General features: G+C 36.5%; 46 protein-coding genes and 1 tRNA gene. 22 read left to right on the top strand and 25 right to left on the bottom strand.

Features of this window, described 5'->3' with window-relative positions; genetic code table 11:
- Positions 1–227: 227 nt before the first annotated feature.
- The 17 genes from ACFFUE_RS10410 to ACFFUE_RS10330 form a co-directional block, all read right to left on the bottom strand.
- Complete coding sequence (locus ACFFUE_RS10410; protein ID WP_376835112.1) at positions 228–899, bottom strand: hypothetical protein; 672 nt, start codon at positions 897–899, stop codon at positions 228–230.
- Positions 900–1769 carry a dTDP-4-dehydrorhamnose reductase gene (rfbD, locus tag ACFFUE_RS10405; RefSeq protein ID WP_327983934.1) on the bottom strand — a complete coding sequence of 290 codons (870 nt, stop codon included), beginning with the start codon at positions 1767–1769 and terminating at the stop codon, positions 900–902.
- Between the two features lie 7 nt (positions 1770–1776).
- The gene (locus ACFFUE_RS10400) at positions 1777–2262 is read right to left on the bottom strand and encodes an acyl-CoA thioesterase (protein ID WP_376835110.1); all 486 of its coding nucleotides are present in this window, start codon (positions 2260–2262) and stop codon (positions 1777–1779) included.
- Between the two features lie 62 nt (positions 2263–2324).
- Complete coding sequence (locus ACFFUE_RS10395; RefSeq protein ID WP_376835108.1) at positions 2325–2825, bottom strand: OmpH/Skp family outer membrane protein; 501 nt, start codon at positions 2823–2825, stop codon at positions 2325–2327.
- Between the two features lie 41 nt (positions 2826–2866).
- Positions 2867–3409, bottom strand: a complete 543-nt coding sequence (locus ACFFUE_RS10390) for an OmpH/Skp family outer membrane protein (protein WP_327983931.1) — start codon at positions 3407–3409, stop codon at positions 2867–2869.
- A 12-nt stretch (positions 3410–3421) separates the two neighbouring features.
- Positions 3422–5971: a BamA/OMP85 family outer membrane protein gene (locus tag ACFFUE_RS10385; RefSeq protein ID WP_376835106.1), complete on the bottom strand. Its 2550-nt coding sequence runs from the start codon at positions 5969–5971 to the stop codon at positions 3422–3424.
- A 31-nt stretch (positions 5972–6002) separates the two neighbouring features.
- On the bottom strand, positions 6003–6749 hold the full coding sequence (gene uppS / locus ACFFUE_RS10380) for an undecaprenyl pyrophosphate synthase (RefSeq protein WP_376835104.1): 747 nt from the start codon (positions 6747–6749) through the stop codon (positions 6003–6005).
- Between the two features lie 6 nt (positions 6750–6755).
- Entirely contained in the window at positions 6756–7694 is a 939-nt protein-coding gene (porG, locus tag ACFFUE_RS10375; protein ID WP_376835102.1) for a type IX secretion system protein PorG, read from the bottom strand.
- Between the two features lie 474 nt (positions 7695–8168).
- Positions 8169–10655: an exopolysaccharide transport family protein gene (locus tag ACFFUE_RS10370; protein WP_376835100.1), complete on the bottom strand. Its 2487-nt coding sequence runs from the start codon at positions 10653–10655 to the stop codon at positions 8169–8171.
- Positions 10655–11545, bottom strand: a complete 891-nt coding sequence (locus tag ACFFUE_RS10365; protein ID WP_376835116.1) for a polysaccharide biosynthesis/export family protein — start codon at positions 11543–11545, stop codon at positions 10655–10657. The genes ACFFUE_RS10370 and ACFFUE_RS10365 overlap by 1 nt, the downstream gene beginning before the upstream one ends.
- A 34-nt stretch (positions 11546–11579) precedes the next feature.
- Positions 11580–12695: a glycosyltransferase family 4 protein gene (locus tag ACFFUE_RS10360; RefSeq protein WP_376835098.1), complete on the bottom strand. Its 1116-nt coding sequence runs from the start codon at positions 12693–12695 to the stop codon at positions 11580–11582.
- 78 nt (positions 12696–12773) lie between these two features.
- Positions 12774–13763, bottom strand: coding sequence for a glycosyltransferase family 2 protein (locus tag ACFFUE_RS10355; protein WP_376835096.1), 990 nt, complete (start codon positions 13761–13763; stop codon positions 12774–12776).
- A 4-nt stretch (positions 13764–13767) separates the two neighbouring features.
- Positions 13768–14547, bottom strand: coding sequence for an SGNH/GDSL hydrolase family protein (locus tag ACFFUE_RS10350; protein ID WP_376835094.1), 780 nt, complete (start codon positions 14545–14547; stop codon positions 13768–13770).
- 10 nt (positions 14548–14557) lie between these two features.
- The gene (locus ACFFUE_RS10345) at positions 14558–15628 is read right to left on the bottom strand and encodes an arginase family protein (RefSeq protein ID WP_376835092.1); all 1071 of its coding nucleotides are present in this window, start codon (positions 15626–15628) and stop codon (positions 14558–14560) included.
- 14 nt (positions 15629–15642) lie between these two features.
- Positions 15643–16752 carry an EpsG family protein gene (locus ACFFUE_RS10340; protein ID WP_376835090.1) on the bottom strand — a complete coding sequence of 370 codons (1110 nt, stop codon included), beginning with the start codon at positions 16750–16752 and terminating at the stop codon, positions 15643–15645.
- 24 nt (positions 16753–16776) lie between these two features.
- The gene (topA, locus tag ACFFUE_RS10335) at positions 16777–19284 is read right to left on the bottom strand and encodes a type I DNA topoisomerase (protein ID WP_376835088.1); all 2508 of its coding nucleotides are present in this window, start codon (positions 19282–19284) and stop codon (positions 16777–16779) included.
- 189 nt (positions 19285–19473) lie between these two features.
- Positions 19474–19662: a hypothetical protein gene (locus tag ACFFUE_RS10330; RefSeq protein ID WP_376835086.1), complete on the bottom strand. Its 189-nt coding sequence runs from the start codon at positions 19660–19662 to the stop codon at positions 19474–19476.
- Between the two features lie 215 nt (positions 19663–19877).
- Between ACFFUE_RS10330 and ileS the strand changes: the two genes are divergently transcribed.
- The 7 genes from ileS to ACFFUE_RS10295 all read left to right on the top strand — a co-directional run bounded on the left by ileS (position 19878) and on the right by ACFFUE_RS10295 (position 27772).
- The gene (gene ileS / locus ACFFUE_RS10325; protein ID WP_376835084.1) at positions 19878–23318 is read left to right on the top strand and encodes an isoleucine--tRNA ligase; all 3441 of its coding nucleotides are present in this window, start codon (positions 19878–19880) and stop codon (positions 23316–23318) included.
- A gap of 324 nt (positions 23319–23642) precedes the next feature.
- Positions 23643–24311, top strand: a complete 669-nt coding sequence (locus tag ACFFUE_RS10320; protein WP_376835082.1) for a hypothetical protein — start codon at positions 23643–23645, stop codon at positions 24309–24311.
- A gap of 110 nt (positions 24312–24421) precedes the next feature.
- Entirely contained in the window at positions 24422–24805 is a 384-nt protein-coding gene (locus tag ACFFUE_RS10315; RefSeq protein WP_376835080.1) for a TraR/DksA family transcriptional regulator, read from the top strand.
- Between the two features lie 117 nt (positions 24806–24922).
- Positions 24923–25570: a lipoprotein signal peptidase gene (locus tag ACFFUE_RS10310; RefSeq protein WP_376835078.1), complete on the top strand. Its 648-nt coding sequence runs from the start codon at positions 24923–24925 to the stop codon at positions 25568–25570.
- Between the two features lie 28 nt (positions 25571–25598).
- Complete coding sequence (locus tag ACFFUE_RS10305; protein WP_376835076.1) at positions 25599–26096, top strand: hypothetical protein; 498 nt, start codon at positions 25599–25601, stop codon at positions 26094–26096.
- 171 nt (positions 26097–26267) lie between these two features.
- Entirely contained in the window at positions 26268–26858 is a 591-nt protein-coding gene (locus ACFFUE_RS10300) for an RNA polymerase sigma factor (RefSeq protein ID WP_376835114.1), read from the top strand.
- Positions 26859–27079: 221 nt separating this feature from the next.
- Positions 27080–27772, top strand: coding sequence for a YjjG family noncanonical pyrimidine nucleotidase (locus ACFFUE_RS10295; RefSeq protein ID WP_376835074.1), 693 nt, complete (start codon positions 27080–27082; stop codon positions 27770–27772).
- Positions 27773–27835: 63 nt separating this feature from the next.
- Here ACFFUE_RS10295 and ACFFUE_RS10290 read toward each other — a convergent pair whose 3' ends face one another.
- The gene (locus ACFFUE_RS10290; protein ID WP_327983916.1) at positions 27836–28129 is read right to left on the bottom strand and encodes a hypothetical protein; all 294 of its coding nucleotides are present in this window, start codon (positions 28127–28129) and stop codon (positions 27836–27838) included.
- 176 nt (positions 28130–28305) lie between these two features.
- Here ACFFUE_RS10290 and ACFFUE_RS10285 point away from each other — a divergent pair, with 176 nt between their 5' ends.
- Positions 28306–29439, top strand: coding sequence for a hypothetical protein (locus tag ACFFUE_RS10285; RefSeq protein WP_376835072.1), 1134 nt, complete (start codon positions 28306–28308; stop codon positions 29437–29439).
- Positions 29420–29995 carry a hypothetical protein gene (locus tag ACFFUE_RS10280; RefSeq protein WP_327983914.1) on the top strand — a complete coding sequence of 192 codons (576 nt, stop codon included), beginning with the start codon at positions 29420–29422 and terminating at the stop codon, positions 29993–29995. The genes ACFFUE_RS10285 and ACFFUE_RS10280 overlap by 20 nt, the downstream gene beginning before the upstream one ends.
- On the opposite strand, the gene ACFFUE_RS10275 is transcribed toward ACFFUE_RS10280, so the two are convergent.
- From ACFFUE_RS10275 to ACFFUE_RS10265, 3 genes are all read right to left on the bottom strand, one after another.
- Positions 29947–30519, bottom strand: a complete 573-nt coding sequence (locus ACFFUE_RS10275) for a 5-formyltetrahydrofolate cyclo-ligase (RefSeq protein ID WP_376835070.1) — start codon at positions 30517–30519, stop codon at positions 29947–29949. The two genes, ACFFUE_RS10280 and ACFFUE_RS10275, sit on opposite strands and share 49 nt — an antisense overlap.
- A gap of 115 nt (positions 30520–30634) precedes the next feature.
- Positions 30635–30865, bottom strand: a complete 231-nt coding sequence (locus ACFFUE_RS10270) for a ferredoxin (protein ID WP_002661454.1) — start codon at positions 30863–30865, stop codon at positions 30635–30637.
- Positions 30866–30944: 79 nt separating this feature from the next.
- Positions 30945–32192, bottom strand: a complete 1248-nt coding sequence (locus tag ACFFUE_RS10265; RefSeq protein ID WP_376835068.1) for a peptidase U32 family protein — start codon at positions 32190–32192, stop codon at positions 30945–30947.
- Between the two features lie 267 nt (positions 32193–32459).
- Here ACFFUE_RS10265 and ACFFUE_RS10260 point away from each other — a divergent pair, with 267 nt between their 5' ends.
- Positions 32460–33977, top strand: a complete 1518-nt coding sequence (locus ACFFUE_RS10260; protein WP_376835066.1) for a trypsin-like peptidase domain-containing protein — start codon at positions 32460–32462, stop codon at positions 33975–33977.
- A gap of 98 nt (positions 33978–34075) precedes the next feature.
- On the opposite strand, the gene ACFFUE_RS10255 is transcribed toward ACFFUE_RS10260, so the two are convergent.
- The 3 genes from ACFFUE_RS10255 to trpS all read right to left on the bottom strand — a co-directional run bounded on the left by ACFFUE_RS10255 (position 34076) and on the right by trpS (position 35695).
- Positions 34076–34148 (bottom strand) — tRNA-Met (locus ACFFUE_RS10255).
- A gap of 71 nt (positions 34149–34219) precedes the next feature.
- Positions 34220–34630, bottom strand: a complete 411-nt coding sequence (locus ACFFUE_RS10250; RefSeq protein WP_376835064.1) for a type II 3-dehydroquinate dehydratase — start codon at positions 34628–34630, stop codon at positions 34220–34222.
- Between the two features lie 96 nt (positions 34631–34726).
- A complete protein-coding gene (gene trpS / locus ACFFUE_RS10245) occupies positions 34727–35695 on the bottom strand; it encodes a tryptophan--tRNA ligase (protein WP_376835062.1) in 969 nt (322 codons plus the stop codon).
- 397 nt (positions 35696–36092) lie between these two features.
- Here trpS and ACFFUE_RS10240 point away from each other — a divergent pair, with 397 nt between their 5' ends.
- The 12 genes from ACFFUE_RS10240 to ACFFUE_RS10185 all read left to right on the top strand — a co-directional run bounded on the left by ACFFUE_RS10240 (position 36093) and on the right by ACFFUE_RS10185 (position 42029).
- A complete protein-coding gene (locus tag ACFFUE_RS10240) occupies positions 36093–36797 on the top strand; it encodes a hypothetical protein (RefSeq protein WP_376835060.1) in 705 nt (234 codons plus the stop codon).
- Between the two features lie 105 nt (positions 36798–36902).
- Complete coding sequence (locus tag ACFFUE_RS10235) at positions 36903–37124, top strand: hypothetical protein (protein ID WP_376835058.1); 222 nt, start codon at positions 36903–36905, stop codon at positions 37122–37124.
- 14 nt (positions 37125–37138) lie between these two features.
- Entirely contained in the window at positions 37139–37390 is a 252-nt protein-coding gene (locus tag ACFFUE_RS10230; RefSeq protein ID WP_376835056.1) for a hypothetical protein, read from the top strand.
- On the top strand, positions 37380–37607 hold the full coding sequence (locus ACFFUE_RS10225; protein ID WP_376835054.1) for a hypothetical protein: 228 nt from the start codon (positions 37380–37382) through the stop codon (positions 37605–37607). Before ACFFUE_RS10230 ends, ACFFUE_RS10225 begins: the two co-directional genes overlap by 11 nt.
- Positions 37570–37752 (top strand): hypothetical protein, encoded by a 183-nt coding sequence (locus ACFFUE_RS10220; RefSeq protein ID WP_376835052.1) that lies wholly within the window; start codon positions 37570–37572, stop codon positions 37750–37752. The genes ACFFUE_RS10225 and ACFFUE_RS10220 overlap by 38 nt, the downstream gene beginning before the upstream one ends.
- A 39-nt stretch (positions 37753–37791) precedes the next feature.
- Complete coding sequence (locus ACFFUE_RS10215; protein ID WP_376835050.1) at positions 37792–38070, top strand: helix-turn-helix domain-containing protein; 279 nt, start codon at positions 37792–37794, stop codon at positions 38068–38070.
- 127 nt (positions 38071–38197) lie between these two features.
- Positions 38198–39094 carry a hypothetical protein gene (locus ACFFUE_RS10210; RefSeq protein WP_376835048.1) on the top strand — a complete coding sequence of 299 codons (897 nt, stop codon included), beginning with the start codon at positions 38198–38200 and terminating at the stop codon, positions 39092–39094.
- Between the two features lie 275 nt (positions 39095–39369).
- Positions 39370–39648, top strand: coding sequence for a hypothetical protein (locus ACFFUE_RS10205; RefSeq protein WP_376835046.1), 279 nt, complete (start codon positions 39370–39372; stop codon positions 39646–39648).
- Complete coding sequence (locus ACFFUE_RS10200) at positions 39624–40169, top strand: hypothetical protein (RefSeq protein WP_376835044.1); 546 nt, start codon at positions 39624–39626, stop codon at positions 40167–40169. The genes ACFFUE_RS10205 and ACFFUE_RS10200 overlap by 25 nt, the downstream gene beginning before the upstream one ends.
- Positions 40170–40410: 241 nt before the next feature.
- Complete coding sequence (locus tag ACFFUE_RS10195) at positions 40411–40566, top strand: hypothetical protein (protein ID WP_376835042.1); 156 nt, start codon at positions 40411–40413, stop codon at positions 40564–40566.
- A 644-nt stretch (positions 40567–41210) separates the two neighbouring features.
- A complete protein-coding gene (locus ACFFUE_RS10190; protein WP_376835040.1) occupies positions 41211–41507 on the top strand; it encodes a type II toxin-antitoxin system HigB family toxin in 297 nt (98 codons plus the stop codon).
- A gap of 3 nt (positions 41508–41510) precedes the next feature.
- Positions 41511–42029 carry a HigA family addiction module antitoxin gene (locus tag ACFFUE_RS10185; protein ID WP_376835038.1) on the top strand — a complete coding sequence of 173 codons (519 nt, stop codon included), beginning with the start codon at positions 41511–41513 and terminating at the stop codon, positions 42027–42029.
- A 497-nt stretch (positions 42030–42526) separates the two neighbouring features.
- Here the strand turns inward: ACFFUE_RS10185 and ACFFUE_RS10180 are convergent, their stop codons facing one another.
- Positions 42527–42862 (bottom strand): hypothetical protein, encoded by a 336-nt coding sequence (locus ACFFUE_RS10180; RefSeq protein WP_376835036.1) that lies wholly within the window; start codon positions 42860–42862, stop codon positions 42527–42529.
- Positions 42863–43045 lie beyond the last annotated feature (183 nt).

Genomic DNA, 43045 nt, shown 5'->3' with positions numbered 1-43045 from the left:
TATTTTTTGTAATGTGATGATTGACAATGAAAAAAATATACAACTGTATGATTGTACGATGTACAAAGTACAATGATACAATGGGCAATGATACAATGGGACAGTGGACAATGACTGTTGTGTCTTGTAATGCTTTACCAAACTATCGAGGTTTAATGTCGCTGTAAAGCTGACATCAAATAAAAAAGGACGATAAGAATCGTCCCTATTATAATGTATTTAAAACCTTACGGCATTTGTTGATAAATGGCAGCGAGAAACTGTGCATAGGATTTTTCTAAAACAATAATGTCTCCCGACTTCAGATTGAGCATTCCTGCTCCTGCTCCATCGCCTCGGAAACCCGCTCCCTTCAATAAAAAATATTGGGCTGGCTGTGCTTCCTTATAAGCCAAACGAATGCGAGAACCTAAAAAACCGCCCGTGGCAAGGGGATAATCTTCCCCAGGCTGCAAATGAAACTGATAGTATGTGCGAGAGGGAAGCGTTATTGATTCATCCTTCAACTTAAACTTAGTGGCTTTATGGGAAGAAGAAAATATATAGACTGTATTATGGTCTTGGTAGTGAAAATCCGAAGTGTAATAGAGATTGATATAATAATGTGAGGGATTAAATACCTTGTCTCCTCCATCTATACGCTCTTCTTTCTTTATAGAAAAACTATTGGCACCAATGGTTTTTGCCTTTTGATAAACTTGACTGAACACTGCTGCATCATCGCTGGAAAAACCTTGCACCTCTACTTCTCCTAAATATTGAGCATCTATGGTATCTGTGACTTGATAGAAAAACTTATCCTTATTATCACTGATTTTAATGGCTTTGCTCAAAGTAATGTATTGTGCAAAAGCAAAATGAATCACAAATACGAAAATGGCAGAAAGTGTGGTTTTCATCTATTGTTTATTTTCTTTTAAAATCGTGACGCAATCTTGCAAACTATGTTCCCAATGTTTTGGTTCTATTTTATAGACCGCTTCTATTTTATCCAAAGCCATTGTGCTTCTTGCCGGTCGCTTTGCTGGTGTAGGATATTCCTCTGTGGTAATGGGATGAAGCCTGATGCTAGACCCTGAAAATGCTGCTATTTTTTCAGCAAAATGAAACCAAGTGGTCTCAGGATAATTAGAAAAATGGAAAATACCAAAGGTTTTAGACTCTTGCTCGATGATGTGCATTATCGTTTCTGCTAAATCATTAGCATTGGTAGGCTGCCCGTATTGGTCGGCAACGATATTGAGCTCCTCTTTTGCCTCAAACAACGATAGCATTGTTTTTACAAAGTTTTTATTGAACTCCGAATAAAGCCAAGAGGTTCTGATGACAATGGTATGAGGGTTTTCTTCTAATGCCAACTCTTCTCCTTTTCGCTTAGACGCCCCATAAACCCCAAGGGGATTGGTAAAATCATCCTCGCTATAAGGGATATTGGTGTCGCCATCAAAAACATAATCTGTAGAGATATGGATAAGGGTTACTCCGTACTCCTTACACACACGAGCTAACTTTTCCACCCCAAAGGCGTTCACCTCAAAGGCCTTTTCCGTTTCTTGCTCTGCTAAATCTACTGCTGTATAGGCAGAGGCATTGATGCAAAACTGAGGTTTCAACTCGGAAATATAATCTTCCAAAGCCGATTCATCTGTGATATCCAGCGTAGCAGAATCTGTAAAATCAAATGTATATTGGGTAGCGTATTGTGGGGCTAATTTTTGTAAACAATTGCCCAATTGCCCATTACCTCCTATTACTAATATTTTTTTCATCTTGTTTTTATTTAGCCAATTTATTTTGTCTTCTTAGAAACTCTGCTCTGCTTTGGAATGTTTTCTGCTCCAAATCTACCAAAAGATGCCCAAACTGCTCCAACAATTCTGCTGGTTGGCTTTCGGATTTTCTGGTTTTAAGATTGAAATAAATCACGGTAATCCAAAGAACAGCATAGATGGTTTGCTCATCTTCGCTTTTCATCAGAATTTCTACTTTAGAAATGCGGTCGCTCAGCTCTATTGTTTTGCTGGAAATCGCTACTTTAGAATTGTATCTTACTTCTTTCAGATAGGCGATTTCGTTTTGAATGGCAATCCAAGTGCAACCTGTACGGCGGGTGTATTCTTCATAGGTGAAACCATAGAACTGCTCTACATGGTCTTCTCTTGCATTGAGCATATACTCTAAATACTTCACATTATTGAGATGCCCTATAGGGTCGCAATCACTGAAACGGACTTTTACTACCGTTGATATTTCTTTTTCCATTGTGCAAAAATAAAAAACCACTCTAAATAAAGAGTGGTTTTGAATGATAATATTTGTTAATATTAAAGCCCTAATTCTTTTTTCACAGCTGCGGTAGCATCAGCTCCGTTTTTGTAGATAAGTCCAGCGTTATTAGCATCAAAGATCAACTCCCATCCGTTAGCAGTTGCTACTTTTGACACAGCATCATTAAACTTCTTTTCGATTGGTGCATAGGCAGCATCTGTCTTCTCTCCCAAGTCTTTCTGAGCGGCTTGCTCCATCTGAGCGATATTTTGCTGAAGTTTTTGTAATTCTGCATTTCTTTGCTCATTCACTTGTTGAGTTTGCTTTGGTGCTTCTTCTGCATATTTTGCATATAATTCTTGAGCTGATTTCATTTGTTTTTCAATCTCTGCTCTCTTAGCATTAGACAGTGCCAATAGTTGCTCATCTGCTTTTTTCTTTTCTGGCATTAGGTTAAGAATCCCAGCTACATCTAGAGTTGCTACTTTCTGAGCTTTTGCTACACCTACTGCTGCGAACATCATTACCGCTGTAAATAATACACTTAGTTTTTTCATAATAGAATTTTAGTTTAAATTGTTTTTAATTGTTAATCTTTTTATTTCTTTTTTGTATTAGGTGTTTTTCCTTCTGGCTTGATGAGTAAGTCTAAGACCTTATCGGTATAGTCGTACCTTTTTTCTAGGAATAGCACACTAATGTTATTACTTTTATCAAGAACTATGCCCAAAGCATTTTTTTCTGAAACGGTTTTAATGGCGTTCCATATTTGGTCTTGGAAAGGTTTGGTAAGATTGGCTCTTACTTTGGTTAATTCTCCATCTGTTCCAAAACGATTGGTGATTAATTCTTTTATTTTCTTATCCAACTCTTGTACCTCTTGTTCTCTTTGCTTGTAGTGGTCGCCTACAAGGAGAACTTTCTCATTTTCAAAAGCTGTTTTCTTGGTTTCATATTCAGATTGCAATTTCTGAACTTCCTCTTCCCACGCCTTAATCTGAGCGTTTAGCCTTCCTTCTGCTTCTTTATACTGAGGTAGTTTAGAGAGGATATAATTGGTATCTACCACGCCTATTTTCTGTGCAAAGGTAAACCCTGAAAGCAAAAATACTACTAAAAATGCAAATTTAAAACTTTTCATACTTGTAAGCAATTATAATGTTTGGTTCATTAAGAAGTGTGTTTTCCATCCAGATGGTTCGCTAGAGCCAAGAGTGCTATCGAAGCCATAAGCAAAATCAAACCCGATAAGCCCAAAAGCCCCCATATAAACTCTAATCCCCAGACCAACAGAGCGTCTTAGCTGGAATGGATTATAAGAACCCCAAGAGTTCCACGCATTACCACCTTCTGCAAAAGTCAATGCATAGATTTTAGCCGTTTGATTCATAGAGATAGGGTACCTTAGCTCTGCAGCAAATCTATTGTAAATGGTAGCTCCTCCGTAAGGGGTAATATCGTATGGCGTACCAGAAGTGTATCCCGTTTGTGAGGCATTCTCATATCCACGAAGTGGGATAAGCTCTCTACCATCAAACCTACCTCCAAAGAGGCCCGTACCTCCCATATAGAATCTCTCAAATGGTGGTGCTCCCAGCTCCTTGTTATAACCACTCATAAAGCCCATCTCCGCAGTAGTTCTTAGGACTAATTTTCCTATTACTGTATTGTAGGTATCTGCCTTGAACTTCACTTTGTAAAACTCCATCCACTCATATTTATCCGTAGGTTTCATTGTAGAGTAATCTTTTTTATTCCACAAAGAATATGGTGGCGTGAATTTCACTGAGGCTTCCAAATTAGACCCCGTGGTAGGGAATATTGGGTCAAAACCTGCGGAGTTTCTACTCAATGCTACATTGAAGGAGAAGTTTTTTGCCGAGCCGTAGTTTTCCGTAGTATCTCCAAATTGGAATGGATAGTTCTGAAACTTATAACTCTGATACTGAACTCCCGTGTAAAGCGAGAACCAATCATCTGGCCAGCTCAATCTCCTATTAAGCCCCGCTGTAAGAGAGAGTATGTCTAGTTTCATATCAGCTCCGTATTGGTCTTTATAATTTACCTTAGAATAGTTGGCTCCTACAGAAAGTGCCGTAGGTTTGCTTCCAAATAGCCAAGGCTCCACAAAATTGATACCATAATTTTGGAAAAACTGCCCTGCTTGTGCTTGGATAGAGAAGGTCTGCCCATCTCCTTGTGGTACAGGTCTAAAGTCTTTAAACTTCAAGAAATTTCTTAGGGAAAAGTTGTTGAAAGTTAATCCCAAAGTTCCTATAAAAGAGTTTCCTCCGTATCCTGCCTGAAGCTGTACTTGAGAAGAGCCTTTCTCTACCACTGTCCAATGGAGGTTCACTGTATTATCTTGCGGATTAGGCTGTACATCTTGCCCTATCTGCTGAGGGTCAAAATAGCTAAGCCCTGCCAAGGTAAAGTAAGTTCTTTTGATAGAGGATTTGGAAAACAGTTCCCCTGGTTTGGTTTCTAAAGACCTGAGGATAACGTGGTCGTGTGTAGTGGTATTTCCAGACCAAGTAATTCTATTCCAAGCTGCTTTCTCTCCTTCATTGATTCTGATTTCCAAATTAATAGAATCTCCCACTACAGATTTTTCCACTGGTGTTACTTGCGAGAAGAGGTAACCATTGTTCAGATAAAGGGATTTGATATCCGAGTCATCTTCCTTACCACCATCTTCGCCCACTTTCTTATTAAACCCTACGGCATCATAGATATCGCCTTTTTTATAACCCAATAATTTATGTAATACCTCAGTAGAATAGCTGGTATTTCCCAAGAAAGTAATATCACCAATGTAATATTTTTTACCTTCGTTCAGTTTTACATTGATTTCGTAATTGTTTTTAGGATTTCTCCACACCGAATCTGAAACAATAGCCGCATCTCTAAATCCTAAGGACTGATAATAATTAATCAGATTACGCTTGTCTTCCTCGTATTTTTCTTTCACAAAGCGAGATGGCTTTAATATCCCACCAATACCAAATCGTTTTTGTTTGGTCTCTTTAAACCCTTTCTTTTTCAGTTTTCCCGAAGAAACGGAATGATTTCCTTCAAACGCGATACGGTCTATCTTGATGCGTTTTCCTTTATCTACCTCTATGGTCCAATCTATCATATTGGGGTCATTGCCATTAGCTTTTTCTTGGATAGAAATTTTGGCATCAGCAAATCCTTTTTTGATGTAATCTTGTGGGATTTTAGATTGGAGAGAAGCCCGCAGGTCATTGGTAATTTTAGTTCCTGGTTTTAGGTTGTTATCTTTTACCAGTTTTTCCTGCTTACTTTTATTCATTCCCTTTCCTGTGAACTTTACCTCACCTAAGTCTTTCAAATCCTCTAAGCGAAATCTGAGCACCACCTGTTCTCCTTCTATGCTTTCCACATATACCTCTACTACGGAGAATGCATTTTGCTCCCATAGTTTTTTGATGGCATTGCTGATTTTCATTCCAGGGATTTCCACTTTTTCATTTTTGGTAAGTCCTGAAAATCTCATCACCTGAGCGGGTGAATATTTTTTCACGCCATCTATCACGATGTCTTTGAGGATGTAGGTTCCGGGCTGGTTTTGCATCGCGGCAGTGGTAGCCTCTGGTACATTCGTAGGTACTGGTGTTTCCTGAGCATAGAAATATGCCGAGGCTGCAAACATCACAATGGGTATGAATTTTAATTTCATTGTCTAAATATCGTAAGTTTCTAAACTTTTATTAATTCTCTTGGAGCTGTTCGCTCGTTTTGCCATATCGGCGTTCTTTATTTTGGTAATCTACAATACATTTGAAGAAAACCTCTTTATTGAAATCTGGCCAAAGGATATCTAAAAACTGAAGCTCTGCATAGGCTATTTGCCAGAGTAAAAAATTACTGATTCTAATCTCTCCACTGGTTCTTATCATCAAGTCCACTGGTGGAAAGTCTTTAGTGTAAAGATGCTGTTCAAAAACGGCTTCATCTATGGCATCTGCATCCAGCTCTCCCGCTTTTACTTTTTGGCTGATTTGTTTCACGGCACTAAGGATTTCCTTTTGTGAGCCATAGCTAAGGGCTAAAATTAGGTTACCTTTGGTATTATGCTTGGTGAGGTCTATCAGATTGTTCAGTTGGTCTCTTACCAACTCTGGTAAAGAATCTATATCCCCTATCACGTGCATTCTAAGCCCTTTGGTATAGATTTCTTCCGCCTCTTTCAGTAAGGTCTCTGAGAGCAGCGACATCAGGGTATCTACCTCATCTTTTGGTCTATTCCAGTTTTCTGAAGAAAAAGTATATAGGGTAAGGTAAGGGATATGGATTTCATTGCACGCATTGATGGCGTCTCTCACCGCTTGGATAGCGTTTCTATGTCCATAGGTTCTCTCCTCCCCTCGGGATTTCGCCCATCTTCCGTTCCCATCCATAATGATGGCAACGTGCTGGGGTAGATTCTGAATGTTTATGTCTTCTTTATAGCTCATATTTTATTAATCACAATAGCACGGTGGTCTCCCGAAAGAATAGGTTAAACTAAGAGTAACGCTATTAATCCAGTCTTTGGAATTGGTATTACCGTAGGTGTTTTCGCTTACATAAGTATCTGCCCTCTCTCTGGCAACAGCAATATAGGGGTCTTCTTGGAGCAGAGAGCGATTGGTATTAGAATTGGTAATATCTCTATTATAGGTAAGTCTTACATCACTATTGTTAATGGTACTATAATCTATTCCATCTGAGAATGTAGGCTTGAACATCAGCTCACCAGAAAGAGCCCAATTGTAATTAAATTTGTACTTTAATCCTACTCCAAAAGGCACTGCCAATGTTAGTTTATTAGCGTAGGTACGCTCTGGCGTTGTGGTAAAATCATCCGCTGTAGAGGGGACTAAAGCATTTCCCGAAGCATCTCTATTAAAGTCATTAGCAAAGGTTATTCTTCTTACACTATAAAATACACCGCCAATTCCCCCAAAGATATAAGGGCTTAGCATTGCTTTTTGCTCATTATTTACAGGAAGAAAATTATACTCAAACAAGGCATTGACTTCCACGCCAGAATTGGTTCCTCTCAATTCTCTCTGTCTGCGATAGGTTTCTTTAGCGTAGGCATCATCAAACTGAATGCTACCATAGCCCAAGTCGAAACGAAGGGTCTGATGAGGGTTGAAGTTCAATCTATACATTGCTCCCACATAGACAGGCACACCGTGCTCAGAGAAAGAATGGGTAAAAGGCTTTTGCAAGATATAATTAGTTCTACCAATATCGCCTACCAAACTATTACCCCCCAGTTTGATTCCTATCTCGTGCCGCTGTGCTCCAAGCCAAGTGAACATCAGAATACAAAGCACCATCTGAATGCTTTTCTGAACAAAGATTGTATGAAGCGAGTTGTTTTCCATAAAGTTGGTGCAAATATAAAACATTTTTGCCTTAAAAAAATTCATAAAAAATAGTTAAATAAGAATAAAGATTTATAAAATTGCTTAAAGAACGAAATCTTAAGAATATTATTTTGGTAAGTTTTCTTATTAGGAAAGTGATTTTACTTTCTCATCATACCAAATGCCATAGTGGCTCAACAAACTCCACCCCAAACAAAACATAACCTACTGATTCTCATAACATAGTAAGAATATTATAAATCATTACCTTTTTGATTAGAAAAAGCACGCCTGCTTTTACTAAAAACCTCGCCTGCTTTCACCTAAAAGCACGCCTGCTTTTGCCCAAAACCTCGCCTGCTTTCTAATGAAAGGAAGTGAAGTTTCATTCTATACTTAAAAATGCACTTGTTTTTTCATACGCCGGCTGATAATTTCGGTTACATTCATTCCTTATACTTAAACTTATTATCTACCAAAAAGCCTTCTCTGCATAGGGAGAAGGCTTTTAAGGAATTATTTCTTTCCAAAAAGTTGTTTAACTTTATTTCTTAATCTAATCAAGAATGGTTCTTCATAGTTAACATCTTCATCAAAATAACCGTAGCCATAACCATAGCCGTAGCCGTAACCATAGCCATAGCCTTGCTGTGTATTGTAATCATTATACACCAAGCCGAGATGTTTCACTTCCTGACTATGATATTTATCTAAAATCATTTTCAGCATATGCTTTTCTGTATATTCGTGGCGTACCACATATACATTGGCATCGGTGTATTTCATTAGTTCAAATGAATCCGCTACCAAACCAACTGGTGGAGAGTCTATCACTACAAAGTCATATTCTTCCTTCAATTGCTTAATGAGGTCTATATTCCTCTGACTCATCAATAACTCTGATGGATTCGGCGGAATAGGCCCAGATGTAGCAACATCTAATGTTGGAATATGAGTTGTATTAACTACTTCTTCAAATTCAGATTCCCCTGCAAGGTAATTGGACAATCCGAATTTATTATTAATATTAAAGTCTCCAAATATTTTCGGTTTTCTCAAATCCATTCCAAGTAGAATGGTTTTCTTTCCACTTAATGCTAGTACAGAAGCAATATTGATAGAGTTATAGGTTTTCCCTTCCCCACCAATGGATGAAGTTACCAAGATAACTTTTCCTTTTCCATCTTCTTCGTAAAGAAATCTCATACTAGCCCTCACTCCACGGAATGCCTCTGAAACAGAAGATTTTGGTTGCTGGATAACCGTAAGATTGTTCTCGTGATTATTTCTACCAATAACGCCCAGTAATGGGATTTTAGTAACCGATACTAGTTCCTTGATATTTCTAATCTTATTATCCAATAGCTCTACCAATAGTAATATAATTAAAGGAACCATTAATAATCCAAAGATTATCAATATCTGAGTTTTTCTCACATCTGGTGCTATAGGACCTTGCCCAAGGTTTTTTGCAGGGTCTATGATGGACAAATCGCTATTAGTCTTAGCCGCTATTTTGATTTGAGCATCATTTTTTTGCGTTAAAAGAGCACTATATGTTGCTTCTATCATCTTGTAACCCCGCTCTGCATCTAGGTATCTTCTTTGTTTTTCTGGAAGTCCTACCAATCCATTTTCTGCTTTTCTAATTTTTTCATTAATCTTATCTATTTCATTTTGATAAGCTGAAAAATATCTATTAAGCCCTCCTTTAGACGTTTTTTTTGCCTCTTGAATCAGTCTATTGATATCCACCATAGGCTCGGAGTGAGGGGTGTAGATTTTAGCCAACTCCCTTCTCTTCTCATAAAGCAGTTTCAGCTCGGACATAGTTGTCGTAAAGTTTCCGTCAGAGATACCTGCCGCATCAAGATTTATAATATTGTCCAAATTGGATGAAGAAATACTCTTACTAATAGAGTTAAGATAACTTACTTTGGTAAGAATCTCTGCTTTTTTCGTTTCTAAATCTGTGATTTCCTTTAAAGCATTAACATCTTTATTTTCTATATCAAAGAGACCTTCCGTTACTTTTATATCATTTAAAACATTACCAGCTGAATCTAACTTTTTTTCTAAAACTGCCAATTGCTCTACTACGAACTTTTGAGTATTTTTATCTACAATACCTTTATCCAATTCTCTTTTTTCAATCAACTTCTCAACAGTTGAATTTAGGAAATTAACGGTTCCGTTCAGGTTATATCCTTTCTTAGTAATATTCATAATAGTAGGAAGCTCTTCATCAAAATCTACCGAAATAGAGCCTACTATACTTCTTACAGATTGATCTACAGTAGATAGATTAAACTGAAAATTATCTAAACTGATTCCGTTAGGATTATTCACCAATCGGAATTTCAAATTGGGAGAAGTGTACCACTGTCCAATACCAATGATTTTATCCGATGGTTTCTCATAAGCGGGAATAGTTTCAAAAGATTCCGTCTGATAATTATATAGATAAGTACCCTGCCCCTCTTGCGGGTGTATTACTTCATACTTTCCATTACCTTTTGACACTAATTTTACGGTATAGCCTACCTGTTGCAAATGGTTCTTGTCAATTTCTACAAAAGCTGGCAAATCTTCCTTATCCAAATAAGTAGATTTAAAAACACCTTTGGCAGAATAATTTACAAATAAATCTAATTCTCTTACCAGATATTCATTGTGACTTCTAGAAAGAAGAATCTTTTTCAAATACAATCCATCTTGATTTCCAGATTGTCCCCAAATAAAGTTAATAGATTGATTTGGTGTAAAATAACTAGAGGTATTTTTAGAAATACTAAGTGATAATGTAGAAGCATAAATCCTCTGAGCATACCATCTACTATAGGCATAAGATATGGCATACCCTAGTACCCCCATTAGGACAAACCAATACCAATTTTTAGTAATTCTCTTTATAAAATGAATCGGATCAAAAAAAGCGAAACTTTCTTGTTTCTCCTTCTCAGAGACTGTAATGTTATTATTTGTTTGTTTATTAGGAATCATTATAATCTTGTAATTAATAAATAGATAGACAAAGCTGTGGTAAGCAGAGTTACACTAGATGTAATAGTCTGTACTGGATCTTTTCCAAATCCGTTGAAACTCTTAGCTCTTGTATTAAGATAAATTAGATCTCCATTTTGTATCCAATAGTATTGAGAATTCATTATATCTTCCCTCGTAAGGTCTAGCCTCACAGTTTTTATCCCTTCTGGATATCTTCTTTGGAGGATAACATTCTTCCTATCCACAGTTCTATTGAGTCCTCCATTTTGGGCAATAGCTTCCATTATATTTAGAGAGTTGGTATAAGATTTTTTAGCCCCTGTCATCTCTGTGGTTTCGATATCTCCTAGTATATAGTAATTAATCCCATCTAAGTTAAGCCTAACTTCGGATTTTCCTTCCAAGAAATTGGTATTCACATGTTCTTGTATTTCATTCTGAATTTCATTGATGGTTCTTCCCTCCGCTTTTATATACCCTACACCAAATACATTGATATCCCCTTTAGCATCCACGCGAATGCCATTGAAGTAGAAATTAAGATTTCCAGAGACCATTGCCAATCCCCCAGAACCTGCATTGGCTCCTGTATTTCCTCCCCCTCCTGCAGCATTGCTATTTCTTCCTGCTCCTGTCGCAGTTTCTCCACCTGTAGCGTTGTATGAAGAGTAGAACTGTGCAGCATCTCCCTTAGGTGTTGTGATTATATTAAGGTTAAATATATCATTTTTAGTTACTCTGTATTCCTCTTGATTGTATGGCACCAAGCCTTCCTCATTAATTACAAGGCTCTCACTCGGCTGAAGATACCTTACTTCCTTAGATGTAAGACAAGAAGTAAGAATAGATAGCACTGATAGAAAATAAATAAATTTTAGGTGTTTCATCATTCAGAAAATTTATACAAAGGTAATGTTTTAATTATTTTTTTAATTTCTTAATTATATTAGGGAGATATGCTCCAAAAAATCCTATAGATAGCACTATAATGAGCAATAAGTTACTCTCCAAATGTCTTAAAAAATAGGTAATCGTAATAAGGCCTATATAGTACAGCATTATATAAGCCGTTGCTCTCCTATGGGTGAGACCCAAGTCCAATAGCTTATGATGGATATGATTCTTATCCGCATCAAAAGGAGATTTTTTCTGAGAAAGTCTTATGATAATGACATTCAGAGTATCAACAATAGGTAAAATTAGAATAGCAACAGCTATAACGGGAGCAGATTTTAAGTAATAGCGAGGCATATTGGGCATTCCCTTATCAATAAAAATATCAATAAAACATATTGCCGTAAAGACCAATAGACACCCTAAAAGCATAGAACCCGTATCTCCCATAAAGATTTTTTTTCGTCTGAGTGTAGACATATTATAGATAAGAAAAGCTAAAACAGCTCCTATAATCACAGCAGACAATACCACCAAAGGAAAATTATATGCTCCTAATCTGTAATAACTCAATCCGAACAATAAACTACACACTACCGAATAACTCCCCGCCAAACCATCTATACCATCTATCAGATTAAAAGCATTAATAAGAATAATAAAGGTTACGATACTGAAAACAACACTAATGAAATAATTAAGCTCGTAAATCCCAAAGACTCCAAATAAACTCCTAATTCTAACATCTGAACCCAATACAAGCAGTAAAGCCACTACAATCTGAGCAATCAATTTCTTATACGCCCGCATCACCACAATATCATCCATCACCCCAATGTACAGTAGTATAACTAATGATGCAAATAAAAACTTAAACTGACCAAACAACTCATAAGCAAAAATAGGTGCACAGACCGCAATAGAATAAAACAAGGCAATGCCTCCAAGATTTGGTATCTTCAAAATATGAGAACTTCTAATGCCTGGCTCATCCATCAGGTTCTTTCTCCTGCTTATTTTAATAATTGTAGGTATCGAAAAAAATGTAATAAAAAACGACAGTAAAAAACCAAGCCCTAGTTTTACCCAAAATAAGTCCCAACCAGTAGCTGTTATAAGCCAATCAATATTATTAACTTCCATTTTTAATACTAAATCTTGTAAATTTATCAATAATTATCCTCCTTATCTTGCTACAAAGCACCTTTCTGTTGCTACAAGCTACATCAACCTTCTTAAAAACCACTCCATCTTCCCAAAATACATCAGATAAAATATTTTTTTCTTGAATGGCAAAGATACGAGATAATTTTTATCAAATCGCTTATATTGAAGAATATTCGCTAAAAAAATATCCCGATGCTTCATAAAATCTTTTAAACTCTGAGACATTTTATAATAAACCTCATCATCTTTCACAAATGCCAAATACGCTAAAAAGGTATATACCCCTTCCAAAATCTGAAAGTTTTTCAGTTCCTTCTTCCTATCGCTATATTGGGAGTTTCGGAACGCCTCTTCCACATCTTCTACAGCTTTCAAAATCTCCAATCCCCGCTCCGTATGCGTCTTGGTGATAGAGTCTGAACGCTCTAAGTATTGGTAATGGTAAGATTGCGTCTGTGCCAATGTCTCACACTCCAAAAGCAACTGAGGAATCAGCTGGATATCCTCAAAATGCACCCCTTTTTTAAATCTCTTTTCCCTGAAAAGTTCCCGATTGAAGAGCTTGTTACAAGCAAAGTAACTCAAATCCGAAAATACCGAAAAATGTTCTTTCAAATTAATTTTCTCTGGCATATTGGGAATTTGGGTAAGCTTTTGGGTTACTGTTCCAAATTCGTCCACCTTCTGCAAATTGCATACCACCATCTCAGCATTATGCTTTTTGGCGAGATGATACATCTCATCAAACATTGTTTCCGTTACATAATCATCACTATCTACAAAACCTATAAACTCACCAGAAGCCCTATCCAAAGCAAAATTTCGGGCATCACTAAGCCCCCCATTTTCTTTCACGAAAGGGAAAATTTTTTCAGGAAATTTTCGCTGAAAATCATCAATAATGTGCTGAGAATTATCTGTGCTACCATCATTCACCACCAAGATTTCAATCTCTTGCAAAGATTGATTCACCAATGAAGTGAGACACTTTTCTAAATAAAGCTCTACATTATAAACGGGTACTATGATGGATACTTTTTTCATAAAATTATTTAGTATCTATATTTTCGTGCATTTTTTTCGCAATAACATTTACCAACTCCTTATAGCCCTTATCATTCAGATGCAAAGGGTCTTCATACCATTCCGGATGTTTTTGGTAGTCTATATTGGCGTCATTAGGATTTATGAGTATCACTCTATTCTCCAGTCCTTCCTTTTTCAGGTACTTCTTCAGTTCATCTCTGTAAGCATCCAAATTTTTATAATCTTCACCTTTAAGGGAAAACCATAATGCATCTCTATAAACACCTAGTTTTGAGCGTGTATTCTGGCTTTCTTCCACGCTATAATTGGGAATTTCTAAAATAACAGGCGTAATATTATAATGCAATAATGTATTTGCAATTTTCACAACATACTCCGCATAATAAGTTTTACCAAAGCCTCTAAAACTATCATTCACCCCTGCTACAACGATGCAATATTGTGGACAAAATTCTACTACAAACTTTGATGAATAAATGGACTCATTCTTATCAGCAAACAGGTTTTCATAAATCATTTTAGAAGTAGCACCAGAATGCCCAGACTCTATAACATCAGCTTTTACACCATATTGCAATAGCTGCTCTTCCAATGGTTTCTCCATATCTCCCCTCTTCACCCAACTATCGCCTATCATCCCTATTTTCAATTGCCCTGCACTAGGGGGACACGAAGGGGCAGTAAAATATGAAATATCACTTCCAACCGAATATTTATCCGATGTAATGTAAATTAAAATCGTAAAAATTAAAAAAAATGCAAAGAATATCTTTTTTTTCATTAACAGAATTTTATCTTAAAAACCTGCGATTCAAAACACCTCGTTTTGCATCGTTATAATCTTCAAAGGTACAAGGTAACCACTCATCTGTTCCCTCTGCACCTCCGAAATACCATAAATTTCTAAAAACATCCCTTCTAAATACAAAAACTTCACCTTCTATCATCAGAGAATAGGTTTCAAATTTATGTTGCTTAGGATTCTTCTTTTGAATATTAATACCCTCTATCAAATACCAAATCATCTGAGCCAATAATTGATGATTCAGCAGGTTTTTCGTATCAAAGTTATAATTAAATATCCCTACTGATTTCAGTTTCTCAGACATTCCAACCTCCTTCATACAAGCACATATTTCCCTCCTATTCAATCCATTTACTTGAGGATTAATAGAAAATGGAGCCGCAAAACTCTCTACCACATCACAACTAACAGTTACCAAGTCCGCCTCTCTTAGAAACGGTTCCACTTGATTTATTTTCCCCATCATTTCTGCTAATCTCACCCCATCAAACTGCATAGCTCTCATCAAATCAATATAAGAGTTATCATTAAGATGTCTCTGATATCCCAATAAGGTAAATCTTCCTACTGAAAAAGATTTGTTACTAAAAATCCTATTCAAATAATTCTCATCATTTATTTCCTTTCCTTCTGATGAAAATGAGATACAATTAGAAATATGCGTATGGTCAATATTTTTTTGCGTTTCATTCAGAGAAGCAAAAAGGTCATAAGACAAGCTGTTACTACCTCCAATAACAATAGGTATCACATTCCGAGCATAGCAAAAAAGTAAAATCTCTTGCAAAACATAAGATGTATCTTCAGGGGTTTTCCCCGAAATCAAACGCCCAAAATCATAGATAGGAATATCAAAATCATCCGCTGAAAGTTTATAAAAATTTTCCCTAACTTCCTCAAACTTCTTCATTTCAAAGTCACCTCCAGCTCCGCGATAATCCGAAATCCACAACATCGCTATGCCCGCTTCTTCTATACCCGCTGATAATAGTTTCCCCATTTGCCACTTCTCATACATCTGATTTTCAAATGGCATAAACATATCCTTTATTCTCATTTTAGATTCTTTTATCAATCACCAAACAATACATTACGATACATACCTGGCAGCCACGAGGTTTTTGCCCCTTGAAAAACAACAAAGACGAAATAATAGAATATCATAAACACAACAAAGTATAGATGCCCCATTTTTTTTTGTACTCCCGACATAGAATAGACAATACTTGGAATCACTATTGCTGAAAACCCCGAATACATCCCTATCAACCTTGTAGCAAAGGCAGGATTACTTCTAAAAATAAAATAAAAACACACACCAAAAACTAAAATATTCCGTACATATTCATAATACCAAACCTTATTACAAGCTTGCTTATCATATGTAACCACAAATGTTGCATACATCAGCATCATCAGATCCATAAAAGTAGATGGTTTATCTTCTAGCTCCACATACCCTGTATATCCCATTGCCACATCTGGAGGTGCAATACTTTCTATCAAATCTGGAGCGATATTAAAGATTTTCAATGGAGATAATGCCACACTTATAGCTATGAGCAACACTATGCTTACTCTATTCAAAGGAATTTTTACCAACCAATATGCAGGAATAAAAAATGCTGCAGATTTATGGAATATCATAGCAAGATACATCACCAATAGAAAGTACCAAAACTTTCTCCTTTTAATAAACTCATACGACAACAAACAAAACGTCATCGCCAAAGCCTGTCTCATCTGCCCATTATCCGATGTAAAGTAAACTGGGATTAAAAATAACATTGCAGAGAATAATGGATAGGGAGAATTCTTATAATAAGCACTTAGCCTTAATACGGTAAGCATAATAGATACTATCACAGTAAAAAACCAAAATGGGGCTCCTATAGAGTATAAAATTCTATTGAGCAATATATAGCCACCTTCTATCTCCACCTTGGATTCTCTAAATAACAATTTATCCCATACATCTTGACTCGTCAGTGTACTGAACTCAAAATACATCCTATAATACACAGGATAATCCGCTCCTACCCAAACTCTAAATCCTCCAACTAAAACCATCAATATTCCTACCAGCCACAATAGTAGCAAGCTCTTCTTTTCTCGATTTACCTCAAAGAAACTTCCGAAAATAAGAAATAAAAATAAAAACGTAGGAAATGGATGTAGCATTGTCTAATGATAGTACTTATATCGTTACTTCTTTGTTGTTTTCTTTTTCGCTTCTTTGAAAGCGGTTTCATCTTGGGCAGAAATCCATTTCTTCACCTCATCAAGGGAAATATCTTTCAGCTCTTCCGCTGTATATTTGGTATCATCAGCTTTCTTCGGTACTTTTAGCATTGCCTTTTTGAAACGAATAAAAGGTCCCCATCGTCCGTTTTCCAATGCGATTTTCTCATCTTCCCATTGCTTGATGTATCGGTTGGCTTCTTTCTCCAATTTCGCTTCTATCAGTTCATTAACATCAGATTGAGATAGATTATCAAAATCATACTTTTTCGGCACATTGATGTACAAACTTTGATACTTAATAAACGGTCCAAAACGCCCAACACCTTTGGTTACAGGCTCTCCCTTATAAGTTGCCACTGGAGCATCTGCTTTTTTCTTCTCTTCAATAATTTCTACCGCCCTATCAAAATCTACCGACAGTGGGTCTTCGCCTTTAGGCAAACTGATATACGCCTCCCCCCATTTTACATAAGGCCCAAAGCGTCCCACACCTATCGTAATGGTTTTATCCTCATAAAGTTTCAAATCAAATGGCACCTTGAAAAGTTCTAAAGCCTCTTCCAATGTAATGGTAGCAATATTCTGGCTTTCCATCAACGATGCAAACAGCGGTTTCTCATCGGTATCACCATCGCCTATTTGTACCATCGGGCCAAAACGCCCTATTCTTGCATAGACATTCTTACCCGTCTTCGGGTCTGTACCCAAAAGACGCTCACCCGTTGCTCTATCTGCATTTTCATCTACTTCTAAAATCTTTGGATGGAAATTATCATAAAAACCCTTCAACATATCTTTCCATTTCTCTGAACCATTGGCTATATCATCAAAGTCTTGCTCTACTTTTGCTGTAAATCCATAATCCAAAATCTCAGCAAAATTTTCAGTAAGAAACTCATTCACCACTTCACCAATATCGGTAGGGACAAATTTATTTTTATCACCTCCAAATTTCTCCGTTGCTATTTCTTTTTTCAGTTGAGTTTTGGTAAGAGTCATTTTCAGGATTTCCCTTTCTTGTGGCTTGATTTCTCTTTTATCCACATACTCACGGTTCTGAATCGTCTGTATGGTAGGTGCATAAGTAGAAGGTCGCCCTATACCAAGCTCCTCCAATTTCTTCACCAATCCAGCTTCCGTAAAACGAGCCACGGGACGGCTAAACTTCTGCGTAGCAGTAATTTTCTTAAAGCTTAAAACCTCTCCTACACTTACTTTTGGTAAAAGCTTGTCATTATCCTCTTGCTCATCATCTTCGTTTTTATGAATGCCATAAGCACGAAGAAAACCATCAAAAACAATCACCTCACCTTGAGCTTCAAAATGCTGTGACAAGGCAGGATTTCCTATTTCAATGACCGTTTTTTCTATCTTGGCATTTGCCATTTGACTTGCCAAAGTTCTTTTGTAGATTAGCTGATACAACTTATTCAGCTGTGCATCTGCTACACTTTTCACACCGAAATCCGTTGGACGAATCGCTTCGTGGGCTTCTTGTGCCGATGCTGATTTTGTGGTATAATTTCTCGGGTCAGAATATTCTTCCCCAAATTCTTTGATGATTTGTTCCTTAGCACCATTGATGGCTTCTTGGGAAAGATTCACCGAGTCGGTTCTCATATAAGTAATATATCCCTCTTCGTAAAGCCTCTGTGCCACTCGCATTGTAGTGGTAACACCATAGCCCAAACGGTTACTGGCTTCCTGTTGTAATGTAGAAGTGGTAAATGGTGCCGAAGCCGTTCTCTGCCCTGGTTTGGTTTCTACATTCAGGACTTTAAATTCTGTATTTTGGGATTGTGTAAGGAATTGCTCTGCTTCTTCCTCTTTGATAAAATCTTTTTTAAGTTTGGCTGCAATATCTTGCTTATCAGCATTGGTAAAAACACCATCTACTTTATAAGAAACCTTTGGTCTAAAATTTCGGATTTCCTGCTCCCTTTCTACAATAAGCCTTACCGCTACCGACTGCACACGCCCTGCCGACAAGCCCGTTTTGATTTTTCTCCAAAGTACAGGCGACATCTCAAAACCTACAATCCTGTCCAGCACTCTTCTTGCCTGTTGTGCATTCACCAGATTTTGGTCAATAGTTCTTGGATTTTCCACCGCTTTCAGTATGGCATTTTTAGTAATTTCGTGGAAAACAATGCGTTTAGTACTTTCTTCTTTCAGTTTTAATTCTTGGGCAAGGTGCCAAGCAATAGCTTCTCCTTCGCGGTCTTCATCGGAAGCCAGCCATACCATTTCTGCTTTTTTAGCGGCAGCTTTCAGCTCTGCAACCACCTTTTTCTTATCGGCAGAAACTTCATAATCTGGCGTAAAATTCTCCAGATTGATTCCCATTCCTTTCTTAGGTAAATCACGAATATGCCCAAAGCTGGATTTCACCTCAAAATCCTTCCCTAAATACTTCTGAATGGTCTTCGCTTTTGCAGGAGACTCCACGATGACTAAATTTTTTGACATACTGAAAATTTTTGCAAAAATAGAGTTTTTTTATTTATCTCAGATTCTTTGTTTTGGAGTAGCTTTCTATTCGTTATTTGGCAAGACTTCTTTTTCTCACTAGCCTTTGAAAAACATTATGTACACCTTTGCATTTTTTATAAAATTTGATATACCTACCATAACTATTGTATGAATCTAAAAAGGAATTTAAGTAAACCGTGGGTAAAAACCAGCATTCTGCACCTTCGGAGGAGCATTTTGCACCAAAATATGAGCGTTTAGCATCGCCAGACCAGCATTTTGCACCTCCGAAGGTGCTTTTTGCACCAAAATATGAGCGAAAAGCACCGAAATATGAGTAAAAAACTGATAATTATCAGCAAAAAGCACCTCCATACCTGCTCTGAGCTGATAAAAAGATGCAAAAAGCTCATCTGAAAAGTGAAAGAGATGACTTGTAATACCAAAACAATCATCTAAACGCAGATAAAAACCAATAGTTGTCTCAACAAATTAAGATAAATCCTTTTTTTCACAATATTCATCAGAAAACTAACTTACTTATTCCACAAAAATTTCTTAAATTCGCCCATTAATTTTTTATTTTGACAATGAGAAAATTCAACGAATATAAAAACCTTGATTTAATCGCTATCTCAGATAGTGTAGCGAAGTTTTGGAAAGATAATGATACCTTTAAAAAATCGGTAGAAACCCGCGAGGGACACCCTGAATTTGTTTTCTACGAAGGACCTCCTTCGGCTAATGGAATGCCGGGCATTCACCACGTAATGGCGAGGTCTTTGAAAGATATTTTCTGCCGTTTTCAAACTCAAAACGGGAAACAAGTATTCCGTAAAGCTGGGTGGGATACTCACGGGCTACCAGTAGAACTGGGTGTAGAGAAAGAATTGGGCATCACCAAAGAGGATATAGGTAAAAAAATAACGATAGAAGAATACAACCAAGCGTGTCGCAATGCCGTGATGCGCTATACCGATGTTTGGAACGACCTTACCGAAAAAATCGGTTATTGGGTAGATTTGGAAGACCCATACATCACCTACCAACCGAAATATATGGAAACCGTTTGGTGGCTTTTGAAACAACTTTACAACAAAGATTTGCTCTATAAAGGCTACACCATTCAGCCATATTCTCCAAAGGCAGGTACGGGGCTTTCTTCCCACGAGCTCAACCAACCAGGAACTTACAGAGATGTGAGTGATACTACCATCGTTGCACAGTTTAAAATCCCCCGTCCCCAAAGGGGAGATGCCGCTACAAATGAAACAAAGTTTTGGAGCGTCATCAACTCCCTTTCCTTCGGAGAGGGTTGGGGAGAGGAGTTATATTTTCTCGCTTGGACTACTACCCCTTGGACATTACCTTCTAACACAGCACTTGCTGTTGGTAAAGATATTGAGTATGTCCTAGTAAAAACTTTCAATCAATATACAAACGAGCCTATTAATATCATCTTAGCGAAAGTTCTTTTAACGAAAAATTTCGGTAAAAAATATTATGAAGTTTCTGCAGAAGAATTTGATACAGTTCCCCCTTCGGGGGAGAGGGGGCTTCCCTACACTATTTTAGCCGAATTTAAAGGCTCTGATTTGGCAGGAACTACTTATGAACAACTCATTCCTTGGTTCAGCCCTGCGGAAGATGCAGAGAAGGCTTTCCGAGTAATCGTTGGCGATTTTGTAACCACAGAAGATGGTACGGGTATTGTGCATATCGCTCCTACTTTCGGTGCTGATGACGCCCGCGTTGCCAAAGAAAACGGCATTCCACCAATGCTCATCAAAGATGAAAACGATAATCTTGTGCCATTGGTAGATTTGCAAGGAAAGTTTGTAAAAGGGGATAATGTTCCAGAATTATTCAGTGGAAAATACATCAAAAACGAATATTATGATGCCAATGCCCCTGAAAAATCTTGGGATGTAGAATTAGCTATTCTCTTAAAGACTGAAAATAAAGCCTTCAAAGTAGAAAAATATATCCACTCCTATCCACATTGTTGGAGAACCGATAAGCCTGTGCTCTACTATCCATTGGATTCTTGGTTTGTGAAAATGACCAGCGTGAGAGAACGATTGGTTGATTTAAATAAAACCATCAATTGGAAACCAAAAGCTACGGGAGAAGGGCGTTTTGCCAATTGGTTAGAAAATGTAAATGATTGGAACTTATCTCGTTCCAGATATTGGGGAATTCCGTTGCCGATTTGGAGAAGCGAAGATTTAAAAGAAGAAAAAATCATCGGTTCGGTAGAGGAATTGATTTCCGAAATTGAAAAATCCATCGCAGCAGGATTGATGAGCCAAAATCCATTTGAAGGGTTTGAAGTTGGTAATATGTCCGAAGAAAATTATGCTAAAATAGATTTGCATAAAAATATTGTAGATGATATTGTTTTAGTTTCTGAAAGTGGCAAACCAATGAAACGCGAAAGCGACCTCATCGATGTTTGGTTTGACTCTGGGGCGATGCCTTACGCACAGCTTCATTACCCTTTTGAAAACAAAGAACTCATCGACCAAAACAAAGCCTTCCCTGCGGATTTCATTGCAGAGGGCGTTGACCAAACGCGTGGTTGGTTCTATACGCTACACGCCATCGCTACTACGGTTTTTGATTCTGTGGCTTATAAGAATGTAATGTCCAACGGATTGGTGTTGGATAAAAACGGACAAAAAATGTCTAAGCGATTGGGTAATGCCGTAGACCCTTTTGAGACTTTGGCAAAATATGGTGCCGATGCTACCCGTTGGTATATGATTTCTAATGCAATGCCTTGGGAGAACCTAAAATTTGATGTAGATGGAATAGATGAGGTGCGTAGAAAATTCTTCGGAACACTTTACAACACTTACTCTTTCTTTGCTCTTTATGCCAATGTAGATGGCTTTAAATACGAGGAAAAAGAAGTAGAAAATCGCCCAGAAATTGATAGATGGATTCTTTCTGAACTCAATCTTTTGGTAAAAGAAGTTACAGAATTTTACCAAGATTATGAACCAACTAAGGTAGCGAGAGCCATCAATACTTTCGTGAATGATAATTTAAGTAACTGGTATGTAAGACTTTGTCGTCGTCGTTTCTGGAAAGGAGATTACAGTGAAGATAAAATCTCTGCTTACCAAACGCTTTACACTTGCTTGGAAACCGTAGCGAAGATTTCGGCACCTATCGCACCGTTCTTTATGGATAGATTATACCAAGATTTGAACGCTGTAACAGGAAAAGACACCGCAGAAAGTGTGCATCTTACCAATTTCCCAGTGGCCAACGAAAGCCAAATAGATACCGATTTGGTAGAAAAAACGCACTTGGCACAGACCATCACATCTATGGTGTTTTCATTGAGAAAGAAAGAAAACATCAAGGTGCGTCAGCCACTACAAAAAGTAATGATTCCTGTTTTGGATAAGAAAACGGAAGAGCAGATTTTAGCTGTTTCAGAGCTCATCAAACAAGAGGTGAATGTTAAGGAGCTTCATCTCATCAATGCTGAGGAGGCTGCAGGTCTTATCGTGAAACAAATCAAGCCTAATTTCAAAGCATTAGGTTCAAGATTAGGAAAGGATATGAAAATGGTAGCAGGAGAGATTCAAAACTTTACCAATGAGCAGATTAGCACTTTGGAGAAAGAAGGCAAAACCGAAGTGGCAGGTTATGAAATCTCATTAACCGATGTGGAAATTTCTACCAAAGATATCCCAGGGTGGACAGTGGCTAGCGAAGGCAAAGTAACTGTAGCACTAGACCTTACCATCACAGAGGAACTGAAATCTGAAGGTGTGGCGAGGGAGTTTATCAATAGAGTTCAAAACCTAAGAAAGGAAAAAGACTTTGAACTTACGGATAAAATTAATATTCAATTAACAGAAGATTCGCCATTTTTGCAGGACATTTTGAGCAATCAGGATTATATTTCCGCAGAAGTGTTATCAGATGGAATAGAAATTGTAGGTGCATTGAGCAATTTTGATGAAGTAGAAATAGATGAGGTTAAATTTAAGATTAATATTGATAAAATTTAAACAAACAAAAGACACAAGAATTTCATTTAACAAATAAAAAAACTTGTGTCTTTTGCTTATCAAAGTTAAAAAGAAACAAAATAATATCTCAGACTATAAAAACACGATATTACACAAAAGAAATAAAGCATTACACAGCAGAAACAATAAATCACATCAGCGAAAAATAATTTTACACAACAGAAATAAAATATTACATCACCAGAATAGAATTTAACACTAAAGAAATACAAAATCACACTACAGAATATCATTATTACACAACAAGAATTAATATTTACACAGAAATAATCTAATTACCTTCCACAAAAAAATAATAACGATATGACAAGAGGAAAAAAATTGAAACAAGAAAACTACACCGCAACAGCAGATTTTATGATTGCGAGTTTAGAAAGAGATTTAGCAGATTTCACAAAGGTATTTAAAACTATAGATAGTACCTTTCTAGAAAAGTTTAAAAAAGCAAATGACCAACTAAAAGGTATCAACTCTCCACTCATCACTAAGCAACAACAAAAAGAAACCACCCAGGCTTTATACATAAAGGCGGATGAATTTAAGGAAAAACTAACACTGCTAAAAGCCTATGCCAAAAGAGCTAAAATAGATGCTCCACTATTGCAAGATACCATTACAGCCCTAAAGAGTAGAAATATAGAAAAAGTAGTAAAAAACACCAGAGAACTACTACCATTTCTCACTCAGAATATAGAGAAAATAAAGGATATGCCAGATAATTTCCTAGAAGAAATACCAGATACCATCACTTATTTTGAGGAAAAATCTACAATACAAAATATCCTAATGAGCCAAAGTAAACAAGCCACAGCAGAGGTGAAGATTCTATATGAAACACTCTACAATTATATAAAAGAAGTGGCAGACGCAGGAAAAATCATCTTTAAAGGCTCACCAAAAAAAGATGACTATACGATAAGCAAAGTATTGCAGAGAATGGAAGCCTTCTCTGCAAAGAAAGAAGATAAGTAACATCAATACAAAACATTAACTCACAATTTAAAGACATTAATACCTTAAAACAAAATAAGCCTAACTAAAATTTGTGTATTTTTGTCGTAAACCTTTTTAGATTTTAAAATATGTCAACAGTAGAAAGACAGCGATACAGCGATGCTGATTTACAAGAATTTAAGGAGCTAATCCTTCAAAAAATAGAAAAAGCCGAGGCAGATTTGGCTCTTCTCAATCAGAATTTTGTAAACGACCAAAATAATGGTACCGATGATACTTCGCCTACCTTCAAAGCGTTTGAAGAAGGTGCTGAAACTCTGAGCAAAGAGCAAAACTCCATCTTAGCAGGGAGACAGGAGAAGTTCATCCGAGACCTGAAACACGCATTGATTCGTATAGAAAATAAAACTTATGGTATATGTCGCGTAACGGGGAAACTCATTCCCAAAGAAAGACTCCGTGCCGTGCCACACGCCACACTAAGCATCGAAGCAAAGAATAAGCAGAGGTAATTTTTCTGTACTTTGTACTTTATACTTTGTACAATGTAAAATGTACGATGATTCTTTATACTTTGTACTTTATACTTTGTACATCGTACACTTCTACAATAAAACAGTGATTCATAAATGAAAAAAATAGCGATTGTCACTATCATTATCTTATTGATAGATCAAGTATCTAAATTTTATATCAAAACACATTTTCAGCTGGGGGAAAGCATTCCCGTTTTAGGTTTGGATTGGTTTCGGCTTACCTTTGTAGAAAATCCAGGTATGGCGTATGGGCTACAGTTTGGTGGTTTATTAGGTAAATATGCTTTGGTGATTTTGAGAATCATCCTCATCGGGGCGATGCTTTATACTTTTAACAAATGGATTAAAGAAGGGCGAACCTCCAATTACCTTTTGCTTCCAATGGCAATGATTTTTGCAGGAGCTATTGGCAATTTGATAGATGGAATGTTCTACGGAATGATATTTGACAGTGGCACCGTATATGATGAGAGCATCGGCAGATGGATGGAGTACGGTGGCGTATCAAAGATAGTTCCTTTCGGTGAAGGTTATTCTCACTTTATGAAAGGTTGTGTGGTAGATATGCTTCATTTTCCATTGGTAGATTGGCGAGTTCCAGAGAGTTTTCCAATTATGGGAGGAAAGGAAATCAGTTTCTTTAAGTACATTTTCAATGTCGCAGACTCTGCCATTACTGTCGGTGCGTCGTTGCTTTTCATCTTCAGAAAAAAAGCCTTTCCTAATGGTTTTGATTTATAAACCACAATATTACTTTCAATATTTTACAATGATAAGGAAAATTACTGCCTTTTTGGCAATTGTTTTTTTAGGATTAAACCTCTTTCAGGCTCAGCTTACGATGCATAATATGATACACGCAGGCTATGTCTATCAGAACCAAAGTTTTGGTGAAGTGGGCGGAAGACTTCTGTTCTTAAAACACGATGATGTGGCATACCGTATTGGTGCATCGGCTCTTATGGGGACTGCTAATCAGAAATTTGCAATAATACCAAAGGCTCAAGGTGATGTTCTTTTCAATTTCAGGAAAGGGGCAGATGTCTATCATTCCTATTATTTCCTAGCGGGTGCCGAGGCTACCACGCTTTATATCGCTCCCAAGGCGGGACTTTCCTTATTTGGCATCATAGACCTTGCTGCGGGCTATGCTTTTCCTTTCAACGATAACAGAATCAATGGGAAGCAACTAAAAGGTATCAACTTTAATTTCACCCTCAATATCCCTTTGGTGGTCATTCAAGACCTTACAAGGAAAGGGAAGTAATTTTTTTTGGCGTTATTCGTTAAAATTTCTTAATACTTTAATAAAAAACACTAAATTTGTCCCCTAAAATCATTGCTATAAGAACAAACTTTTACTCTATTTAATACCGTAATCCTAATCATCGCAAATTATGTTGCGTGTTTTTGGGTTGCTCAAAAAAAGAGTGAAATGATGAAAACAAAATCTGATAGCGTGCTGATATCAATGTTCCAAAAGGGAAACGAGGCAGCATTGGCAGTTCTTATAGAAAGACATCAGAAGGAATTATTTTCCTATATCTACTACAAATTGATGGATGACGATTTATCCAACGATATCTTTCAGGATACCTTTATGAAAATCATTATAACGCTGAAACAAAAGCGTTATAACGAAGAGGGAAAATTTATCCTATGGGCAAAACGCATTGCTCACAATCTGATTATTGACCATTTTCGTCTAAAATCTAAAGTGCAGAAAGTATCAGAAACCACCTATGATAATGATGAGTTTTCTATTTTTGATGTGCTTCAGGATAAGGAAGACAATATAGAGGAACAATTGATAGGCTTGCAAATTAATGAAGATTTGCATAAGATGTTGCTTTGCCTTCCTGAAAATCAGCAGGAAGTTGTCAAATTGAGATTTTTTGATGGACTGAGTTTCAAAGAAATTGCAGAGCACACCAATACCAGTATTAATACTACGCTGGGAAGGGTTCGCTATGCACTGATTAATTTGAGAAAAATAATGGAAGAGCATCAAATTGTACTTACCAAATAATATTTTGGATATTCTTTCGTTTTAGGGATATAGTAACTCGTTATTTATATCGCCTATGAAAAATAATAACCTTTTAAAACTAAAACTTCTTAAACCTAAGAAGCAAACCATTGATTTTCTGCTCAATTATTCTAAAAGCATTAAAGTACTGAGTAATGCCACGAACAAAAGTTTCGTCATTATGAAAAACTAAACCGATTAATTGATTAAATTTGTGCTGTATGATACAGCACATTTTTTTTGATTTAGACAACACCCTTTGGGATCACAGGAGAAACGCAGAGTTAACACTTCAACAGCTTTTTGAAAGAGAAGAGATTCAAAAAAAATACCATCTCGGTTTTGAGGAGTTTCACGCAGAGTATTTTACCATTAATGAAAACCTTTGGGCTCAGATTCGGGATGGAAAAATAGATAAAGATTATCTTAGGAAACATCGTTTTTATGATTCTTTCCTTTTCTTTGGGATAGATGACTTTGAACTCGCACAGCGGTTTGAAAATAATTTTTTGGATGAGATTCTCCACTTTAACGAGCTGGTGGAAGGAGCGGAAGACTTATTAGATTACCTCTCTTCTAAATCTTACCATCTTCATATTCTTTCCAATGGTTTTAAGGAAGTTACAGATAGGAAATGTGAATTATCTGGTATTAAGCGTTATTTTAAAACCATTACCAGTGCCGATGAAATCAACATCCGAAAGCCTCATCCAGAGATTTACACCTATGCTTTAGCAAAGGCAGACGCAGGTAAAGAACATTCGATAATGATAGGGGACGATTGGATAGCGGATGTAGAAGGCGCTTTGTCTTTCGGGATACCTGCGATATTCTTTGATGTGTTTAATGACCAATATCAAGCCGAAAATGCAAAAACCATTCGCCACCTATCCGAAATAAAGCAATATTTATAAAAAGTAATCTACAAAAAAAACCGACTCTGGGAGTCGGTTAATTTTTGTCTGTTAAAATACTAATTACTTAGTAGCTTCTTTTACAGCATCTTTAGCAGCGTCAGCAGCACCAGCAGCAGCATCAGCAGCACCAGCAGCAGCGTCAGCAGCTTCAGTAGCTACAGCACCAGCAGCATCAGCAGCTACAGTAGCAGCAGAATCAACAACAGCAGCAGCAGAATCAGCAACAACAGCAGCAGAATCAACAGCAGCTACAGCAGCAGAATCAACAGCGTTAGCAGCTTCAACAGTTTCAGTTTTTTTACAAGCTACAAGAGCTAAAGCAGCAACAGCTGCTACGAATAATGACTTTTTCATAATAGTTAAAAATGTTTAAATTTGTTTTCTAAAATTCTCTTTGTTCACTCATTTGAACGGGACAAAGGTATGGTAGCAAATAAATTTGCAGTAGAAAAATAATTGTAATATCTTTGTAAAATGATTTTACAAAAATCAATATCTGAAAATCAACATTTTAAGTACAACAAAATATTTTGACCGATTTAGACCTTTTACACTTTGAGCAGCTAAAAACCGAGATTCAGTCCAAATATTTGGAGTCTCACACCCCTTCCCACGATGAAATATCTAAGTGGAAAGGGATTGATATTGTCTATTTCCAAGAAGATCTACGAAAATTTGCCAAAGGCAACATCAGCGAAAAGTCGTTTTACACCTATTTTAAAACCACTCCAGCTACCAAATTGCCTCGTATTGATATTCTCAACTTACTATCTGCCTACGCAGGTTATGCCTCTTGGTACGATTTTAAAAAGCAGCATCTCTTCACCAATGAAATCCTTACTGATGAAGATTTGGATGAAGAAAGCGAAGAAAGATTACAAGAGGACTTGGAAAATACCTCTACCGAAGTGGTAGAAAATGAAATTTTAACACCTAAAAACGAAGAAAACACCTCTGATAAAAAAGCAGATTTACAAATAAGCAATACTGATAATCAATATGATAAACTAATTTCAATAGCAAAGTCTGAAAAAAAACCTAATAAAATCATTAAAAACTCTATATGGGCTATTGTTTCCGCAGTATTACTGATATTTGTGGGAGTATTGATATTTAAAGACAATTTGTTTAGCAAACAGTTTACTTATACCTTCATTGATGCCGATAGAAATTCCAAAATCAATGACGAGTTGTCTATTCAGATTTTAAAAAACAATGAATCTCCTATCCTATTTAGGGTAAAGCCTAATACTTCGTTTGTCTATACTACCAAATCTAATTCCCTTACGATGGTGGTTTCCTCACCGTATTATAAAACCGATACGATAAGACGAAATCTGGAAAATGCCCCTACCAGTGAGAATATTGAACTGATACCTGATGATTATGCCATTATGCTCTACTACTACTCCAACTCTATCCAAGATTTGAAGAAAAAACGCGAGAGCTTAGGCTACCTCATCAGCGATAATGCCTTGATTTATCAAATCTATGATAACGACCAATATGGCGTAGAAACCCTTGATAAACAAAGGTATATCAATCTTGTAACTACCCCAACCACCTCTTTGGAAAATCTACAAGTGATTGATACTAAAATGGAAAATGGTAAAATTGTATTAATTAAATTCAAAATCAATGAAGATGATGAACAACATCCGTAATATATTCATAATCATAGCTATTCTTCTACTATACGCTTGCAAAAAGGAAGAGAGTGCCTTATCTCTAGAGCAAATCAAGTATAATAACAATCAGAAATCTTATCCTTCTACAAAGATGGATAGTGCCCAAGCCATCAATAGCATTACGAAGCAGAAAATACAAGAATTGCTAGATTTGTCGGTACTCTACAGCTCTGGAAATAAAGATACCGAGATAGACTCTGTGATGTATGCACAGATGAAAAACTATTTTCTGAACCCCGATACCTTGGCTCTGAAACCACTATTAAAAGAGCTTGAAAGCCTTAAAGTCCATCGAGCCAAAATCAATAATATCGAAGTTTACAAAACCTTTAAGGGTCAGGATACTTTGGACTTTGCACAATTTGATGTAGAATATTTCAGCAATCACAAGTCCATTGGCACTTTTCCAAGAAATGCCCAGTTTGCACTCATTTCCACGCCTATCCAATTCAAAAAAGAGTTTAAATTCTACTTTCTCAATTTTTATAAAGCCCCAGCGAAAGACAGCACCTCATCGGGCGTTACCAGATAATCCAAAGGAATGTCCTCCGCTCGGAGATCGGATATTGCATAAGAAGGTGGGAAATAGGAAATGCCCACCTTTTTGCTTTGGGGGCTAATAGACGCAAACAATCCATCGTAAAAACCTTTGCCATATCCTACTCTATTCCCTTGACGATCACAATAAAGCAACGGTGTAACTACAATATCAAATTGATGTTCACCAGCATCCTCATTGCTCACGGGTTCCCAGATGCCCCATTTATTTTGTACCAAAAGAGTTTCTGAAGTATATAAAACGGAAATCAATTTTCCACCTACCATCTTGGGAATATACACCTCAACACCTCTTTCCCAGCAGGCATTAATGATAAATCTTGTTTGAATCTCGTTGAATTTCTCAATCGGTAAAAAACAATGAACTTTCTGTTTTTCAATAGGATTAAATTGTAAAATAAAATTTTCAGCAATCTTTTTAGACTTTATTTCGCATTCCTCTTGTGATAGAGCATTTCTTTTTTCGAGATAAAGCTTTCGGAGTTCAGGCTTCGTCATTAGAATTATTTTTATTTAATTTTTTTTTGATAGTACACTCAAATATACATCTATTTTCTTGCTAAAATAAAAAAAACAGATCCAAATATGAAACTGTTTGAATTTTATTCAATTTTTAAACCTCTTTCACCGAGATAATCTTCACAGGACACGCTTTTGCTGCCTTATCGCAAGGCTCAAAAGCATCGGGAATAGGCGTTTTTAATGTAAAAAAACCTTTCTTATCGGTAGATTTCAGCAATACCGATTTACCATCTTTCTTAGACATTCTAAAATATTCTGGGGCAAACTCCGCACAATAGTTGCACCCAATACATTTATCCCTTTGTAAAGTAATGATTACCATAATATCCCCCTGTCCCCCAAAGGGGAGAAATGTGTTATTAATTAGTTTTAAACGCCCTTTATCCATATTTAGGGGCTGTCTATTCTGCTTTTACAATTTTATACAACTTATCGCTTGGTCTTACACGGAACTCAGTTTTGAAGGTGATGACATCAGACTTAGTCGCTTTATCTTGCATTCCTTTGCCATCTACCATTATTTCCTTGATTTCCATTTCCTGAGAACCTGTAGTAGGCCCTTGTATCAAGACTCTATCTCCCACGGAAAGGTCGTATGCTTCAATTAAAAACTCAGAAATATTGGACTTGGGATAGAAATGTCTTCCTTTCCCGATATAGACTTTCTTTTGTGTAGCATTAGAACCTGGGTTTGGAGACCACTCGCCCAACTCTTGCCCCAGATAATAGCCACTCCAAAACCCTCTGTTGTACACGGCTTCCAATTGTTTCATCCATTCTGCCACTTTCTCTTGGCTGAAAGTACCATCAGCAATAGCATCAATGGCTTCTCGGTAGCATTTCGTTACCGTTGCTACATATTCTGGTGCTCTTCCTCTTCCTTCTACCTTCAGTACCTTTACTCCAGCGTTGATGATTTCATCTAAAAACCCAATGGTACAAAGGTCTTTTGGTGACATCATATACTCATTATCCAGCTCTATTTCAAAGCCAGATTCTTGGTCTATCACCGTATATTTTTTACGGCAGTTTTGCTTGCACGCCCCTCTATTTGCCGAGGAGTTATGAGAATGCAAGCTTAGGTAACACTTCCCAGAAACCGCCATACACAAGGCTCCGTGACCAAAAATTTCAATTTCCACCAAATTGCCAGATGGCCCTTTGATTTGTTCTTTTTCTATCTGGTCGCAGATTTTTTTAATTTGGCTAATGCTCAACTCACGGCTCATTACCATTGTATCAGCAAACATTGCGTAGAAACGCACCGTTTCAATATTGGTGATATTAATTTGCGTAGAGATATGCACTTCCATCCCGATTTGTCTTGCATAGGCAATCACCGCTTGATCCATTGCGATTACCGCCGTAAGATTAGCAGCTTTCGCTTTATCCAAAAGGGTTTTAATGATGGAAAGGTCGTGATCATAGATAATGGTATTGAGCGTAAGGTAGGTTCTCACGCCTTTTTCTTGGCATCTTCGGGAGATTTCAGGCAGGTCATCAATGGTGAAATTCATCGATGCTCTTGCCCTCATATTGAGCTGCTCTACTCCGAAGTAAACGGAATCTGCCCCATTATCTAAGGCTGCTTGTAAGGAAGTAAAATCTCCCGCAGGAGACATCAATTCTATTTTGCCGCTTTTTGTCATTGGTTTCTGAAAAAATTTGGTGCAAAGATAAGCTTTAATTATGAAACCAAAGCATTGCGTTTCAATTGTCCGTGAAGAGGTGATGTGCTTTTAATCTAATCCACCGCCCAAATTCTGCTAAAATATTATAAAATTAAAATCTTCTTGTTAAATTTTAGTTAAAACCCAAGCATTACTCTTCTTTTATGTACTCATTTAGCATTATATTTGTTTATCAAATTATAGAACAATATTAAATAAAACTTATCTAATAAAAATAAACCCTATATGAATAACAACTTAAAAAAACTATTACCTTACGCCTTAGTAGGCGTGGTATCAGGAGCAACGGTTTTTGGAGGCATCCAATTAGCAGAAAGAAACGATGCCAACAATCAGGATTATTCCTATTTTAGTCAAGCTGTAGAAACCCCAATAACTAATGTCAGTGTCTCTGGAGCTGGACAAGATTTTACCAAAGCAGCTAAAACTACCGTACCTGCCGTAGTTACGATTAAAAATTATAAAAGTAGAACAGCTAGTGCAAGTTCTGAAATGGATATTTACGAATGGTTTTTTGGAAATCCTAGCCGTAACAGACAACAACAGCAGAAGCCTGATAATGTACCAAGCGGAATGGGTTCGGGGGTTATCATCTCCCCAGATGGCTATATCATCTCTAATAACCACGTAGTAGCAGGAGCTAATAAACTGGAAGTGGTACTCAGCAATAAGAAATCTTATATCGCAACGCTAGTAGGTACCGACCCTAATACAGATATCTCACTACTGAAAATAGAAGAAAAAGGCTTACCTTACCTCAACTTTGCCAATTCTGATTTGGTGGAAGTGGGACAATGGGTACTAGCCGTAGGAAACCCACTAGGGCTCAACTCTACCGCTACAGCAGGGATTATCTCCGCAAAAGGAAGAGGCATTGGCATTTTGTCTGGACAGGGTTCTGCCACCAACCCTATTGAAAGTTTCTTGCAAACCGATGCCGCCATTAACCAAGGAAACTCTGGTGGTGCTTTGGTGAATACCAATGGAGATCTTATTGGAATCAACTCTGCCATTGCTTCGCCTACGGGATACTACTCTGGATACGGATTTGCAGTACCTTCCAACTTGGCAAGAAAGATTGTAGAGGATATCAAGAAATTTGGATTGGTACAGAGAGGTTTCCTTGGCGTTAGCACCTTAGACCTATCCAATCAGCAACAGGTGGAAGCCTACAACAAAGAGTTTAAAACCAATATCAAAGTAGGACAAGGGATGTATGTCATCAACATTAGCGATAATAGTGGTGCCGAAGATGCAGGACTAAGAAAAGGTGATGTTATTACTAAAATCGATAATCAATCCATATCAGACTACTCAGATTTATCTGTGGCTGTGGGAAGCAAAAGACCAGGTGATGTGGTGACTGTAACTTATCTAAGAAATGGTAAAGAGGACAATGCCCGCGTTACGCTGAAAGACCAAAAAGGAAACACTTCTACCAGAACGAAAGCCGACCTATCCGTTGCTGAAAAAATAGGCGGTGAAGTGGAAGAGCTTAGCGAGAATTTCAAAACGAGATACGGTCTTAATAGTGGTGTAATGGTAAGAAGCGTATCTGATGGCGGAGAGCTATCCAAAATTGGTGTGTATGAAAATTATATCATCACAGAAATTAATGGAAAACCAGTTAATTCACAGAAAGACATTGATAAAATCCTTTCAAACTTCAGAGGTAATGTACAAATAAAATTCATAGATGAGTACGGCAGAATCTATACCCGTGGCTTTAAAATGCCAAACTAATCTGCACCTCTTCAACCTAATCCCTTCTCCCAAAAGAGAGGGGATTTTCGTTTTTCTCAATAAAAAAAGAGAACCAATTTCTTGATTCTCTTACTTAGTAGCGGGGACACGACTCGAACGTGCGACCTCCGGGTTATGAGCCCGACGAGCTACCTACTGCTCTACCCCGCGGTATTGTGGTGCAAATGTACAACTTTTTATCTTAATAACAAATTTTTAGACTATAAATTTTATTTTTTTGTTTATTTTAATAATGATAATACTGCTAATCTATATCCGCCCACGCCAAATCCAGAGATTAAACCATCTGTATAAGCAGCAGTTACACTTTTTTGCCGAAAGGCTTCGCGTTGATAGATATTGCTGATATGGACTTCTATCTTCTTTCTTTGAATGTTTTTAAGACAGTCAGCAATGGCATAAGAGTAATGCGTAAATGCTCCAGGATTGATGATTAGAGCATCAAAATCGTTATTCTGTAAGCGATCAATAATTTCACCTTCGTGGTTAGATTGGAAATAATCTATCGATATATTCGGGAACTCTGTTTTTAAGCTTAGTATGGCATCTTCCATTGAGGTTGTCCCGTAGATTTCAGGTTCGCGAGTTCCTAAAAGATTTAGATTGGCTCCGTTTACTATTAGTAATTTCATCGTATTTATTTTTCCAAAGATACAAAACAAAGTCTATATTGAAGTATTCATTTTTCATAAAGAAAAAAGCCAGAATATTTTCTGACTTTATGCTCTTTACATCCCCAAACTTTCTCTTACTCTTTTCAGTGTTTCAGCTGCAATAGGGCGAGTTTTAGCCGCTCCTTCTTGTAGTTTAGCTTCTAATTCGTCCAAATGATTCATATAGTAATCAAAGATTTCTCTTTCCTTTTTGAACCTTTCCAAAATTAGATGAAGTAATTCTGTTTTTGCGTGACCATAGCCAAAATTACCAGCCAAATATTTTTCTCGAAGTACTGCTGTCTCTGCTGTGGTAGCTATCAAAGAATAAATGGTGAAAACTTTGCAGGTATCAGGATTTTTAGGTTCTTCTAATGGTGTAGAATCTGTCTCTATGGACATAATCTGCTTTTTCAATTGCTTTTCTGGCAAGAAAACATTGATGATATTACCTCTAGATTTAGACATTTTATTGCCATCAGTACCTGGTACATACTTAGTAGATTCTTGAAGTTCCGCTTGTGGAAGTACAAATACATCTCCCATCTGATGATTAAACCTAGCACCAACACCTCTTGCCATTTCCAAGTGTTGCAGTTGGTCTTTTCCCACTGGTACTATCTCTGCATCATATAGCAAAATATCTGCAGCCATTAGAATAGGGTAAGTGAAAAGTCCTACATTCACATCATCTAGTCTATCTGCTTTATCCTTGAAAGAATGTGCCAAAGTCAGCCGTTGATACGGAAAAAAGCAAGATAAATACCAAGAGAGCTCACATACTTCGGGGATATCACTTTGTCTGTAAAAATAAGTTTTATCTGTATCTAGGCCACAAGCTAACCAAGCTGCAGCTATTTCGTAGGTGTTCCTTCTTAAATCATCAGCATTTTTTATTTGCGTCAAAGTATGCATATTGGCAATAAAAAGGAAACTCTCATTGTCTGATTGCTTGGAGAGTTCTATCGCTGGGATGATAGCTCCGAGTAGATTTCCTAAATGCGGAGTTCCCGTTGCTTGTATTCCTGTAAGTATTCTAGACATTCTATATGTTTTAAAATAAAAGTGTACAAAAATAAGATTTTATTTTCCATATAAAAAGAAACAGTGTAAGAGCGTAATCAAATTTTTACAAAATTTCTCTTTAAAAATAAAAAACCTCCAGATAAAATCTGAAGGTTTTTAAGTAGCCCGTAGGGAACTATAATAAACCCTTTGCAACTAATTGAAAAACAATATTTTATAAGCTTCTAAAATTTTTGGGTAACAACTGGGTAACAAAATAGCATAAATTACTGATTTTCAATTAATTATATAATATATTGATTTTTTCTATAAAACCCTGTTATTTTATCGTGCTTTGTCTATTGAAAACAAAACACAAACACAAAACTAATGTTTTACTAATTTTAGTATCTTTGTATTATTAAAAATTACCACAATGAGTAAAATAACAATTAAACATTTTCTAAATACAAACTTGAAACCTTATGTTATAAATAAGCAAAATTATTATACTATCTATGTACTTATAACAGCAAAAAGAAGAACAACGAAATTAAAATCATTGATGTTTGATGAATATTATACAGAGAATGATTTTGAGGAAATTTTTAATTCTGAAAATAGTGAGGATATAAAGATGATAGAAAATGAAATTTCGTCTATAAATATTATATCTGAAATTATCATATCTGAATTACAAGACTTTGATACTGCATTTTTAACAGCATTTATAAACTTTTCTAATACAATAGATATATGGAAAATAGACAATGAATGTTTTAGATTTGATAATAAAGAAACGGTAAACATATATCATAAAAATGCTAATAGTGCAGGTATGGAAATAGACACTATAAAAATAGAATTATCAGCCTTGAAAACCGTTACTTTATATGATTACTTTAATAGAGAAAATCAAACAAAAGCAAAGGAAATATTAAAAAAACAAGGCGTTAAAAATATCCCCGATGTTATACAAGATATAAATAAATCTTTTTTCTATCGTTCTTTAGACGCTTTTGAATGGTATATTAAAGGAAGTAAAAAAAATATGGTTTTAAAAGATAAGTATGAGAATTTTTTTGATATGTATAATGATAGTTTTGACTACTATATGATAAATAAATATGCAACAAAATAAAATGTTTAACTTGTATTAGTTAAACATTAAAAATAATTTATATATTTGCACTCTCGAAAAGAGTGTTTTTTTATTAGAAAATGTTTAACTAAAAATAGTATTACAATGAACATAGAACAACTAAAAAAGAAGATACCGCACGGAGGTATGAAAGCAATTGCGAAGCGTTCCAAAATCCATTACATCACAATAATAAGTTTTTTTAACGGTAAAAAAACGCTATCAGAACGACTGGAAACCAAAATATTAACGGCAACCGCTGAATATTTAGAAGATTTGAAAAAGCAAAAAAACAACGCATTAGAAAGACTAAACGCAATTAATTAAACAGATTTAGAGCAATGGAAAACATAATCAATACAGAAACCCTATACAGGCACAGTATAGTATCAGATATTACACTTGCCAACGGTAAGACCACTAAAATAGTTACCTTTTTCAATAATCAAGAGGTAAATTTTGAAGAATTAAATGCAGGGGTACGCCTTGCACTATTACGGTGCGATACAGTAAAAAAGTTTACAAATACAATGCTTAGCATTAGTACAAACGGAGTAAAAGAAATAGCAAAATTTCCAGTAAATGAAAAATAGTACCCCCGAAACTATTAAAGAACTACTGGATGAAATAGCAACTATTAACGCTATAAAGGAAGATTTGCCTACTCGTTATGCTTTTGTAGTGGCTCAATATATCCAACGATTACAGGAGTACCTAGAAAAGATTTTGACCATAGAAATAGAACAAAAAACACCCCAAAAAAGCAAAACAAATGACACAGCAAAGAACCACTCCACCCGAAGAAAATAACCCCCTTTTGGTGCTTGTTTTCATTCTCTTTGTGCTTTTTGCTTTTTCCATTGCTGGCACATCAGATTACGAATTTAAACAGCAGGAACAAAAAGCCACAGAGCAAATATTGATGGATAACGGAATTATTTTAAAGCAAAATTAAACCGCCTTTAAAATTCATTTAAAAAAACAGATTTAGACAATGGAAAATATCACAGTAGTAAATAACGAATTATTTACAAAACTCATTCAGAAAGTAGAAAATTTAGAAGTGTTGATAATGGATTTAAACCAAAAAACACACAAAGAGTATCTAACGCATAAGGAAGCCCAGCAACTTTTAAAGTGTAGCCGTAACACGCTGGACAAATTGGCAAATGATGGTTTTTTCCAACGACACCAGCCCAACGGAAAGAAAACAAGAATACTATTTAAGCGGTCGGAATTGCAAAAGTATTTACAGGATAACCCGAAGTATTAAGACAAAAAAGAAAGCCGTAAAAATACGGCTTTCGGTTAAAGATTTAGATTAATGGAAACTCACGCCCTCCAATACAGACGATTGTAGTACCGCTATATTTCCAACGGGGCAAAAGTAGGAAAAAAATATGATTGATAAACTCACTTTTAGGAAAAAAAATATTTCTGAAAAGGATTTAAAACTTTTGCAAAAAAAATCAAAATTGAGAATGCACCACAAAAACGGGGCAATATATTATGATAATAAAGATACCAAAGATTTTAACGGAGGTTTTTATATCCATATAGATACCAAAGGAACATTAAAGGTAGGGGGTTCGGTGCATAAGTTTTACAATTTTCTAAATGGTGGAAAACTGGATAATTACAATAATATCACAATGCAAGAAAGCAGGGAAACTATTTTAAAGATATTAGAATTTTACGGGTTGGGAAGCGTAGGCGGTTATTTAATTAGTTCCTTTGAGGTTGGGGCAAACTTTGAAACCGAACGCCCAACGCATTGGATATTAAAAAAGCTGGATAATATAGGAAATAAGCCGTTTTACTTCAATCCTATGTATAAGAATGAAAGCCACAAAACAACGGAAATAAACAAAGATTTTAAGCGAATTTTTAGGGTATATGATAAACTACACGAACTGAAAGACAAAAAGAGAAAACCGCCCCCAAATATTAACCATCTTACACGGTGCGAAAGCATATACAGGCGGTGCGAACGGCTGGAACTGGAAACATTCCTAAACATTGAATTTTTAAAGGAAAAAGAGCGGATTTTTTGGCAGGAAATGAAAAGTATTAAATTAAAAAAGTTTGTAGAATATACGGGGGTGGGCGTGTGTTCCCACTCCAAAAAGCAAACGGCAAAAGATATATTACAGTTTGGAACCGTACGGGCGTTGGAACTGGCAAAGGAACGGCACGAAAAAAAGGAACTCACACCCAAGCAATACCGCACGGTAAGGGAGTTTATAAGGGACTGGCACGATAAAGAGTATTATAAAAACTTTAAACTAAATGAATAGTGCCATTTGGGCATACAGTTCAAAATATTGATATTCAATAATTTAAGAAATAAAGCCCGAAAGATTGATAAAGATTGAAAGAAAAAAAATACTGCAAGGCGTTATATATATAACTGCCGAAATTTTTTAGGGCAACTTGTCTTACAGTGCCGTTAGGCATATAAGTAACTAAATATTTAGGTTTATACTCTTTATTTTCAATTACTTAAATAAAAGACAAAAACGGCATTATTAATATCCAGTATAATTAAGAGTACACACAAAAGAAAATAAGAATGATAAAGAGAAAAAGACAACGCATATTCTTACGCTGGTACGATTTCCAGTATCTAAAAGAAAAGGATTTTTATTTCAGAATAGAATACAAAGAAAGGGACGGGACTTCCTATTCTGATACACTGGGAGCATTAGAAATATGTACCCCACCGAAAGAAATATTTATTTTCAAAATAACCCCCTTACACGCTGGGAAACACTACAAAGGAAAAACAGGTATAGAAGCATATAAATTTATAAGAGATATAAGCAAATGGAACGATTTACAAAAAGGATAAAAGGGCGAAAAGTTGCAAGGAAAACGATAAACCCACCAACGGAAAAAGAGTTGATTTTTTGCATTAGTCTGTATTTTGGACTGCCCCCAAAATTCACAAGGTACAATATTTTATTTAGGTATTATTTACGGCAAATCTATATTGTACGGCATTTTGATAAGCGTATAAAAAAAGAAGATAAAGCCATTTTTTGGGACTACATAAAAAGCCACGAAAGCAAAATAAACCTATCACGGAAGTATTACAACCATACACGCAAAGGGCAAAGCATTATAAACTATTATTTGCATTTGCTAGTAGATGAAATTAAAAAAGACTACAACAGTGGCACACTTACCGTACAGCCATACGAACCCCCGAAAAGAGAAACGAAAAGAGATATAATACGGAAACTAAACGCCTACTATCAAAAAAGAGGAATAAACAAACGCCTACCCCTCCGAAAGAAAAGCAACAGGGAATTGATTAAAGACTATCAAAAGCATATACAGGAAATGAAGAAACGCACCACCTCGCAATAAAAGAGGTGGTTTTTTCGTGTTTTTTATCGTAGGGGGGGGGGGTATGGGTTCAGAAAATGGATTTAAAGCAAAATAAAAGCCTTGCAAAGCCTTTGTTTATGGGGGTTGGCGTTTAATTGGGTTTCTGATAGGAAAATGTCGGAAAATGTCAAAAAATGTACATTAAGTATCATTTAAGTACCATTTTAGCGACAAAAAAGCGTTAATAAATAACAAAAAAGTAACTTTTTCAGTTCAAAAAATGGATTTATTGGATATGATTAAGCCTATTTTATTAGGTTTTTGCGTGTTTATGGTTAAAATTATCATCATTACATCATCATTATATCATCATTTTGCACCAGTAGGAACGCTTGACCTCATCAGAACCGAACGCCTGCACTGGTGGAACGCTTGACCCTATCAGAACAAAAAGCCTGTACCAGCAAGAACCCGAACGCCTGTACTGGTGCAACCTTTGACCCTATCAGAACCAAGAACCTGTACCAGCAAGAACCCGAACGCCCGCACTGGTGAACCCCTTGACCCTATCAGAACCAAGAACCTGTACCAATGGAACGCCTGTACTGGTGAACCCTTGACCTCATCAGAACCAAGAACCTGTACCAATGGAACGCCTGCCCTGGTGCACCTTTAACCATATCAGAACCGAACGCCTGCACTGGTGAACCCCTTGACCCTATCAGAACCGAACGCCTGTACTGGTTGAACCCTTGACCTCATCAGAACCGAACACCTGCCCTGGTGGAACGCTTGACCTCATCAGAACCGAACGCCTGTACTGGTAACCCCTTGACCTCATCAGAACAAAGGCAAAATATTAATTTTATCATCATTGTAAGGGTGCTATATAGGAACTATTTTATTTGATAGGTAGAATATTTCACAAATATAATAAGACACAAAGTATTGATTTTCAGTATTATTTTTATTTGATGGGTAAAAATAAACCTCATCAGATGGAAATATTTTTAAAAACAATCTGTATTTGTTCGCTATTTGGCGAATTTTTTGTATATTTGTGAAAGCAAAACAAAGGAAATGAAGATTTTAGGCAGGGAAAAAATAGATGAATTTATAAAAAAACACGCTGGGAGCAAAAAGGCGTTATTTAGATGGGTTCAGATAATGGAAACAATGGAATTTAAAACGCATAACGAACTAAAAAACATTTTTCCATCTGCCGACTATGTAGGAAGTGGGCGTTATGTTTTCAATGTTAAAGGGAATGATTACAGACTAATTGCGGTTATTGTTTTCGTTGGTGGTTTTGCTCAAATACGATTTATAGGAACGCATAAAGAATACGATAAAATAAAGGAAATAGATAAAATATAAACAATGGAAAGCAAGTATAAAGATTTGGAAAAAATCACAACGGAACAAGTGTACAACGATGTAAAAAACTACATAGAAACACTGTTAAACGAAGCAACGGAAAAGGGGTATTTTAATGATACCGAAACTCCGAACGCCTACACGCTGGAAATATCACGGTTGGGAGGTCTTGCAGTGGATTTTGAAAATGAAACCCGAAAATTTGATTTTGAACAATACGCACCAAATGAAATACTAATGCACGAAATGAAACAAAGAGGTATAAACCAAACGGCACTAGCTGAAATGCTTGACCACTCTAAAAGTTACACAAATGAAATTCTAAAAGGCAAAAAGAACATAACGGCAAATTTGGCGGTTCGGTTGGAAACAGTTTTTAATTTACCTGCTGAATTTTGGTTAAGATTGCAAATGCACCACGAAATAAAAAAGGCACGAAACGACAAAGGCAACCAAAAACAAAAAGTACATTTTTCTACTCGTTTCAGAACTGGAAAAGGTAACAAAATAGAAAGAGTGTAAGCAGGTAAAAGGTACAAGATTTTTATAAAATATTGGGGTTTTTGTTACCCATTTGTTACCCAAATGAAAGCCCGTTTTATATTAGTTTCATTTTCAATAAAATAGCGTTTTAGGTTCAATTCCTTTTAGGAACAAAAACAACTAAATTACTATATTTGTGATATGAGAACGACACCCCACGAAATTATAAAAAACGAGTATTTGAGAAAATCCCAAATAAGAAATAAAAACGGTGATAGGCTTTTCACAGATGAAAGTTTAATAAAATCGTTTTCATTAGCATTTTCAATTTCTGAAAGTAAGATAAAAGATATTTTACAAATAAATTGAGAAGTAATATTTTTGCGTTTAAAATCTCTCATCTTTTTTTTAATAAGAATGTACCCGACCGCCTTACACTTCAAAAGTGTAGGGCGGTTTGCTTTATCCTTTGACCTCCATCAAAACCAAGAACCTGTACCGATGGAACGCCTGCACTGGTGGAACCCTTGACCCTATCAGAACAAAAAGCCTGCACCAGCAAGAACCCGAACGCCTGTACTGGTGGAACGCTTGACCCTATCAGAACCAAGAACCTGTACCGATGGAACGCCTGCACTGGTGGAATACTTGACCTCATCAGAACCAAGAACCTGTACCGATGGAACGCCTGTACTGGTTGAACCTTTGACCTCATCAGAACCAAGAACCTGTACCGATGGAACGCCTGCACTGGTGGAATACTTGACCTCATCAGAACCAAGAACCTGTACCGATGGAACGCCTGTACTGGTGGAACGCTTGACCCTATCAGAACAAAAAGCCTGCACCAGCAAGAACCCGAACGCCTGCACTGGTGGAACGCTTGACCCTATCAGAACAAAAAGCCTGCACCAGCAAGAACCCGAACGCCTGCACTGGTGGAATACTTGACCTCATCAGAACAAAGAGCCTGTACGAGTAAGACCCCGAACGCCTGCACTGGTGAACCCTTGACCCTATCAGAACCAAAAGCCTGTACGAGTAAGACCCCGAAC

The organism is Bergeyella porcorum, assembly GCF_042427575.1.
GTDB classification, from domain to species: Bacteria; Bacteroidota; Bacteroidia; order Flavobacteriales; family Weeksellaceae; genus Bergeyella; species Bergeyella porcorum.
The sequence above is the reverse complement of the archived record's forward strand: the minus strand, read 5'-3'. Positions and strand labels throughout refer to the sequence as shown.

Excerpts from the sequence above, each read along its gene's own strand:
- ACFFUE_RS10395 (WP_376835108.1), bottom strand. The coding sequence starts at position 2,825 with ATGAAAAAACTAAGTGTATTATTTACAGCGGTAATGATGTTCGCAGCA.
- ACFFUE_RS10410 (WP_376835112.1), bottom strand. The coding sequence starts at position 899 with ATGAAAACCACACTTTCTGCCATTTTCGTATTTGTGATTCATTTTGCT.
- ACFFUE_RS10385 (WP_376835106.1), bottom strand. The coding sequence starts at position 5,971 with ATGAAATTAAAATTCATACCCATTGTGATGTTTGCAGCCTCGGCATAT.
- ACFFUE_RS10280 (WP_327983914.1), top strand. The coding sequence starts at position 29,420 with ATGATGAACAACATCCGTAATATATTCATAATCATAGCTATTCTTCTA.
- ACFFUE_RS10205 (WP_376835046.1), top strand. The coding sequence starts at position 39,370 with ATGATAAAGAGAAAAAGACAACGCATATTCTTACGCTGGTACGATTTC.
- ACFFUE_RS10235 (WP_376835058.1), top strand. The coding sequence starts at position 36,903 with ATGAACATAGAACAACTAAAAAAGAAGATACCGCACGGAGGTATGAAA.
- ileS (WP_376835084.1), top strand. The coding sequence starts at position 19,878 with ATGAGAAAATTCAACGAATATAAAAACCTTGATTTAATCGCTATCTCA.
- ACFFUE_RS10195 (WP_376835042.1), top strand. The coding sequence starts at position 40,411 with ATGGATTTATTGGATATGATTAAGCCTATTTTATTAGGTTTTTGCGTG.
- ACFFUE_RS10390 (WP_327983931.1), bottom strand. The coding sequence starts at position 3,409 with ATGAAAAGTTTTAAATTTGCATTTTTAGTAGTATTTTTGCTTTCAGGG.
- ACFFUE_RS10310 (WP_376835078.1), top strand. The coding sequence starts at position 24,923 with ATGAAAAAAATAGCGATTGTCACTATCATTATCTTATTGATAGATCAA.
- ACFFUE_RS10210 (WP_376835048.1), top strand. The coding sequence starts at position 38,198 with ATGATTGATAAACTCACTTTTAGGAAAAAAAATATTTCTGAAAAGGAT.
- ACFFUE_RS10295 (WP_376835074.1), top strand. The coding sequence starts at position 27,080 with ATGATACAGCACATTTTTTTTGATTTAGACAACACCCTTTGGGATCAC.
- uppS (WP_376835104.1), bottom strand. The coding sequence starts at position 6,749 with ATGAGCTATAAAGAAGACATAAACATTCAGAATCTACCCCAGCACGTT.
- ACFFUE_RS10260 (WP_376835066.1), top strand. The coding sequence starts at position 32,460 with ATGAATAACAACTTAAAAAAACTATTACCTTACGCCTTAGTAGGCGTG.
- ACFFUE_RS10370 (WP_376835100.1), bottom strand. The coding sequence starts at position 10,655 with ATGATTCCTAATAAACAAACAAATAATAACATTACAGTCTCTGAGAAG.
- ACFFUE_RS10345 (WP_376835092.1), bottom strand. The coding sequence starts at position 15,628 with ATGAGAATAAAGGATATGTTTATGCCATTTGAAAATCAGATGTATGAG.
- ACFFUE_RS10355 (WP_376835096.1), bottom strand. The coding sequence starts at position 13,763 with ATGAAAAAAGTATCCATCATAGTACCCGTTTATAATGTAGAGCTTTAT.
- ACFFUE_RS10265 (WP_376835068.1), bottom strand. The coding sequence starts at position 32,192 with ATGACAAAAAGCGGCAAAATAGAATTGATGTCTCCTGCGGGAGATTTT.
- ACFFUE_RS10315 (WP_376835080.1), top strand. The coding sequence starts at position 24,422 with ATGTCAACAGTAGAAAGACAGCGATACAGCGATGCTGATTTACAAGAA.
- porG (WP_376835102.1), bottom strand. The coding sequence starts at position 7,694 with ATGTTTTATATTTGCACCAACTTTATGGAAAACAACTCGCTTCATACA.
- ACFFUE_RS10230 (WP_376835056.1), top strand. The coding sequence starts at position 37,139 with ATGGAAAACATAATCAATACAGAAACCCTATACAGGCACAGTATAGTA.
- ACFFUE_RS10200 (WP_376835044.1), top strand. The coding sequence starts at position 39,624 with ATGGAACGATTTACAAAAAGGATAAAAGGGCGAAAAGTTGCAAGGAAA.
- trpS (WP_376835062.1), bottom strand. The coding sequence starts at position 35,695 with ATGTCTAGAATACTTACAGGAATACAAGCAACGGGAACTCCGCATTTA.
- rfbD (WP_327983934.1), bottom strand. The coding sequence starts at position 1,769 with ATGAAAAAAATATTAGTAATAGGAGGTAATGGGCAATTGGGCAATTGT.
- ACFFUE_RS10225 (WP_376835054.1), top strand. The coding sequence starts at position 37,380 with ATGAAAAATAGTACCCCCGAAACTATTAAAGAACTACTGGATGAAATA.
- ACFFUE_RS10365 (WP_376835116.1), bottom strand. The coding sequence starts at position 11,545 with ATGAAACACCTAAAATTTATTTATTTTCTATCAGTGCTATCTATTCTT.
- topA (WP_376835088.1), bottom strand. The coding sequence starts at position 19,284 with ATGTCAAAAAATTTAGTCATCGTGGAGTCTCCTGCAAAAGCGAAGACC.
- ACFFUE_RS10270 (WP_002661454.1), bottom strand. The coding sequence starts at position 30,865 with ATGGTAATCATTACTTTACAAAGGGATAAATGTATTGGGTGCAACTAT.
- ACFFUE_RS10320 (WP_376835082.1), top strand. The coding sequence starts at position 23,643 with ATGACAAGAGGAAAAAAATTGAAACAAGAAAACTACACCGCAACAGCA.
- ACFFUE_RS10290 (WP_327983916.1), bottom strand. The coding sequence starts at position 28,129 with ATGAAAAAGTCATTATTCGTAGCAGCTGTTGCTGCTTTAGCTCTTGTA.
- ACFFUE_RS10275 (WP_376835070.1), bottom strand. The coding sequence starts at position 30,519 with ATGACGAAGCCTGAACTCCGAAAGCTTTATCTCGAAAAAAGAAATGCT.
- ACFFUE_RS10240 (WP_376835060.1), top strand. The coding sequence starts at position 36,093 with ATGAGTAAAATAACAATTAAACATTTTCTAAATACAAACTTGAAACCT.
- ACFFUE_RS10300 (WP_376835114.1), top strand. The coding sequence starts at position 26,268 with ATGAAAACAAAATCTGATAGCGTGCTGATATCAATGTTCCAAAAGGGA.
- ACFFUE_RS10400 (WP_376835110.1), bottom strand. The coding sequence starts at position 2,262 with ATGGAAAAAGAAATATCAACGGTAGTAAAAGTCCGTTTCAGTGATTGC.
- ACFFUE_RS10350 (WP_376835094.1), bottom strand. The coding sequence starts at position 14,547 with ATGAAAAAAAAGATATTCTTTGCATTTTTTTTAATTTTTACGATTTTA.
- ACFFUE_RS10360 (WP_376835098.1), bottom strand. The coding sequence starts at position 12,695 with ATGGAAGTTAATAATATTGATTGGCTTATAACAGCTACTGGTTGGGAC.
- ACFFUE_RS10220 (WP_376835052.1), top strand. The coding sequence starts at position 37,570 with ATGACACAGCAAAGAACCACTCCACCCGAAGAAAATAACCCCCTTTTG.
- ACFFUE_RS10215 (WP_376835050.1), top strand. The coding sequence starts at position 37,792 with ATGGAAAATATCACAGTAGTAAATAACGAATTATTTACAAAACTCATT.
- ACFFUE_RS10330 (WP_376835086.1), bottom strand. The coding sequence starts at position 19,662 with ATGGAGGTGCTTTTTGCTGATAATTATCAGTTTTTTACTCATATTTCG.
- ACFFUE_RS10190 (WP_376835040.1), top strand. The coding sequence starts at position 41,211 with ATGAAGATTTTAGGCAGGGAAAAAATAGATGAATTTATAAAAAAACAC.
- ACFFUE_RS10305 (WP_376835076.1), top strand. The coding sequence starts at position 25,599 with ATGATAAGGAAAATTACTGCCTTTTTGGCAATTGTTTTTTTAGGATTA.
- ACFFUE_RS10250 (WP_376835064.1), bottom strand. The coding sequence starts at position 34,630 with ATGAAATTACTAATAGTAAACGGAGCCAATCTAAATCTTTTAGGAACT.
- ACFFUE_RS10185 (WP_376835038.1), top strand. The coding sequence starts at position 41,511 with ATGGAAAGCAAGTATAAAGATTTGGAAAAAATCACAACGGAACAAGTG.
- ACFFUE_RS10340 (WP_376835090.1), bottom strand. The coding sequence starts at position 16,752 with ATGCTACATCCATTTCCTACGTTTTTATTTTTATTTCTTATTTTCGGA.